54 protein-coding genes and 2 tRNA genes (1 of these 56 cut by a window edge) are annotated in these 55337 nt (G+C 61.8%); 37 read left to right on the forward strand and 19 right to left on the reverse strand.

Features of this window, described 5'->3' with window-relative positions; translation table 11 throughout:
* The 3 genes from nhaA to JKA62_RS05875 all read left to right on the forward strand — a co-directional run.
* Positions 1-846: the 3' portion of a Na+/H+ antiporter NhaA gene (nhaA, locus tag JKA62_RS05865; RefSeq protein WP_011332790.1), read on the forward strand. It extends 342 nt beyond the left edge of the window; only the last 846 of its 1188 coding nucleotides appear in the window; the start codon falls outside the window, past its left edge; it ends in the stop codon at positions 844-846.
* Positions 847-967: 121 nt separating this feature from the next.
* Positions 968-2155, forward strand: a complete 1188-nt coding sequence (locus JKA62_RS05870) for an S-type pyocin domain-containing protein (RefSeq protein ID WP_201816773.1) — start codon at positions 968-970, stop codon at positions 2153-2155.
* An 18-nt stretch (positions 2156-2173) separates the two neighbouring features.
* The gene (locus JKA62_RS05875) at positions 2174-2425 is read left to right on the forward strand and encodes a pyocin S6 family toxin immunity protein (protein WP_011332788.1); all 252 of its coding nucleotides are present in this window, start codon (positions 2174-2176) and stop codon (positions 2423-2425) included.
* A gap of 64 nt (positions 2426-2489) precedes the next feature.
* On the opposite strand, the gene JKA62_RS05880 is transcribed toward JKA62_RS05875, so the two are convergent.
* Complete coding sequence (locus JKA62_RS05880) at positions 2490-2954, reverse strand: glycine zipper 2TM domain-containing protein (protein WP_007969461.1); 465 nt, start codon at positions 2952-2954, stop codon at positions 2490-2492.
* A gap of 166 nt (positions 2955-3120) precedes the next feature.
* Between JKA62_RS05880 and JKA62_RS05885 the strand changes: the two genes are divergently transcribed.
* On the forward strand, positions 3121-3357 hold the full coding sequence (locus JKA62_RS05885; RefSeq protein WP_007959143.1) for a hypothetical protein: 237 nt from the start codon (positions 3121-3123) through the stop codon (positions 3355-3357).
* A gap of 5 nt (positions 3358-3362) precedes the next feature.
* On the opposite strand, the gene pdxH is transcribed toward JKA62_RS05885, so the two are convergent.
* The 5 genes from pdxH to dinG all read right to left on the reverse strand — a co-directional run bounded on the left by pdxH (position 3363) and on the right by dinG (position 11215).
* A complete protein-coding gene (gene pdxH / locus JKA62_RS05890) occupies positions 3363-4010 on the reverse strand; it encodes a pyridoxamine 5'-phosphate oxidase (protein WP_011332787.1) in 648 nt (215 codons plus the stop codon).
* Positions 4011-4034: 24 nt separating this feature from the next.
* Positions 4035-5129, reverse strand: a complete 1095-nt coding sequence (locus tag JKA62_RS05895) for an OmpA family protein (RefSeq protein WP_201816776.1) — start codon at positions 5127-5129, stop codon at positions 4035-4037.
* A 113-nt stretch (positions 5130-5242) separates the two neighbouring features.
* Positions 5243-6388: a serine hydrolase domain-containing protein gene (locus JKA62_RS05900; protein WP_201816778.1), complete on the reverse strand. Its 1146-nt coding sequence runs from the start codon at positions 6386-6388 to the stop codon at positions 5243-5245.
* Positions 6389-6494: 106 nt separating this feature from the next.
* Positions 6495-8975: a beta-galactosidase gene (locus tag JKA62_RS05905; RefSeq protein WP_201816786.1), complete on the reverse strand. Its 2481-nt coding sequence runs from the start codon at positions 8973-8975 to the stop codon at positions 6495-6497.
* A gap of 95 nt (positions 8976-9070) precedes the next feature.
* Positions 9071-11215, reverse strand: coding sequence for an ATP-dependent DNA helicase DinG (dinG, locus tag JKA62_RS05910; RefSeq protein ID WP_201816788.1), 2145 nt, complete (start codon positions 11213-11215; stop codon positions 9071-9073).
* Between the two features lie 99 nt (positions 11216-11314).
* Here dinG and JKA62_RS05915 point away from each other — a divergent pair, with 99 nt between their 5' ends.
* On the forward strand, positions 11315-11779 hold the full coding sequence (locus tag JKA62_RS05915; RefSeq protein ID WP_074691390.1) for a CopD family protein: 465 nt from the start codon (positions 11315-11317) through the stop codon (positions 11777-11779).
* A gap of 142 nt (positions 11780-11921) precedes the next feature.
* On the opposite strand, the gene JKA62_RS05920 is transcribed toward JKA62_RS05915, so the two are convergent.
* From JKA62_RS05920 to JKA62_RS05935, 4 genes are all read right to left on the reverse strand, one after another.
* Positions 11922-12680 carry a collagen-like triple helix repeat-containing protein gene (locus JKA62_RS05920; protein ID WP_039771355.1) on the reverse strand — a complete coding sequence of 253 codons (759 nt, stop codon included), beginning with the start codon at positions 12678-12680 and terminating at the stop codon, positions 11922-11924.
* The gene (locus tag JKA62_RS05925) at positions 12673-12951 is read right to left on the reverse strand and encodes a DUF1145 domain-containing protein (protein ID WP_039771353.1); all 279 of its coding nucleotides are present in this window, start codon (positions 12949-12951) and stop codon (positions 12673-12675) included. The genes JKA62_RS05920 and JKA62_RS05925 overlap by 8 nt, the downstream gene beginning before the upstream one ends.
* Positions 12952-13113: 162 nt before the next feature.
* Positions 13114-13836 carry an OmpA family protein gene (locus JKA62_RS05930; RefSeq protein WP_201816790.1) on the reverse strand — a complete coding sequence of 241 codons (723 nt, stop codon included), beginning with the start codon at positions 13834-13836 and terminating at the stop codon, positions 13114-13116.
* Positions 13837-13925: 89 nt separating this feature from the next.
* Positions 13926-14621 carry an OmpA family protein gene (locus JKA62_RS05935; RefSeq protein ID WP_201816792.1) on the reverse strand — a complete coding sequence of 232 codons (696 nt, stop codon included), beginning with the start codon at positions 14619-14621 and terminating at the stop codon, positions 13926-13928.
* 199 nt (positions 14622-14820) lie between these two features.
* Here JKA62_RS05935 and JKA62_RS05940 point away from each other — a divergent pair, with 199 nt between their 5' ends.
* Genes JKA62_RS05940 through JKA62_RS05955 form a run of 4 tightly spaced genes read left to right on the forward strand, consistent with a single transcriptional unit; the run spans position 14821 to position 16525 of the window.
* On the forward strand, positions 14821-15318 hold the full coding sequence (locus JKA62_RS05940; RefSeq protein WP_011332778.1) for a DUF6231 family protein: 498 nt from the start codon (positions 14821-14823) through the stop codon (positions 15316-15318).
* A 4-nt stretch (positions 15319-15322) separates the two neighbouring features.
* The gene (locus JKA62_RS05945; protein ID WP_064382925.1) at positions 15323-15799 is read left to right on the forward strand and encodes a YchJ family protein; all 477 of its coding nucleotides are present in this window, start codon (positions 15323-15325) and stop codon (positions 15797-15799) included.
* Positions 15800-15830: 31 nt separating this feature from the next.
* Positions 15831-16316: an LEA type 2 family protein gene (locus tag JKA62_RS05950; protein ID WP_201816819.1), complete on the forward strand. Its 486-nt coding sequence runs from the start codon at positions 15831-15833 to the stop codon at positions 16314-16316.
* Positions 16317-16321: 5 nt separating this feature from the next.
* Positions 16322-16525, forward strand: coding sequence for an SEC-C metal-binding domain-containing protein (locus JKA62_RS05955; protein ID WP_003198420.1), 204 nt, complete (start codon positions 16322-16324; stop codon positions 16523-16525).
* A 147-nt stretch (positions 16526-16672) separates the two neighbouring features.
* On the opposite strand, the gene JKA62_RS05960 is transcribed toward JKA62_RS05955, so the two are convergent.
* Positions 16673-17230 carry a cysteine hydrolase family protein gene (locus tag JKA62_RS05960; protein ID WP_201817370.1) on the reverse strand — a complete coding sequence of 186 codons (558 nt, stop codon included), beginning with the start codon at positions 17228-17230 and terminating at the stop codon, positions 16673-16675.
* Positions 17231-17377: 147 nt separating this feature from the next.
* Between JKA62_RS05960 and JKA62_RS05965 the strand changes: the two genes are divergently transcribed.
* The 11 genes from JKA62_RS05965 (at position 17378) to pdeM (ending at position 31288) form a co-directional block, all read left to right on the forward strand.
* Positions 17378-18022, forward strand: a complete 645-nt coding sequence (locus JKA62_RS05965) for a glutathione binding-like protein (protein WP_201816822.1) — start codon at positions 17378-17380, stop codon at positions 18020-18022.
* A gap of 144 nt (positions 18023-18166) precedes the next feature.
* A complete protein-coding gene (locus JKA62_RS05970) occupies positions 18167-20617 on the forward strand; it encodes a penicillin acylase family protein (RefSeq protein WP_201816825.1) in 2451 nt (816 codons plus the stop codon).
* Positions 20618-20954: 337 nt separating this feature from the next.
* On the forward strand, positions 20955-21989 hold the full coding sequence (locus JKA62_RS05975) for a ligase-associated DNA damage response exonuclease (protein ID WP_201816828.1): 1035 nt from the start codon (positions 20955-20957) through the stop codon (positions 21987-21989).
* Positions 21986-23674, forward strand: coding sequence for an ATP-dependent DNA ligase (locus JKA62_RS05980; protein ID WP_011332770.1), 1689 nt, complete (start codon positions 21986-21988; stop codon positions 23672-23674). The genes JKA62_RS05975 and JKA62_RS05980 overlap by 4 nt, the downstream gene beginning before the upstream one ends.
* Before the next feature lie 228 nt (positions 23675-23902).
* Positions 23903-24685: a transporter substrate-binding domain-containing protein gene (locus tag JKA62_RS05985; protein ID WP_011332769.1), complete on the forward strand. Its 783-nt coding sequence runs from the start codon at positions 23903-23905 to the stop codon at positions 24683-24685.
* A gap of 56 nt (positions 24686-24741) precedes the next feature.
* On the forward strand, positions 24742-25470 hold the full coding sequence (locus JKA62_RS05990; protein ID WP_085647837.1) for an ABC transporter permease: 729 nt from the start codon (positions 24742-24744) through the stop codon (positions 25468-25470).
* Positions 25467-26177 (forward strand): ABC transporter permease, encoded by a 711-nt coding sequence (locus JKA62_RS05995; RefSeq protein ID WP_011332767.1) that lies wholly within the window; start codon positions 25467-25469, stop codon positions 26175-26177. Before JKA62_RS05990 ends, JKA62_RS05995 begins: the two co-directional genes overlap by 4 nt.
* Positions 26178-26189: 12 nt before the next feature.
* A complete protein-coding gene (locus JKA62_RS06000; RefSeq protein WP_201816838.1) occupies positions 26190-27308 on the forward strand; it encodes a succinylglutamate desuccinylase/aspartoacylase family protein in 1119 nt (372 codons plus the stop codon).
* 13 nt (positions 27309-27321) lie between these two features.
* Positions 27322-28086, forward strand: a complete 765-nt coding sequence (locus JKA62_RS06005; protein WP_039771333.1) for an ABC transporter ATP-binding protein — start codon at positions 27322-27324, stop codon at positions 28084-28086.
* 59 nt (positions 28087-28145) lie between these two features.
* On the forward strand, positions 28146-30635 hold the full coding sequence (locus JKA62_RS06010) for a ligase-associated DNA damage response DEXH box helicase (protein ID WP_201816841.1): 2490 nt from the start codon (positions 28146-28148) through the stop codon (positions 30633-30635).
* Complete coding sequence (gene pdeM, locus JKA62_RS06015) at positions 30632-31288, forward strand: ligase-associated DNA damage response endonuclease PdeM (RefSeq protein ID WP_011332764.1); 657 nt, start codon at positions 30632-30634, stop codon at positions 31286-31288. The genes JKA62_RS06010 and pdeM overlap by 4 nt, the downstream gene beginning before the upstream one ends.
* A gap of 39 nt (positions 31289-31327) precedes the next feature.
* On the opposite strand, the gene JKA62_RS06020 is transcribed toward pdeM, so the two are convergent.
* Both JKA62_RS06020 and dcd read right to left on the reverse strand, forming a co-directional pair.
* Positions 31328-31537 (reverse strand): hypothetical protein, encoded by a 210-nt coding sequence (locus JKA62_RS06020; protein ID WP_011332763.1) that lies wholly within the window; start codon positions 31535-31537, stop codon positions 31328-31330.
* 106 nt (positions 31538-31643) lie between these two features.
* On the reverse strand, positions 31644-32210 hold the full coding sequence (gene dcd / locus JKA62_RS06025; RefSeq protein ID WP_007954988.1) for a dCTP deaminase: 567 nt from the start codon (positions 32208-32210) through the stop codon (positions 31644-31646).
* Between the two features lie 353 nt (positions 32211-32563).
* Between dcd and JKA62_RS06030 the strand changes: the two genes are divergently transcribed.
* Positions 32564-32773, forward strand: a complete 210-nt coding sequence (locus tag JKA62_RS06030) for a cold-shock protein (protein WP_002554837.1) — start codon at positions 32564-32566, stop codon at positions 32771-32773.
* A 115-nt stretch (positions 32774-32888) separates the two neighbouring features.
* Here the strand turns inward: JKA62_RS06030 and JKA62_RS06035 are convergent, their stop codons facing one another.
* The gene (locus tag JKA62_RS06035; RefSeq protein ID WP_011332762.1) at positions 32889-33896 is read right to left on the reverse strand and encodes a DUF481 domain-containing protein; all 1008 of its coding nucleotides are present in this window, start codon (positions 33894-33896) and stop codon (positions 32889-32891) included.
* Between the two features lie 177 nt (positions 33897-34073).
* On the opposite strand from JKA62_RS06035, the gene JKA62_RS06040 reads away from it, so the two are divergent.
* The 4 genes from JKA62_RS06040 to JKA62_RS06055 all read left to right on the forward strand — a co-directional run bounded on the left by JKA62_RS06040 (position 34074) and on the right by JKA62_RS06055 (position 38820).
* On the forward strand, positions 34074-34415 hold the full coding sequence (locus tag JKA62_RS06040; RefSeq protein ID WP_011332761.1) for an MGMT family protein: 342 nt from the start codon (positions 34074-34076) through the stop codon (positions 34413-34415).
* A 43-nt stretch (positions 34416-34458) separates the two neighbouring features.
* Positions 34459-36018: an AmpG family muropeptide MFS transporter gene (locus JKA62_RS06045; RefSeq protein ID WP_011332760.1), complete on the forward strand. Its 1560-nt coding sequence runs from the start codon at positions 34459-34461 to the stop codon at positions 36016-36018.
* A gap of 115 nt (positions 36019-36133) precedes the next feature.
* Positions 36134-37849 carry a proline--tRNA ligase gene (locus JKA62_RS06050; protein WP_011332759.1) on the forward strand — a complete coding sequence of 572 codons (1716 nt, stop codon included), beginning with the start codon at positions 36134-36136 and terminating at the stop codon, positions 37847-37849.
* Between the two features lie 17 nt (positions 37850-37866).
* Positions 37867-38820, forward strand: coding sequence for a hypothetical protein (locus JKA62_RS06055; RefSeq protein WP_011332758.1), 954 nt, complete (start codon positions 37867-37869; stop codon positions 38818-38820).
* Between the two features lie 48 nt (positions 38821-38868).
* Here JKA62_RS06055 and dinB read toward each other — a convergent pair whose 3' ends face one another.
* Positions 38869-39930, reverse strand: a complete 1062-nt coding sequence (gene dinB / locus JKA62_RS06060) for a DNA polymerase IV (protein WP_011332757.1) — start codon at positions 39928-39930, stop codon at positions 38869-38871.
* Positions 39931-40210: 280 nt separating this feature from the next.
* Between dinB and JKA62_RS06065 the strand changes: the two genes are divergently transcribed.
* From JKA62_RS06065 to JKA62_RS06080, 4 genes are all read left to right on the forward strand, one after another.
* Positions 40211-40287: transfer RNA gene (locus JKA62_RS06065), tRNA-Met, on the forward strand.
* A 203-nt stretch (positions 40288-40490) separates the two neighbouring features.
* Positions 40491-40567, forward strand: a tRNA-Met gene (locus tag JKA62_RS06070).
* Between the two features lie 280 nt (positions 40568-40847).
* Positions 40848-43487 carry a bifunctional lysylphosphatidylglycerol flippase/synthetase MprF gene (gene mprF / locus JKA62_RS06075; RefSeq protein WP_011332756.1) on the forward strand — a complete coding sequence of 880 codons (2640 nt, stop codon included), beginning with the start codon at positions 40848-40850 and terminating at the stop codon, positions 43485-43487.
* Positions 43487-44782 carry a virulence factor family protein gene (locus JKA62_RS06080; protein WP_011332755.1) on the forward strand — a complete coding sequence of 432 codons (1296 nt, stop codon included), beginning with the start codon at positions 43487-43489 and terminating at the stop codon, positions 44780-44782. The genes mprF and JKA62_RS06080 overlap by 1 nt, the downstream gene beginning before the upstream one ends.
* 258 nt (positions 44783-45040) lie before the next feature.
* On the opposite strand, the gene JKA62_RS06085 is transcribed toward JKA62_RS06080, so the two are convergent.
* Positions 45041-46882 (reverse strand): potassium transporter Kup, encoded by a 1842-nt coding sequence (locus tag JKA62_RS06085; RefSeq protein WP_373423134.1) that lies wholly within the window; start codon positions 46880-46882, stop codon positions 45041-45043.
* Between the two features lie 347 nt (positions 46883-47229).
* Between JKA62_RS06085 and rimO the strand changes: the two genes are divergently transcribed.
* The 6 genes from rimO to tsaA all read left to right on the forward strand — a co-directional run bounded on the left by rimO (position 47230) and on the right by tsaA (position 52143).
* Positions 47230-48567: a 30S ribosomal protein S12 methylthiotransferase RimO gene (gene rimO / locus JKA62_RS06090; RefSeq protein ID WP_011332753.1), complete on the forward strand. Its 1338-nt coding sequence runs from the start codon at positions 47230-47232 to the stop codon at positions 48565-48567.
* 111 nt (positions 48568-48678) lie between these two features.
* Entirely contained in the window at positions 48679-49152 is a 474-nt protein-coding gene (locus tag JKA62_RS06095) for a GNAT family N-acetyltransferase (protein WP_041475157.1), read from the forward strand.
* Between the two features lie 83 nt (positions 49153-49235).
* Positions 49236-49946, forward strand: coding sequence for an rRNA pseudouridine synthase (locus JKA62_RS06100; protein ID WP_011332751.1), 711 nt, complete (start codon positions 49236-49238; stop codon positions 49944-49946).
* Between the two features lie 73 nt (positions 49947-50019).
* Positions 50020-50487: a DUF1456 family protein gene (locus JKA62_RS06105; protein ID WP_007954948.1), complete on the forward strand. Its 468-nt coding sequence runs from the start codon at positions 50020-50022 to the stop codon at positions 50485-50487.
* 127 nt (positions 50488-50614) lie between these two features.
* Complete coding sequence (locus JKA62_RS06110) at positions 50615-51385, forward strand: SDR family oxidoreductase (RefSeq protein ID WP_011332750.1); 771 nt, start codon at positions 50615-50617, stop codon at positions 51383-51385.
* Between the two features lie 59 nt (positions 51386-51444).
* On the forward strand, positions 51445-52143 hold the full coding sequence (gene tsaA, locus JKA62_RS06115) for a tRNA (N6-threonylcarbamoyladenosine(37)-N6)-methyltransferase TrmO (protein WP_181457885.1): 699 nt from the start codon (positions 51445-51447) through the stop codon (positions 52141-52143).
* A gap of 69 nt (positions 52144-52212) precedes the next feature.
* Here tsaA and fpr read toward each other — a convergent pair whose 3' ends face one another.
* Positions 52213-52992, reverse strand: coding sequence for a ferredoxin-NADP reductase (gene fpr, locus JKA62_RS06120; RefSeq protein WP_003222277.1), 780 nt, complete (start codon positions 52990-52992; stop codon positions 52213-52215).
* A gap of 144 nt (positions 52993-53136) precedes the next feature.
* Between fpr and JKA62_RS06125 the strand changes: the two genes are divergently transcribed.
* A complete protein-coding gene (locus JKA62_RS06125) occupies positions 53137-54063 on the forward strand; it encodes a LysR family transcriptional regulator (protein ID WP_011332748.1) in 927 nt (308 codons plus the stop codon).
* On the opposite strand, the gene JKA62_RS06130 is transcribed toward JKA62_RS06125, so the two are convergent.
* Together JKA62_RS06130 and erdR are read right to left on the reverse strand one after the other, a co-directional pair.
* Positions 54060-54422, reverse strand: coding sequence for a diacylglycerol kinase (locus JKA62_RS06130; RefSeq protein WP_003222276.1), 363 nt, complete (start codon positions 54420-54422; stop codon positions 54060-54062). The two genes, JKA62_RS06125 and JKA62_RS06130, sit on opposite strands and share 4 nt — an antisense overlap.
* A gap of 75 nt (positions 54423-54497) precedes the next feature.
* The gene (gene erdR / locus JKA62_RS06135; protein WP_007954938.1) at positions 54498-55148 is read right to left on the reverse strand and encodes a response regulator transcription factor ErdR; all 651 of its coding nucleotides are present in this window, start codon (positions 55146-55148) and stop codon (positions 54498-54500) included.
* Between erdR and JKA62_RS06140 the strand changes: the two genes are divergently transcribed.
* On the forward strand, positions 55141-55314 hold the full coding sequence (locus JKA62_RS06140; protein ID WP_181457886.1) for a hypothetical protein: 174 nt from the start codon (positions 55141-55143) through the stop codon (positions 55312-55314). The two genes, erdR and JKA62_RS06140, sit on opposite strands and share 8 nt — an antisense overlap.
* Positions 55315-55337: the final 23 nt, after the last annotated feature.

Raw genomic sequence — 55337 nt, forward strand, 5'->3', positions numbered from 1 at the left:
TGGTTCCTCAACCGTGACAATCCCGCAGCCCTGGATGGCTGGGCGATTCCGACCGCCACCGACATCGCCTTCGCCCTCGGCGTACTGGCCTTGCTCGGCAAGCGAGTGCCGGTATCGCTGAAGCTGTTCCTCATGACCCTGGCGATCATCGATGACCTCGGCGCCATCGTGATCATCGCGATCTTTTATTCCGGCGAACTCTCGACCCTGTCGCTGGGCCTTGCGGCGGCGTGCATTGCGGCGCTGGTGGCGATGAACCGGCTCGGTGTGGTCAAGCTCGGGCCGTACATGATCATCGGTTTGATCCTCTGGGTATGCGTGCTCAAGAGCGGTGTCCACGCGACGCTGGCCGGCGTGACCCTGGCGTTCTGCATCCCGCTGCGCACGAAAAACGCCGAGCCTTCGCCGCTGCTGACCCTAGAACACGCACTGCACCCGTGGGTCGCCTACGGCATCCTGCCACTGTTCGCCTTCGCCAACGCGGGTCTGTCGCTGAGCGGCGTGACTGTCGAGAGCTTCACCCACCACGTGCCGATGGGCATCGCCGTCGGCCTGCTGCTGGGCAAGACCCTCGGCGTGTTCGGCCTGACCTGGCTCGCCGTGAAGACCGGCATCGCCGCCTTGCCCCAGGGTGCCAATTGGGGCCAGGTGCTGGGCGTGGCGATCCTCTGTGGGATCGGCTTCACCATGAGCCTGTTTGTCGGCTCCCTCGCCTTCGTGCCGGGCGCCAGTGAATACGCCGGGATGGACCGGATGGGCATTCTCACCGGCTCGGTGTTTGCGGCATTGATCGGTTATGCGGTGACGGCGGCTGCGAGTAGAAAGAACACCGCGTTGCCTTCCTGATGCCGTAGCGAACAATCCCCACGTCTTTAGAGATACGTCCTACAGCCACGATTTTCCTGCTTCGTTAACGTCGTGCAGCCCCTTTCGAGGGGCTGCCGATGCATGAACGAAAGGACAATCAGTGGCTGTTCAAAAGGACATTCCCCGGGTTCCCAACCCACCGGCGGGCGACGGGCATCACGTTACCTACCGCTATCTGACGGCTACCGAACTGGCCGATCAGCAAGACCGACAAGACAAGTACGACGCCATGCTGGCGAGACAGGACGCCTTCGAACGCAGCCGTGAGGTCGCGGCGAACAAGCCTGAGCCGGTGCGCGCTGGCTGCGTGTTCGCCAAGTCGTGCAAGCTGCCGGACGCGATCATCGATTACTCGAATCCTTCGGGGATGGTGCCGACAGACAGTCTGAAGGATTACGGCGAGCTGATTTTGCTCGGCGGCCGTCAGGTCGATGACAGCGGCGGGGTTGAGCTCAAGAAAATCAGCAGCACGGCCATTCCTGCGGGGCTGGGCACTTTTGCCCTTGCCGGTGAGGGGTTCAAGGCATTGCCCGCGCTGGCATCTGCTGCAGTCATCAGCCCGTTGCTCGGTTTGGTGGCGATGTTCATGCCCTCGAACCTGGGCGATAGCGCTCTCTACACCGAGGACCAGTTACTCGCCCTCAAGCAGGCCCGAACCCGTGTGCGTCTGCGCGTTGAACAGCAGGCCGATGGGAACCTGAAGGGTTATGGCTTCTACACCGGCAAGAATCGCGATTGGGAGATGGTTGATGTTGTGCAGTTCGCTGCACGCGGTAACCGGTTTGTCGCAGACCTTGGTGAAGGTGTTGAGCTGGTCTGGACGCCTGCCGTGGACGGTTCCGACATCCTCGGTATTCCGGCACTGGAGGCTGCTCCGCAGGCGCCGCATATCTGGGTGTATCCGCCGACGAAAGCGGCGGACGGGATTCTGGTGAATCCGGTTTATCCGCCGGAGTATTGGGATTTCATATTGGTGTTTCCGGCGGAGTCCGGGGTTCGGCCGCTGTACATTGTTGTCAGCAAACCTGGAGACCATAAGTACTACGATGATCCCGAAACGCTTCCTGCGTTCCCCGACACTCAAAGGGTGAAGTCAAAGGCCTCAGTGCGAGGTGGTGGGAAAAAGAGAGCCCGCTGGCTTGATGGAAAAGGCCGGATATATGAATGGGACTCCAAAACCGGCGCTATAGAGCTGTACGACAAGCTGGGAATTCATTTGGGAGAATTCAATCATTTGACGGGAGAGCGAACAAAAAAAGCAAAGCCAGGCAGAACGACTCCCAGATAACTCACTAAAGAGAGAAAGATGCGCTATTTATCGATCACCGGATTTTTCCCGGATGAGAAGCAGGATGACTCGTTGCAATTCGAGCTCAAGGTAAAAGATTACGAACTGAGCCAAGCATTAGCGCAAATCACTGAATCCAAAACTCTTGAGGAAGTTGAACCAGGAGAGCTGGAGATGACTGAAAGTCAGGTCAGGCAGGCGTCAGAGCTTTTGAAAGTCGACTTTCCGAAAGGCCTGGAATATTTCATTGGCACTCGGGCGGGCTCGTAAACAACCAATAAAAAAACCCCGACCAGTCACCTGATCGGGGTTTTCCTTTACCGCGCGTTCGCGATTAGTGCGAAACGCGGCTGGTCCCGCCAACGGTGGAAATCCGTACCCGCTCACCCACACGGAACACTTCATTCTCCTGCACTTGCTGCACATAGGCGCGCATGCTGCCGTCGTCTTCGCGCACGGTGATTTCAACACCCTGAGTGCGAGTCAGGCCTTCTTCAGTGGCCGAACCGATCAGGCCGCCGGCCACGGCGCCGATAACGGCTGCCACGATGCTGCCTTTGCCGCCGCCGATGGCACTGCCGCCAACACCGCCAACCACTGCACCGGCAGCGCCGCCGATCGGGGTCTTGGTGCCTTCGATTTTCACCGGACGCAGGGATTCGATGGTGCCCATGCGAATCGTCTGCACGCGACGCGCTTCGTCACGGGAGTAGGAGTCACCGGTCAGGCTCGACTGGCAGCCGGTCAGCAACATCGCCATCGTGGAAAAGGAAGCAACCAGCAGAACAGACTTACGCATAGCATCAACTCCAAAGGACAGGTATTCATTAAACTCCGCAGCTTGACGCCTGTCACGGCGTCGCCCGGATAAAGTTGCTTTCATTCAGGCCCCGTACAGGCACCCGCGAACTCACCCAACAGTAGCGCCAAAATCCGTTTCCTGCGCCGCCGACCCAAGGATTTCCATGGATTACTTCATCATTGTCGTCACCACCGCCGCCGGTCTGTACTTCCACTGGTGGCTGTATGTGCGGATCAAACGCTGGATGGATCGCGACCTGGCCCTGTCACTGGCCGGCAAGGATGAAGGCAAACGCGCCTTCATGCTCGAACGGCTGAAGCAGGCTCAGGCGCAGAAGATCAAGCGCCGGGACCTGCCGAAGTGGCTCGAAGCCGCTGCGGCAGGCTATCCCGCTCGGTAGACTGCTCAAGGTGCCAGACGTTCAAGAATCCAGTCGGCGCCCTGCACTCGGTAGTTGAGGCGATCGTGCAGGCGGCTCGCCCGGCCCTGCCAGAATTCCACGCGCTCGGGGAGCAGGCGGTAGCCACCCCAGTGTTCCGGGCAGTGAGGCTGAGTGTCGGTGAAGCGTTGCTCGGTCGCCTTGAGCAAATCTTCCAGCTCACCCCGGCCGTTGATCACCCGGCTCTGCGGTGAAGCCCAGGCGCCAAGTCGGCTGCCCAGCGGTCGCACCTGATAATAAGCGTCGGACTCTTCGGGTGTGACCTTCACCACCCGACCTTCGATGCGCACCTGGCGCTCAAGGGTCGGCCAGAAGAACGTCATGGCGGCGAACGGGTTCGCCGCCAGATGCTGGCCCTTGGCACTTTCGTAGTTGGTGAAGAAGGTGAAGCCCTGCTCGTCCAGCCCCTTGAGCAGCAGAATGCGGCAATGCGGCCGGCCGTCCGCATCCACCGTGGCCAGGGTCATGGCGTTGGCTTCCACCGGCGCCTGCTCGGTTTTGACCGCTTCGGCAAACCACTGGTGAAACAACGCAAAGGGCTCCGCCGGGGCTTGCGCCTCGGTCAGGCCATCCCGGGTGTAATCACGACGCATATCTGCCAGAGACTGGGTCACGGCGCATTCCTTTTCGTTAGCGGATCACTTTTTGGTGGTATCGGTCGCAGCGACTTTCTTGTCGGTTGCGGCAGCTTTGGCGGGTGCAGTCTTTTTCGCCGGGGCCTTTTTCGCTGGAGCCTTGGCGGCGGCTTTCTTGGCCGGGGCCTTTTTGGTGGCCGGTACAGCGGCTTTCTTCGCCGCCGGCGCCGGGGTCACCGGTTTGGCGGCAGGCTTGACGTCCTGGGCAGCGACCATGGTCACTGGCTTCGGTGCTGGCATGTTGTATTTGCTCAGCAGCGCGACCATGGTGTTCTGCGGGGTCACCAGCAGTTCGACACGGCGGTTCAGGGCACGGCCTTCAACGCTGTCGTTGGCAGCACGCGGTGCTTCGGAACCCATGCCGCGCAGCATCAGGCGATCACGTTGCAGACCGCTCAGGCGGAAGATCGCCGCCACAGCCTGGGCGCGTTCCTGGCTCAGCTTGATGTTGGCCGGAGCGGCACCGGTGGTGTCACTGTGACCGAGCACCAGTACGGCGGTTTTCGGGTCGGCTTCGAGGATTTTCGCCACACGGGTGAACGGACCGAGGGTCACTGGCAGCAGCATGGCCGGGCGATCCGGGTTGAACGAGCCTTCCACCGGCGCCGTCACGACCAGCACGTTTTCACGGCGTTCGAGTTGCAGGTTGCTGTCCTTGATCGCAGTGCGCAGGCGCGGTTCGTAGTCATCCAGCCACGCTTGGGTCACTTTCGGATCGGGCATCGGCACGACTTTGGCCGTGTCCTGCTCCTTGCCGCCAAACGGCCACCACCATTTGCCACCCTTGTCGGCCTCGGCCTTGGCGACTTCGACCGGTTTTGCTTCGGGCTTGGCTTCAGCTTTCACTTCTGGCTTGGCTGCCGCCGAGTCGTCCGAGCCAAACGGCCAGTACCACGGACTGCTGCTCTCAGCCTTGGCCACCGGCGCGGTGGCGGCCGGCTTCAACGGTGCAGGCGCCGGAACCGGCTCCTTGGCTGCGACTTTGTCGGAAGAACCGAACGGCCACCAGCTGCCGCCATCGGCGTCATTCTTCGGAGTCTGTGCACAACCGGTGATTGCAAAACACAGGGCCAGGGCGAGAGTTTGTTTGGACGACATTGGAAACCCACAAAAAGAATTAGTGAACAATCAGAGGACTTTCGCCCGGATAAACAGACGCTTTGAAACGAAATTCGCCATGAGGTTCCGGCCCTGGAACCTCGGACGATGCTTTACAGACAAGTGGCAAGTACCCGCGCCAGCTTCTGCGCGCGCGGATCCATCAAGACGTACGGCCCCAGGGTATTTGTCACAAATCCGAAGGCCACATCGTGCTCCGGATCAGCAAAACCGATGGAACCACCCGCACCCGGATGCCCGAATGCACGCGGGCCGAGGCCGTAAGTGGCATTCGGCACGTCGGGTTGATCAAGCATGCAACCGAGACCGAAACGGGTGCGGGTCAGCAAGGTCTTGTCCTCGCCGAGGCTGTGTTCGCGGGTCAGTTCTTCGAGCATTTCGCTTTCCAGGAGGCTGCCGTCGAGCAGACCGGCGTAAAACCCGGCCAGACTGCGCGCATTGCCGTGGCCGTTGGCCGCCGGTTGCTGCATGCGGCGCCATTCCGGCTTGTTGGTGCTGGTGAGCACCGACGGCGGATTGGTGAAGGCCCGAGTGGTCATCGCTGTTGGTTCGCGCATGGTGACTTGCAGCAGGCGCTGGGCGGCGGCGTCGCCAGTGTTGCCTTTGCCACGGGCAATGTGCGCCACGCGATGGAATTCTTCGTCGGCCAGACCGACATGAAAATCCAGCCCCAAAGGTTTGGCGACCCGCGCGACGATCGACTCCCCCGGTCCACGACCGTCGGCGCGCCGCAGCAATTCGCCGATCAGCCAGCCGTAGGTGATCGCGGCATAGCCGTGACCGGTGCCCGGCGTCCACCACGGTGCTTCGGCCGCGAGGGCGTCGACCATGGTCTGCCAGTCGTACAGTGCTTCAGGCGCGAGCAATTCGCGCAGGGCCGGCAGACCGGCCTGATGGCTAAGCAGTTGGCGCAGGGTGACGGATTCCTTGCCGGCGGCGGCGAATTCCGGCCAGTAACGGGCAACCGGCGCATCGAGCTGCAACTTGCCTTCGGCAACCAGTTGCAGCGCGGTGACGGCGGTGAAAGTCTTGGTGCAGGAGAACAGGTTGGCGATGGTGTCGCTGTGCCAGGCCTCGGCGCCGTCCTTGTCGGCGGTGCCGGACCAGAGGTCGAGGACGGTTTCGCCGCCGACCCGGATGCACAACGCGGCGCCGCGTTCCTGGGGATCGTCGAACAGTGCAGCGAAGGCTTCGCGCACCGCTTCGAATTGAAGCTCGTAATGTCCCTGAATCTGCACCCGCAACTCCCCCGCGAAAACGCTCTACAAAGTGGCCCGCATTGTTCCAGCCCGTGAGGCTTTTGGGAACCGCTGCGGGCCGGGCGGTCTTCAGGTTTCGTATTGATCAGTGGCCGTTGCCGGAATGCCCGCCGGTGTGGCCTGCGCCCTGCCCCGGGCCTTTGCCGGCGTCCGCTTTACGGCCGCCTTCGGCTTCGTGGCCGGCCTTGTCCGCTGCGGCAGCCGCCTTCTGCGCGTCTTTGCTCAACTGATCGACGGTCGCCAGGTTGCTCTTGCGCACGGCTTCGACAAAACCCTGGAACGGCAGATCGGTGACGCCAACCAGACCGAAGTGGCCGTTCTCGCCATCGAGCAGGCGCCCGGTCACCGGTTGGTCCAGATACTGGAACCAGTGCACGCCGACAATCGACGGTTCGCTCAGCGCCTGTTTGAGGAAGTTGGCATAGGCAGGGCCACGGTCTTCTTCCTTGCTCAACGGGGTCACACCGCCCCAGAACGGGCCTCGGTCGGTGGAGCCGAAGTTGAATTCGGTAATCAGCACCGGTTTGTCGAGGCTGCGCAGCGCGGCGAAGTCATAACCGTCCTGCGGTTGCAGGGTGTACATGTTGAAGCTCAGCACGTCGCAATACTGGGCGCAGGACGTCACGGCTTCCGGGGTGCTGGTGGCGAAACGGCCGCCGAGCAGCAACTGGTTCGGCGCGTGCCATTTCAGCGAGTCGGAAATGGTCTTGAAGTAGGTGTCGGCGAAGACCTTCTGGAAGTATTTGAAGTCGGCCTCGATTTCCGGATGCTCCGGGTTCGGCAGCGGCGCTTCGAAACCCGGGTCTTCCATCAATTCCCACGCCGGCAGATCAATGCCCCAGGCCTTCGACAGCCCCGCCTGATTGCGGTACTTGTCGCGCAACTGCTTGAGGAACGCGCGTTTGGCCGGAACGTCGGTGGTCATTTTCAAGGTGCCGTAGGCCAGCGCGTAACGGGATTTCGGGTCATCGCCGGGGCCGGCCCAGGCCAGTTCGTTGTCGGCGAAGTAGCCGATCAGCCACGGATCATCGCGATGATCACGGGCGGCAATCGCCACGGCGCGTTCGGTGGCCATGGCGAAACGTGGATCGAACGGGTCTGGCATGCCGCCCCACCAGTCGGTGCCGGTGCTGATGCTGGTGTAATCGCCGACGATCGACAGCGGCAAGGTGTACGGCATGCGCTCGGCGTCGCCAAGGACAGGGGCGCTCCAGTTTCCGACGGTGTTGAAGCCCCAGGCTTGCAGACGATCAAGCGTGTGGCTGGCCCACTTTTGTTCGTCGACCGTGTTTTTGCACGGTGTCGCGACACTTTGCCCGGTTGTCGCGGCCGACTCGGCAACCCCGGATTTCGGCTGTTCGGAGGCGGCTACCGGCGCACTGGCGTTGGTCGCCGCTTCTTCAGCGGCCCCGGCCTTGGCGGCTTCGGCCACTCCGGCCTTGTTGCCGCTGTCCGAAGTGCACGGCTCGCCATACAGGCGCTGAAGGTTGGCGCCGTAGAAGTCGTACCAACGCCCGAAGTTGTAGCCACGGCCCTGATCGACACCGTTGCCGCCACGGTTGTCGCCTTCGCCGAAATGGCTGGCCAGCGGCTCTTCCGGTTTGGGCAGGGATTCGAACATGTACTCGCGGCCGGCCACGTAGGTCTGGTTGACCTCCGGGCTGACGGTGTTCACGCCCAGGGAATAGAACGGATGGCCTTCTGGTGTCACCAGATACCAGCGGCCGTCACGCTTTTCGGTGCGGAAGAAACCGCTGGCCTTGAACGCCGGACCCTTGCTCCAGCCGCCGAACTTGTCCAGCGACGACTTTTCGCGCTCGGCCAGCCAGGTGTTCAGTTGTTGCTGTTCTTTGGCGGCGGCGGATTTCAGTTGTTCGTCATTGGCGACTTTCTCCAGCCACTTGCCGCGAGTGGATTGGCCATAGGCATCCACCAGATTGCCGTAGGCGGATTTGATCACCTCGCCTTCGTCCTGCACGCCAAAGCGCTCGAGCAACAGACTTTGCGCGGCTTTCGGCTGATCCATCGACAGGCTGACCGACACCACCTGGCTGCGATCCAGCTCACCGCTACTGCTCGCCAACAGGATGCGCTGCCCGTCGATCGTCATCGGCATCACCGGCCCGGCTTTCATGCCCTGGCTGAGTGGCGAGGTCGCGGTCAACGGCACGAGCAAGGTCTGCGCCGGGCCCGCCGGCAGGTCAACGCGGCTGACCAGAGTCTTGCCGTCGTTGCTCTGGATTTGTACGTAGACGGTCACGGCCCAGTTCATCGCGCTCTGGATGCGCAGGCTCATCATGCCGGACTGCGACCAGTCCCAGGCACCGGTCTGCGGCGACAGACGCAAGGTCGGGCGGGCCGTCGGGTTGAACGTCACCCGGCGCAGCACTTCACCTTCGGGAGTCTGCTCGGCGTTGGCCTGCGGCAGGTCGGCGTTTTCGGTCGCCACTTTCACCACATCGGCGGGGCGAACAAAGTTGAACAGGGTCTGCTGGCCGGCAGGTGCCGCGAATAAAGGCGCAGCGAAAACCAGGGCAAAAACGGCAGGCAACGAACGACGAATCATGAGAACGGAATTCTCCCTAACGACCCGCAAGGGCCAATGGAAAAGCAGTGACAGAGAGATAGACAGCGCGGCGGGCAAAACTGCCCACCGATGTCTCAGGATATTTCACGACGGAAAGGAGGCAACGCATTGAGGATCGCCTTGCCGTAGCGCTGGGTGACCAGCCGCCGATCCAGCAAGGTGATGGTGCCGCGGTCTTCTTCGGTGCGCAGCAGTCGGCCGCAGGCCTGAACCAGCTTCAGCGAGGCGTCAGGCACCGAGATCTCCATGAACGGATTGCCGCCCCGGGCTTCGATCCATTCCGACAGTGCGGCTTCGACCGGATCGTCCGGCACCGAGAACGGGATCTTGGCGATCACCACGTGTTCGCAGTAGGCCCCCGGCAAGTCCACGCCTTCGGCAAAACTGGCGAGGCCGAACAGCACGCTGGAATCGCCGCCATCGACCCGCGCCTTGTGCTTGTTCAGGGTTTCCTGTTTCGACAGGTTGCCTTGAATGAACACTTGCTTGCGCCAGTCACGGTCGAGGCCGTCGAACACGTCCTGCATCTGTTTGCGCGACGAGAACAGCACCAGACTGCCGCGCGAGCCTTCGACCAGTTCCGGCAGGTCGCGGATGATCGCGGCGGTGTGGGCAGCGGCATCCCGCGGGTCGGCCTTCAGGTCCGGCACCCGCAACACACCGGCGTCGGCGTGATGGAACGGGCTCGGCACCACGGCGGTGACGGCTTTTTTCGGCAGGCCGGCACGCATGCGGAAGCGGTCGAAGGTGCCGAGGGCGGTCAAGGTCGCCGAGGTCACCAGACAGCCGTAGGCCACGTTCCACAGGCTGCGGCGCAGGGTTTCGGCGGCGAGGATCGGGCTGGCGTTGACCTCGATGTCGAACAGCGAACCGCTTTCGGCCAGGGTCAGCCAGCGGGCCATCGGCGGGTTGTCTTCGGGGTCTTCGGCGGTGAACGCGGTCCACAGTTCCCAGTTGCCGGAGGCACGGGACAACAGGCTGCCGAACAGTGGATACCATTCCTCGGCCTGATTGCTGGCGATGCCGATGTTGACCTCGCCGTCCATGCCTTCCTTGAGCAGATCCGTCAGGCGGGTGAACAGGTCGTTGAGGCGGGCGAAGCCTTTTTTCAGCTCGATGCCCATCTTGCGCATGTGCTCGGGAATCACCCCACCGATGAAGCGGTGACGCGGACGTTCGCGGCCTTCGACATCTTCACCGGGCTTGAAGTCGGCGATCTGTTCGCAGGCGGTGAACATGAACTGCTGCTGGGTCTTGATCTCCCGCGCCAGCTCCGGCACCTGCTCGATCAGCTTGCCGAGATCGCCCGGCAGCGGGTGCTGGGCCAGCAGTTTGGTGAGGTTCTTGGCGGTGGTTTCCAGCCAGTCGGCGGTGGAACGCAGGCGCGTGTAGTGAGCGAAGTGGCCGATGGCCTTGTCCGGCAGGTGGTGGCCTTCGTCGAATACATAAATGGTGTCGCGCGGGTCTGGCAACACGGCCCCGCCACCCAGTGCGAGGTCAGCCAGCACCATATCGTGGTTGGTGACGATCACGTCGACCTTGCCCATACCTTCGCGGGCCTTGTAGAAGGCGCACTGGCCGAAGTTCGGGCAGTGACGGTTGGTGCACTGGCTGTGATCGGTGGTCAGGCGCGCCCAGTCGGCGTCTTCCAGCGCGTTGGGCCAGCTGTCGCGGTCGCCGTCCCATTTATTGCCGGCGAGTTTCTCGATCATGCTGGTGAACAGCTTCTGGCTGGCCTCATCGACCTCGATCTTGAAGCCTTCTTCTTCGAACAACTGGGCGGTGGCGGTCTGTGCGTGGCCTTCCTGCAACAGCATGTCGAGCTTGGACAGGCACATGTAGCGGCCACGGCCCTTGGCCAGGGCGAAGCTGAAGTTCAGCCCGCTGTTGCGCATCAGGTCGGGCAAATCCTTGTAGACGATCTGCTCTTGCAGGGCGACGGTGGCGGTGGCGATCACCAGGCGCTTGCCGGCCAGTTTGGCCGTCGGGATCGCGGCCAGGCTGTAGGCCACGGTCTTGCCGGTACCGGTGCCGGCTTCCACCGCGACAATCGCGGGGTCGCCACTGCGCCGGCCTTCGTCGTCGGTGTCGATATCCCCGAGGACCTTGGCGACTTCAGCGATCATCAGGCGTTGGCCGTAACGCGGCTTGAGGCTCTTGGCCTCTAGAAAACGCGAGTAGGCGCCCTGGATCGTGGTTTTGAGTTCAGTGCTGATCATTGAGTGTCGGGCGCAAAAAACGCTGGATAAATTTTCAGTGGTTCGGATGGGGGGCTATCATACCCCGCGAATCAATCCTGCGCAGATCGGAGTACCCCAATGACACCTTTTAGCCTCGTTTACCCCATCCATGTACTGGCCGCGCTGGTGTGGGTCGGCGGTATGTTTTTCGCCTGGATGGTGCTGCGCCCTGCGGCGATGAAGGCCCTGGACGGTCCCGGGCGCCTGACGCTCTGGGTGGAAGTGTTTCAAGGTTTTTTTCGTTGGGTGTGGGGAGCGGTGATTCTGCTGCCGGTGACCGGGGTGGGCATGCTGCACCTGCAACACATCGCCTTCGACAACGCACCGCGCTATGTGCAGGTGATGATGGGGTTGTATGTGGTGATGACCGCGTTGTTCATCCGGATTCAGGCATTGATGCTGCCGGAACTGCGCACGGCGGTGCAGGCGAAGGACTGGCCGGCGGGTGCGGCAGTGCTGGGGCGGATTCGCAAGGTGGTCGGGTTCAACCTGCTGATCGGGGTGCTGCTGGTGGCCGTGGCTGCTGCGCGCCCCTCGTTCTGACAAGCGCGTTTTACCTGATCGTTCCCACGCTCTGCGTGGGAATGCAGCCCGTGACGCTCCGCGTCACTGGACGCGGAGCGTCCCTAAAGGCATTCCCACGCAGAGCGTGGGAACGATCAACGTAGAGGGTGGGAGCAATCGATTACAGGCGCTGTACGGTGACAGACCCCGCCGCACCCGCAGGCCCCGGCTGCCCGTCAGCCCCCGGCTTGCCGCTCTTGCCGCCGTCGGCGCGATACACCAGGCAGCCCTTGGATTTGCCACCCGCCCCCGGTTTACCGCCAGGACCGGCCGGGCCACCGGCACCGCCGGCGACTTCGACCTTGATCAGCTCAGCCGGAAACTCGCGCGGTACTTCAAGTCGCACCAGCGCGCCCGGTGCACCCGGCTGACCATCGCTGCCGTTGCTGCCATCAAAACCGTGTCCCGCCTGACCCCAGGTGCAACCCGGCTCCTGACCGTTGGCGCCATCAAGCCCGACAAATCCCGGCGCACCGGTGCCGCCACGGGCATCGACCACCAGTTTCGGCGCGTTCAACGCCTTGAACTGCAGATTCAGATTGCGCCCGGCGCGGGCAGCTTTTTCGTAGGTGCCCGGTGCGCCACGGGCGGTGATCTGGCTGCCTTCGGCGAGTTCGGCGCGGCTGACTTTCATCTCCAGCGCCTGTTCGCTCGGCACGATGGCAATGCGCGCTTCATGGCCCAGCTGCAATTCGCCGACACTCAGTTCGGTCACGTTCGAGGGAATCAGCAAAGTGCCGTAATCGGCGACCACCAGTTTCTCCAGTTGCAGAGTGCTGGCGGTGTTCGGCAGACGCATCAGCGAGTTGGTTTCGACGCTGACCACTTGGGCGCAGGCCAGGGGACTGATGAATGCAGCAAGCAGGCAGAGTTTACGCATGGGAAGCCTCCGGAGCGGCCGGGGCCGGGATGGTTTGCAGGTGGAATACGCCGAACAACAGGATGCGGCCACGATCACGCCAAGGGTGCGGACGCCCCTTGAGGCTGCGGTTGCACAGCAGCACTTCGAGCACGTGGATCGCCAGCAGCAGACCGCCGGCCAGATTGACCAGCAGGTGCAGCGGATGAACAAACGGCACCAACTGATTGGCCAGCACCACGCAGCAGAACAGCAGGGTCAACAATCGCCCCAGCCCACAGAACACCTTCATACGCTCCCCCGTGTTGCGAATTATTCTTTGGGCGCACAGTAACGGCTTCTGCAGGGGATAAGCCAGAGGGAAAAATGAAAAAAACCGATCCACCGCCGGATGGCTGCCGGTTCGACGACGTTCATCGACCGACAGCTCTAGCCCGCGGACTACAGACCCATCCTAACGATTGATGTGCAGTTCCACCCGACGGTTCTGCGCACGCCCCTCGTCCGTGTTGTTATCGGCGACCGGTTCGGTTTCGCCGCGCCCTTCACTGGTGAGTTTGTTCGGCGCCAGGCCCTGACTCAGCAAATACTCCGCCACACTGCTGGCGCGGCGCTCCGAAAGTGCCTGGTTGTAGGCATCCGAACCCTTGCTGTCGGTGTGACCGATGACCTTGATGCTCACCACGTCAGCATTGCGCAGTTTGTCCATCAGCGTGTCCAGCTGGCTTTTCGCGGCCGGTTTCAGATCGGACTTGTCGAAGTCGAACAGCACGTTGCCGGCGTCGTTGAGGGTGATGACTTCGGTTTGCGGGGCCGGTTCGGCAGGTTTCTCGGTGACCGGATATTGCGGCAGCGGACAGCCACGGTGGTCGACCGGGGTGTTGGCCGGGGTATCGGGGCAACGGTCGCGGCGATCGAACACGCCGTCGTCGTCTTCATCGCCATCCTGGGCATAGCAGATCAATCCGCCGGTGAGGATCCCCAGCGCAGCGCCACCGCCGGCCCAGCCGCCACTTTCGAGCGCGCCGAGACCGCCGCCGACCAGTCCGCCAATGAGGCTGCAGATCGGCCAGGTACGTTGATTGAGGGGAGCGGTGCCATCGCTGTGGGTGGCGCAACCGGTCAACAGGCTGCCCAGCAGCAGAACCGGCAAGACGGACCTTGTAAGAACACTCATCGTTAAAGCTCCTGTGTCACCGGCCCATACCGGTTACACAGGAGTAAAGACCCGCATCCGCGACTGCACAAGCCGCGGATGCGAGGGGGCTAGCGGTTGATTTTGATTTCGGTACGACGGTTCAGCGCGCGACCGTCGGCAGTTTTGTTGTCCGCCACCGGCTGGCTTTCACCGGCACCGGTCACCGACACGAAGCTGCTTTGCGGTACGCCGCTTTCAACCAGGTACTTGACCACCGAGTGCGCACGGCGATCCGACAGTTTCTGGTTGTAGGCATCGCTGCCGACGCTGTCGGTGTGGCCGGTCACGGTCAGTTGCGCCGTGCTGGATTCCTGTTTCAGGCGCGAGGCGACTTTATCCAGGACCAGTTTGTCGGCCGGAGTCAGCGTGGCCTTGTCGAACTGGAAGTGAACATCGCGGATGACAATGGTTTCTTCCTTGACCACTACAGCTTCTTCGACCACTGGCGCAGGGGCTGGTGGAGGGCAGCCGTCAGCATCGACCTTTACGCCTTTAGGCGTGCCCGGGCACTTGTCGCGACTGTCCGGCACACCATCGCCGTCTTCATCGCCATCACCGTGAACCCAGCAATAGGCTGCTGCTGTACCGCCGACGAGTAACGCGCCATACCCCGCCCATGCGGAGCTTTCGGTCGCGCCGAGACCCGCACCGACGACACCACCGACTGCCGCACAGGTCGGCCAGTCGGTTTTCTGCAAACCTGCGCAACCAGTCAACACACTGGTTAGCAGAACCAAGGGTAATGCTGTCCGAACTATGCTCATCTAGTTTTCTCCTGAGGGATCGGCTTAGAACCGATTCAGGGAGTAAAGACCGGAGTTTTAATCTCCGCCAGCAATAGGCCATTGCTGTTTGTGCGCCTGTTCACGGGACTTCGACGAATTTGCCGCAAACCCGCAGGACAGAGATCTAGGCCTTGGCGTCCGGGCAGGCTAGTCTTGGCGCTCTGATTGAGGAGCTTCGATGAACGTCGCCATTTCTTCCCGCACGCCGCAGCAGGCATTGGCCGCCCTGCTCGACCGCTACGCCCCGGCACGTCTGCTGCTGATCGGCGCCAGCGAGTTCCCGGCGCTGGCTGCCTTCAAGGAAGCGCACCCGGACACCTGTGTCGCGCACGCCGCGCCCGGTGCGTTACCGGCGGAACTGGCGGCCCGGCGTTTCGACCTGGCGCTGGTGGTCGATTGCCTGGAACATTTGCCCAAGCGCGACGGCCTGAATCTGTTGGGCGGGATCCGCAACCTCAACGCCAGCCGCATCGCCGTGCTGGCGGATCTGCCGGCCAGTGGCTGGCAGGAGACCGATTTTTACTCACTGGCCCTGCAGGCCAGCGAACGCTTCGCCCGCGACGAGCAGGTACTGACACTCTTCACCTACGATCTGCTTGACTACAAACAAGTCCCCGACTGGCTCAACTCGCGGTTCTGGGCCAATCCGGAAAACTTCGGGAAATACTGGTGGTAATGCAATGAGTACAGCCATTTGCCCTTGCGGCAGCGGCAACCTGCTGGATGCCTGCTGCGGTCACTATCACGCCGGCCACCCGGCCCCGTGCGCCGAAGCCCTGATGCGCTCGCGCTACAGCGCCTACGTGCTGGGCCTGATCGACTATCTGGTGGCGACCACCCTGCCCGCCCAGCAAGCGGGGCTGGATCGCCAGTCGATCAGCGACTGGAGCGCCCAGAGCACCTGGCTCGGTCTGGACGTGGAAAGTTCGGAAGTACTCGGCGGTCAGCCGGAACACGCATTCGTCACCTTCACCGCACGCTGGCATGACGGTCAGGGCGAGCACAGCCACCGCGAGCGCTCGTCGTTCGTGCAGAACAGCGGACGCTGGTACTTCATCGACCCGACCGTGCAACTGAAGCTGGGCCGCAACGACGCCTGCCCGTGCGCCAGCGGCCAGAAGTTCAAGAAATGCTGTGCGGGGTATTTCGGCAGCTGAGGCTAGACTGGGCAGCAAAGGGAGTTAAACCATGCTCGGTCATTGGCGCACAATCCAGGTCTTCTCACTGCTCGTGTTTTTGGGGCTCGGCGGCTGTGCGTCATGGTTCAGCGACGACACCCGCGACCCCGCCGTGCACCTGGTGAAAGTCGAAGTGGTGCGCGCCAAGTTGCTGGAACAGAAATTCATCCTGCACTTTCGCATCGACAACCCCAATGACAGCGACCTGACCGTGCGCGGTCTGGAATACCGCATACACCTGGCCGACATGCTGCTGGCCGAAGGCGAGCACGAACACTGGATCACGGTGAACCCCAAAAGCAGCGCGTTTTACAAGGTGCCGATCCGTACCAACCTGTGGCCGAAGGTAAAAGAGGTGGTGAAAATGCTGAAAAACCCCAACCAGCAGATTCCCTACCGACTGGAGGGCGAGATGGAAACCGGTTTATTCATCGCTCACTACGTGCACCTGGCGCGCAATGGCGTGATAATCCCCGCCGATTTGATTACGGAGTGACCCCGATGACCCAGCAACCTCATGTCCATGGCCCAGACTGCAACCACGATCATGACCATCACCATGATCACGACCATGGCCATGTCCACGGCCCGAACTGCGGCCACGCCCACCAGGAACCGGTGCGCAACGCCCTGAAAGACGTTGGCCGCAACGACCCTTGCCCATGCGGCAACGGCAAGAAATTCAAGAAGTGCCACGGCGCTTGATGTTTCGGGCGAAGACCTACTTCGCCTGACACACCGCCATCGCGAGCAAGCTCGCTCCCACAAGGGATCGCGCTCCATCAGGAGCAACTCGGTCGAATGTGGGAGCTGGCTTGCCAGCGATGAGGCCGGCGCACTCCCCGATCAGTATCAGACTGCCTCAAGAATCCCGGCACTGCTGACCACCGTCGCATACTCCCCGTGCAAGTTCCCCAGCGACATCGCATGTACCTCCTCAGCCGAACGCAACGTGCCGAAATAGTCGGCCTTGTCGAAGGTAAAGCACGCATCCTCCGCCACCCACGCGTCAAACCCCAGATTGCCCGCCGTGCGCGCCGTGGATTCCACCGAGTTGTTCGTCGCCACGCCGACAATGATCAACTGCCCGATCCCCGCCTCACGCAACTTAGCCTCAAGCCCCGTCGCACAAAACGCATCCGGCACCTGCTTCTGGATCAGCCACTCGCCGTCCTGCGGCAGAAACCTTTCCTGAAAATCCACGCCTGACTGCTCGGGCCAGAACACCGAATCCGGCGAGCGCGACAAGTGCTGCACATGGATTACGGGACGCCCGCTGCGCCGCCAGAAAGTCAGCAAATCGAAAATCCGCTCTTCGGCCAACGGGTTATTTCTTCGCCCCAGACGCGGCTGCAGAATGCCTTTTTGCTGGTCGATGATGATCAGTGCAGCGTTGGCCTGAAGCTCCATGGCGATTTTTCTCACGCGGGGTCATTGAATTTCCCGCACTTGAGCATCACCTCCTGTGACTAGGCAAGCTATCGAACGCACACAGGACGACCTGAAGCCGGCGTTTGCTGTCCGCATGTAAGCCACTTTCCTGATTTGGAGCTTTCCATGATCGACCTGTATTACTGGACCACGCCCAACGGCCACAAGATTTCCCTGTTCCTCGAAGAAGCGGGCCTGCGCTACGACGTGCACCCGATCAACATCAGCCAGGGCGAGCAGTTCCAGCCGCACTTTCTGAAAATCGCCCCGAACAACCGCATCCCGGCCATCGTCGATCATGAGCCGGCCGATGGCGGCGAGCCGTTGTCGCTGTTCGAGTCTGGCGCCATCTTGCTGTACCTCGCGGAAAAGACCGGCAAGTTCCTGCCCAAGGATCTGCGTGGCCGCCAGGTGGCGCTGCAATGGCTGTTCTGGCAAATGGGCGGGTTGGGACCGATGGCCGGGCAGAACCATCACTTCAGTCAGTTCGCCCCGGAAAAAATCCCCTACGCGATCAAGCGCTACGTCGATGAAACCGCGCGCCTGTACGGGGTGCTGGACAAGCAACTGGCCAACAACGAGTTCGTCGCCGGCAGCGAATACAGCATCGCCGACATGGCGATCTACCCGTGGATCGTCTCCCACAAGTGGCAGAGCCAGAACCTGGAAGACTTCCCGAACGTGCAGCGCTGGTTCAACCACATCAAGGATCGCCCGGCGACCGTGAAGGCCTACGCGCTGGTGCAGAAGATCAATCCACCGAAGGCTTGAGTCACCCGGCCTGATCGTTCCCGTGCGCGGGAACGATCAACGGGAAGAAATAACCGCTCGCCCCGCTTGCGCGGCCCCCTCCTGCTCACTAACGTAGCGGCTTTATTGCGCCCCCAGCCTCTACACCCCCGCAGGAGCTTTGCCATGGCCTCGCCAGCCCTTTCACATTTTCTTCCCCGGTTCGGCGTTGCCGCAGCAGTGGCCGGTGTTCTGAGCCTGACCGGTTGTCAGACCTGGAACGCCCAGGACACCCTCCCGCCGACCTCCGGTGTGCAGCCGCTCAAGGGCCTGGCGCAGAACGTTTCGGTACGCCGCAATGCCATGGGCATGCCGCTGATCGAAAGCAACAGCTTCCATGACGCACTGTTCGCCCTCGGCTATGTGCACGCCAGCGACCGGATCAATCAGATGGTCACCCTGCGCCTGCTGGCTCAGGGTCGTCTGGCGGAATTGTCCGGTTCATCGATGCTCGACGCCGACCGCTACATGCGCGCCGTCAACCTGAAGAAAAGCGCTGGCGAGCTGTACAAGGCCTCGTCGCCACGGCTCAAGCGCTTCTTCGAGGTCTATGCCAGGGGCGTCAACGCCTACCTGTTCCGCTACGCCGACAAACTGCCGGGGGATCTGGCTTCCAGCGGCTACAAGCCTGAATACTGGAAACCGGAAGATTCGGCGCTGATTTTCTGCCTGCTGAACTTCAGCCAGTCGGCCAACCTGCCGGAAGAAATCGCTTCGCTGGTGCTGGCTCAGACCGTGACCAACGACAAACTGGCGTGGCTGACCCCGTCCGCTCCCGACGAAAACCTGCCGCTGGCCGAGGCCGACAAGCTGCAAGGCATCAAGCTCAACGGGCAGATTCCGGGGCTGACGGAACTGAGCAACGCCAGCGAACAACTGGCCGCCCTCAACCTGCTGGGCACTCAGTCGTCGAACAACTGGGCCATCGCCCCGCAGCGCAGCCGCAGCGGCAAGAGCCTGCTGGCCAGCGACAGCCATGGCCCGCTGGCCGCGCCGTCGCTGTGGAGTTTCGTGCAGATCCGCGCGCCGAAATACCAGGCCGCCGGCGTAACCGTGGCCGGTCTGCCGATAGTGCTCGGCGGTTTCAACGGCAAGGTGGCGTGGAGCCTGACCAGCGTGCTCGGCGATAACCAGGACCTGTTCCTGGAAAAAATCCGTCGTCAGGGCAGCACGTTGTCCTACGAGGTCAACGGCAAGTGGCAACCGGTCGCGGTGCGCAACGAAACCTACTTCGTCAAAGGCCAGCGGCCGATTCGCGAAGCGGTGTACGAAACCCGCCATGGCGCGCTGCTCAACAGCACCCAGGCTGCCGCTCAGGGCGCAGGCTTTGGCCTGGCCTTGCAGACCCCGAGCTTCACCGACGACAAATCGCTCGATGCGTTTTTTGATCTGAGCCGCGCCCAGAACGTTGAACGCGCCTCGGACGCCAGCCGGGAAATCCGCGCCATCGCGCTGAATCTGGTGTTTGCCGACGCCAGCAACATTGGCTGGCAAGTTACCGGGCGCTTCCCGAACCGCCGTGAAGGCGAAGGCCTGCTGCCGTCGCCGGGCTGGGAAGGTCGCTACGACTGGGACGGTTACGCCGACCCGATGCTGCACCCGTACGATCAGGATCCGGCCCAGGGCTGGCTCGGCACCGCCAACCAGCGGGTCATTCCCCATGGCTACGGCATGCAACTGTCCAACTCCTGGGCGGCGCCGGAACGTGGCGAGCGCCTGGCCGAACTGGCCGGCAGCGGCAAGCATGACGGTCGCAGTGTGATCGCCATGCAGTACGACCAGACCACCACCTTCGCCGCCAAATTGAAGAAAATGTTCGAGGCACCGGGCATGGCGCAGCCGCTGAAACAGGCGATCGACGCCCTGCCGGAAGCCGAGCGCAGCAAGGCCCGCGAAGCCTACACCCGTCTGATGGCGTTCGACGGCAAACTCAGCCCGACCTCCGCCGATGCGGCGATCTACGAGCTGTTCCTGCAGGAAAGCATGAAGCAGATCTTCCTCGACGAACTCGGCCCGCAAGGCAGCCCTGCGTGGAAAGCGTTTATCGCCAATGGCGATCTGTCCTACGCCGCACAGGCCGATCACTTGCTCGGCCGCGAAGACAGTCCGTTCTGGGACGACGCCCGCACCCCGCAAAAAGAAGACAAACCGGCGATCCTCGCTCGCAGTCTGGCAGCAGCGATCAGCGCTGGCGACAGTCAGTTGGGCGGTGATCGCAGAGCCTGGCAGTGGGGCAAACTGCACCGCTACGAGTGGAAGAATGCCAACGGCCAGAGCGTTCGCGGTCCGATCGCGGCGGGCGGTGACCATACCACCCTGAACACGGCGGCATTTGCCTGGGGCCAGGACTTCAACACCACGCGTGCGCCGTCGATGCGCTTTATCGTCGACTTCGGTCAGAGCGAACCGCTGATGGGGCAGAACGGGACGGGGCAATCGGGGAATCCGGTGAGCCCGAACTACCTGAACGGCATCGACCCGTGGCTCAAGGGCCAGTACATCGGCTTGCCGATGCAGCCGCAGAACTTTGACCGGGTGTATGGCAAGACGCGGTTGACCCTAACTCCCGGGAAATAGGCGCGACTCCCCAAAAGATCAAAAGCCCCCTCACCCTAACCCTCTCCCTCAGGGAGAGGGGACTGATTGGGGAATGCTCCAGAAGTTCGCCGAACTGAACTGGCTGCACCGAATCCAGATTCGTATTGCTGCTTTGCAGATCCATAATCGACTCGATCTCACAGGTCTATGTCGCTCGCCAGACACCTCGGTCGGCTCCCTCTCCCCACGGGAGAGGGCTGGGGTGAGGGCTGGATTTTCCCGCCAGCCAAATTCTTCGTTCCCACCGCAAAATCAATAGAACTTCTGACTTCGCGCCAACCTCATAGCTAACAAGTCCCTCCATTCCGGTAACGCCATGGACCTTGTTATCGCCCGCCCCGAAGGCCTCTACTGCCCCGCCGGGGATTTCTACATTGACCCGTGGCGACCCGTCGAGCGCTCGGTGATCACCCATGCCCACGGCGACCACGCCCGTGGCGGCAATCAGCATTACCTGGCCGCCAGCGCCGGCGAAGGAATTCTGCGTGCGCGCCTGGGCCAGGACCTCAACCTGCAAACCCTCGACTACGGCCAGCGCCTGACCCACCACGGCGTCACCCTGAGCTTTCATCCCGCCGGTCATGTACTCGGCTCGGCCCAGGTGCGGCTGGAATACGGCGGCGAAGTCTGGGTCGCATCCGGGGACTACAAGATCGAACCCGACGGCACCTGTGCGCCGTTCGAACCGGTGCGCTGCCACACCTTCATCACCGAATCGACCTTCGGCCTGCCGATTTACCGCTGGCAGCCGCAGGCGCAGGTGTTCGCCGAAATCAATCAGTGGTGGCAGGCCAACATCGAGGCCGGCAAGGCCAGCGTGCTGTTCTGCTATTCGTTCGGCAAGGCCCAGCGGATTCTCCACGGCATCGACGAAACCCTCGGGCCGATCCTCAGCCACGGTGCGGTCGAGCCGCTGAACCGTGTGTACCGCGAGGCCGGTGTCTACCTGCCGCCAACGATCTACGCCGGCGAGGTGAAAAAGAACGACCCGATGATGCGCCAGGCGCTGGTCATCGCCCCGCCCTCGGCCGGCGGCAGCAGTTGGATGCGCCGTTTCGGCGATTACAGCGACAGCTTCGCCAGCGGCTGGATGCGCCTGCGCGGCACCCGTCGGCGGCGCGGCGTGGATCGCGGCTTCGTGCTCTCGGATCACGCCGACTGGCCCGGTCTTTTATGGGCTATCGAACAGACCGGCGCCGAGCGGGTGATGGTCACCCACGGCTCGATTGGCGTGCTGGTGCGCCATCTGCGCGAGCAGGGTCTGGACGCACAGGGTTTCAACACCGAATACGGTGACGATGAGGAAGAGCTGCCTGCCGCCACGCCCGCCGTTGCCGAGGTGCAACCATGAAAGACTTCGCCGGGTTGTACGCCGAACTCGACGCCACCACCTCCAGCAACGCCAAACTGGCGGCCATGCAAACCTACTTCGCCCAGGCGCAACCGCAGGATGCCGCTTGGGCGGTGTACTTCTTGTCCGGCGGTCGGCCGCGGCAACTGGTGCCGGTGCGGATCCTGCGCGATCTCGCGGTCGAAATGTCCGGGTTGGCGCCATGGCTGTTCGAGGAGAGCTATCAAGCGGTCGGCGACCTGGCGGAAACCATCTCGCTGGTGTTGCCGGAACATCCATACACCTCCGAGGCCGGCCTCGCCGAATGGATCGAAGACAAACTGCTGCCCCTGCGCGGTGAAACCCCGGAATACCTCGCCCATCAGTTGCCCGCACTGTGGGCGCAACTGGATCGGCCGAGCCTGATGCTGTGCATCAAGTTGATCACCGGCAGCTTCCGGGTCGGCGTATCCAAGCTGCTGGTGACCCGCGCTCTGGCTTCCATGGCCGGGCTCGACAGCAAGCGAGTGGCGCAACGGCTGGTGGGTTACACCGACCTGTCCAACCGGCCGAACGCTGCCAGTTACCTGAAACTGATCGCCCCCGAATCCAGCGACGAGCATGCCCAGCGCGGCGGCCAGCCCTACCCGTTCTTCCTCGCCCACGCGCTGGCGCAACCGGTGGAAACCTTCGAAGCCCTGCTCGGGCCTGCCAGTAACTGGCAGGTGGAATGGAAGTGGGATGGCATTCGCGCGCAAGTGGTCAAGCGCGACGGAAAACTGTGGGTCTGGTCCCGGGGCGAAGAACTGGTCACCGAACGCTTTCCCGAACTCGACACACTGGTGCACGGGTTGCCCGACGGCACGGTGATCGACGGCGAAATCGTGGTCTGGAAAAACCGGCGCCCGGTCACCGAAGATGCTTTCGATCCGCAGTCGACAGAAGCTCCGGCGGTGCAACCCTTCGCGCTGTTGCAGCAACGGATTGGCCGTAAATCGCTGGACCGGAAAATCCTTGAAGACGCGCCGGTGGTGGTACTCGCCTATGACCTGCTCGAATGGCAGGGCGAAGACTGGCGCAACCAGCCCCAGGCCAGACGTCGTGAGCAACTGGAGCAGGTCATCGCCCGCTGCAACAACCCGGTGCTGCTGCCTTCGCCGATTCTGACGGGTGATGACTGGTTCGACCTCGCCCGCCAGCGCGAAGCCTCCAGACGCCTGGGGGTCGAAGGCATGATGCTCAAGGCCAGGGATGCGATGTATGGCGTCGGTCGCACCAAGGACATGGGCGTGTGGTGGAAATGGAAGGTCGACCCGTTCAGCGTCGACGCGGTGCTGATCTACGCCCAGCGCGGTCATGGCCGGCGCGCCAGCCTCTACAGCGATTACACCTTTGCGGTGTGGGACGGCCCGCCCGGTGCCAGTGCGCGGGCGTTGGTGCCCTTCGCCAAGGCCTATTCTGGGCTGACCGACGCGGAAATGCGCGAAGTCGACAGCATCGTGCGCAAGACCACCGTGGAAAAATTCGGTCCGGTCAGCAGCGTGAAGCCGAGCCTTGTGTTCGAACTGGGTTTCGAAGGCATCGCCCTCTCCCGTCGGCACAAGAGCGGCATCGCCGTGCGCTTCCCGCGCATGCTGCGCTGGCGCCAGGACAAGACCGTGGACGAGGCCGACAGCCTGGCGACCCTGCAAAACCTGTTGGTCTGATCCCTTCCCCCTGACGCCCGGAGATCCCTGCACCGAACCATCCTGGTGCAGCTTTTGCGGCGCGCCCGTTTTCGTGCACTGACCGGCCCCGGCATGCACTTGCTGCACCTTTTAAAACACTTGTTCGGGACTCTGGTTCGGAAATTGCTACTTTCTATAAGTCGTAAGCGCTCCAGTAACAATCATTCCGCGCCACAAGCGCTCATATTGGTTCTTAGGGATTGAATAATGAAAAAAGCATTGCTGACCCTTTCTGCACTGGCGTTGTGCATGGCCGCCGGCTCCGCGCTGGCCAAGGAATACAAAGAACTGCGGTTTGGCGTTGACCCTTCCTACGCACCGTTCGAGTCGAAAGCGGCAGACGGCAGCCTGGTTGGCTTCGACATCGATCTGGGCAACGCGATCTGCGCCGAGCTGAAGGTCAAGTGCAAATGGGTTGAAAGTGACTTCGACGGCATGATTCCGGGCCTCAAGGCCAATAAATTCGACGGTGTGATCTCGTCGATGACCGTTACCGAAGCCCGCGAAAAAGTCATCGACTTCTCCAGCGAGCTGTTCTCCGGCCCGACGGCCTACGTGTCGAAAAAAGGTTCGGGCATCACCGACGACGTCGCTTCCCTGAAAGGCAAAACCGTCGGCTACGAGCAAGGCACCATCCAGGAAGCCTATGCCAAAGCCGTGCTGGACAAAGCCGGCGTGAAAACCCAGGCCTATCAGAATCAGGACCAGGTGTATTCCGACCTGACCTCGGGCCGTCTCGATGCGGGCATTCAGGACATGTTGCAGGCCGAACTGGGCTTTCTGAAGTCGCCGCAAGGCGCTGATTATGAAGTCAGCAAGCCGGTCGACAACCACTTGCTGCCAGCCAAGACCGCTGTCGGTATTAAGAAAGGTAACACCGAGCTGAAAGCGCTTTTGGATAAAGGTATCAAAGCGTTACACGATGACGGCAAATACGCCGAGATTCAAAAGAAACACTTTGGCGATCTGAATCTGTACAGCGGCAAATAATGCCCCGGCGCCCATCCTCGATGGGCGCCTTTTTCATTCAGTCAGGTTGCTGATTTATGTTCGAAACCCTCTTACAAAATCTGGGGCTCTCCGCCTTCAGCCTCAAGGGCTTTGGCCCGTTGCTGTTGGAAGGCACCTGGATGACCATCAAATTGTCGGCGTTGTCGCTGCTGGTGGCCGTGTTGCTCGGCCTGCTCGGCGCCAGTGCCAAGCTGTCAAAAGTCAAACTGCTGCGCCTGCCCGCCCAGCTCTACACCACGCTGATTCGCGGGGTGCCGGACCTGGTGCTGATGCTGCTGATCTTCTACAGCCTGCAAACCTGGCTGACGACGCTCACCGATTACCTGGAATGGGAATACATTGAGATCGACCCGTTCAGCGCCGGGGTCCTGACCCTGGGCTTCATTTACGGCGCGTACTTCACTGAAACCTTCCGCGGGGCGATTCTCGCCGTGCCGCGCGGTCAGGTCGAAGCCGCCACCGCCTATGGTCTCAAGCGCGGCCAGCGCTTTCGCTTCGTGGTGTTCCCGCAAATGATGCGCTTCGCCCTGCCGGGCATCGGCAACAACTGGATGGTGATGCTCAAGGCCACTGCGCTGGTTTCGATCATCGGCCTGGCCGATCTGGTCAAGGCCGCGCAGGACGCCGGCAAGAGCACCTATCAGCTGTTTTACTTCCTGGTGCTCGCCGCGTTGATTTACCTGCTCATCACCAGTGCCTCGAACTTCATCCTGCGCTGGCTCGAACGCCGCTACGCCGCCGGTGCAAGGGAGGCCGTACGATGATCGAACTCCTGCAGGAATACTGGAAAGCCTTCCTTTATACCGACGGTCAGAACATCACTGGTCTTGCGATGACGATGTGGCTGCTCAGCGCCTCGATCTTCTTCGGCTTCATCGTGTCGATTCCGCTGTCGATCGCCCGGGTCTCGCCGCACTTCTACATTCGCTGGCCGGTGCAGTTCTACACCTACCTGTTCCGTGGCACGCCGCTCTATATCCAGCTGCTGATCTGCTACACCGGGATCTACAGCCTGGCCGCCGTGCGCGCGCAGCCGCTGCTCGACAGTTTCTTTCGCGATGCGATGAACTGCACGATCCTGGCCTTCGCCCTGAACACCTGCGCCTACACCACGGAGATTTTCGCCGGGGCGATCCGCAGCATGAACCACGGCGAAGTCGAAGCGGCCAAGGCCTACGGCCTGACCGGCTGGAAGCTGTATGCCTACGTGATCATGCCGTCGGCGCTGCGCCGTTCGTTGCCGTACTACAGCAACGAAGTGATCCTGATGCTGCATTCGACCACCGTGGCTTTCACCGCGACCATCCCCGACATCCTGAAAGTCGCGCGGGACGCCAACTCGGCGACCTTCCTGACCTTTCAGTCGTTCGGCATCGCCGCGCTGATCTACCTGACCATCACCTTTGCGCTGGTCGGCCTGTTCCGTCTTGCCGAACGCCGATGGCTGGCGTTCCTCGGCCCGACCCACTAGGACCCTTTAGAGATGCGTCATCAGATACACGACCTGCTGGCCCCGCTGCCGGGGACCGCTCGACAGATCCACAGCTTTCATTTCGGCCCGGACAAGGCCCAGGGCAAGATCTACATTCAGTCCTCGCTGCACGCCGACGAACTGCCCGGCATGCTCGTGGCCTGGCACCTCAAGCAGCGTCTGGCGGAGCTTGAAGCCGCCGGCCGCCTGCGCAGCGAAATCGTGCTGGTGCCGGTAGCCAACCCGGTCGGCCTCGAACAGGTGCTGATGGATGTGCCGCTGGGCCGCTACGAACTGGAGAGCGGGCAGAATTTCAACCGCTGGTTCGTCGACCTCAGCGAAGAAATCGGCAACGAAATCGAAGCGCAACTGAGCGACGACCCGCAGCGCAACCTTGAGCTGATCCGTTCCAGCCTGCGCAACGCCCTCGCCCGCCACACCGCCACGACTCAGCTGCAATCCCAGCGCCTGACCCTGCAACGGCTGGCCTGCGATGCGGACATGGTGCTCGACCTGCATTGCGATTTCGAATCCGTGGTTCACCTCTACACCACGCCCGAGGCCTGGTCGCAGGTCGAGCCGCTGGCGCGCTATATCGAATCCCAGGCGAGCCTGTTGGCCACCGACTCCGGCGGCCAGTCGTTCGACGAGTGCTTCACCCTGCTGTGGTGGCAATTGAAGGAGCGCTTCGGCGACCACTTCGAGATTCCACTGGGCAGTTTCTCGGTCACCGTCGAGTTGCGCGGTCAGGGGGATGTCACCCATCCGCTGGCCAGTCGCGATTGCCAGGCGCTGATCGATTACCTGATCCATTTCGGCGCCATCGTCGGCGAACCCAAAGCCTTGCCGGCCCTGGCACATCCCGCCACACCGCTGGCCGGTGTGGAACCGGTGGCCACTCCTGTCGGCGGGCTGCTGGTGTACAGCGCCACGCCCGGCCAGTGGCTGGAAGCCGGGCAGAAAATCGCCGAAATCATCGACCCGATCAGTGACCGGGTCACGCCAGTCCATTGCACCGCTTCCGGTCTGCTCTATGCCCGCTCGCTGCGGCGCATGGCCACCGCCGGGATGGTGATCGCCCACGTCGCGGGCGCCGAAGCCTATCGCAGCGGCTATCTACTTTCGCCTTGAGGATGTCTGTCCCATGTACAAATTGACCGTTGAAGGCCTGCACAAAAGCTATGGCGACCATCAGGTGCTCAAAGGCGTCTCGCTCAAGGCCAGGACCGGCGATGTGATCAGCCTGATCGGCGCCAGCGGCTCGGGCAAAAGCACCTTTTTGCGCTGCATCAACTTTCTCGAACAACCCAACGACGGCGCGATGAGCCTCGATGGCCAGGCGATCCGCATGGTCACCGACCGCCACGGCATGCACGTCGCCGACGCCGATGAACTGCAACGCCTGCGCACACGGCTAGCGATGGTGTTCCAGCACTTCAACCTGTGGAGCCACATGACCGTGCTGGAAAACATCACCATGGCCCCGCGCCGGGTGCTGGGCTGCAGCAAACAGGAAGCCGACGACCGCGCCCGGCGTTATCTGGAAAAGGTCGGTCTGCCGGCACGGGTGGCCGATCAGTATCCGGCGTTCCTCTCCGGCGGCCAGCAGCAACGGGTGGCGATTGCCCGAGCCTTGGCGATGGAGCCGGAAGTCATGCTGTTCGACGAACCGACCTCGGCGCTCGATCCGGAGCTGGTCGGCGAAGTGCTCAAGGTGATTCAGGGCCTGGCCGAAGAAGGTCGGACCATGATCATGGTCACCCACGAAATGAGCTTTGCCCGCAAGGTGTCGAGCCAGGTGCTGTTCCTGCATCAAGGGCTGGTGGAGGAGGAAGGCGCGCCGGAAGAAGTGCTGGGCAATCCGAAGAGCGAACGCCTGAAGCAATTTCTCAGCGGCAATCTCAAGTAAAACTATTGCCCGGTCGGCGCGGTCATTGAAGGAACATCTTCAGAGCACACGTCGCCGGCATGGGCACCTCCACCGACTTCGCCAAACACTGGTTCAGCGCCCGCGACTGGAAGCCGTTCGCCTTTCAGAAACAGGTGTGGGCCGCGGTCAAACGTGGCGAATCCGGCCTGCTGCATGCCAGCACCGGCGCCGGTAAAACCTACGCGGTGTGGTTTGCCGCGCTCAATCGCTTTGCCCGCTCCGGGCCTGTTGCTGAAACCACCCGTAAACGCAAACCGCCCGCCGAACCGCTGACTGTCTTGTGGATCACCCCAATGCGGGCGCTGGCCGCCGACACCGCGCGCGCCCTGCAAGCGCCGCTGGACGATCTGCAGATCCCCTGGAGCGTCGGCCTGCGCACCGGCGACACCGGCAGCAGCGAACGCGCCCGGCAGAACCGGCGCCTGCCCACCACGTTGATCACCACCCCGGAAAGCCTGACCCTGATGCTCGCCCGTGCCGACGCGCAAACGGCGCTGTCGACGCTACGCATGGTCGTGGTGGACGAGTGGCACGAATTGCTCGGCAACAAGCGCGGCGTGCAATTGCAACTGGCCCTCGCCCGCCTGCGGCGCTGGCAGCCGGGGCTGATCGTCTGGGGCGTTTCCGCGACGCTCGGCAATCAGTCCCACGCCGAACAAGTGCTGATCCCACTAGGCGGTGGCGTGAGTATTCAGGGGCAAAGCGAAAAGTCGCTCAAGGTCGATACCTTGCTCCCACCGGCCATCGAGCGTTTTCCCTGGGCCGGGCATATCGGCTTGAAGATGTTGCCGCAGGTGGTCGCCGAACTGGACGTCTGCGCCAGCAGCCTGGTGTTCACCAACACCCGGGCGCAGTCGGAAATCTGGTACCAGGCCTTGCTGGAAGCGCGGCCGGACTGGGCCGGATTGATCGCCCTGCACCACAGCTCGCTGTCCCGGGACACTCGCGACTGGGTCGAGCAGGCGCTGAAGAACGGTCAACTCAAAGCCGTGGTCTGCACTTCAAGCCTGGATCTGGGGGTGGATTTCCTGCCGGTGGAGCGGGTGCTGCAAATTGGCTCGGCCAAAGGCGTGGCGCGACTGATGCAGCGTGCCGGGCGTTCGGGGCATGCGCCCGGTAGAACGTCACGGGTCACCCTGGTGCCAACCCACAGCCTGGAGCTGATCGAAGCCGCGGCCGCTGGCGATGCCGTGGCGCAGCGGCGGATCGAACCGCGACTGTCACCGCACAAACCGCTGGATGTGCTGGTGCAGCATCTGGTCAGCATGGCCCTGGGCGGTGGCTTTGTTCCCGATGAGCTGTACGAAGAAGTCCGTGGTGCCTGGGCCTATCGCGACCTGACACCAGCAGACTGGGCCTGGGCGCTGGCGTTCGTACGCCACGGCGGGATGTCGCTGACGGCTTACCCGGATTACCGCCGGGTCGAGCCGGATGAGCACGGGATCTGGCGCGTTCCCGATGCGCGACTGGCGCGCCGCCATCGCATGAGCATCGGCACCATCGTCAGCGATGCCGCGATCCATTTGAAATTCTGGAGCAAGGGCGGAGGCGGCAAACAGCTGGGCAGCGTTGAAGAGGGCTTTATCGCCCGCCTCAAGCCCGGCGACGGTTTTCTGTTCGCCGGGCGCTTGCTGGAACTGGTGCGAGTGGAAAACATGACCGCCTACGTCAAACGCAGTACCGCGAAAAAAGCCGCCGTACCGCGCTGGAATGGCGGGCGCATGCCGCTCTCCAATGAATTGGCCGAAGCCGTGGTCAGCCGCTTCAGCGCGGCGGCACACGGTGAGTTTGCCGGCCCGGAAATGCACGCCTTGCGCCCGCTGCTGGAAATACAGATGCGCTGGTCGGGCCTGCCGACAGACAACAACCTGCTGGCTGAAGTGCTGAAATCCCGCGAAGGCTGGCACCTTTTCCTCTTCCCGTTTGCCGGACGTCAGGTGCATCTTGGGCTGGCCAGCCTGCTGGCATGGCGGGTCAGTCAGCGCCTGCCTGTGACCTTCTCGATTGCGGTAAACGATTACGGACTGGAACTGCTCAGCGCCACGCCCGTTGACTGGTCCGTGCAACTGGATGGCGCGCTGCTCAGCCCTGGGGATTTATTGAGAGACGTGCTGGCCAGCCTCAATGCGGGCGAACTGGCGCTGCGCAGGTTTCGGGAAATTGCGCGGATTGCCGGCCTGGTGTTCGCCGGCTACCCCGGCGCGCCGAAAAGTACACGTCAGGTGCAGGCCTCCAGCGGGCTGTTTTTCGAAGTGTTCAAACAATACGACGCCGACAACCTGCTGCTGGCCCAGGCCGGGGAAGAAGTCCTGCGGGAAGAACTGGATATTCGTCGACTTGAACAGACATTGGAGCGGATCAATCGGATGAAACTGGACATGCACTTGATCAAACGTCCGACACCGCTCGGCTTTCCATTGCTGGTGGAGCGCATGCGCGAAAGCATGAGTTCGGAAAAACTTGCCGACCGGATCCGGCGCATGGTCGGCGATCTGGAGAAAACCGCCGACAAGGGCCAATCCCGATGAATGCGCCCTACCCCGTGCGTCTGGCAGGCGAAGAACTCTGGTTGCTGCCGGAAAAGGCGCTGTACTGGCCGGCGCAACAGGCGCTGCTGATTGCCGACGTGCATTTCGGCAAGGCGGCCGCTTATCGTCGACTTGGCCAACCGGTGCCGCAGGGCACTACGACGAGCAATATCGCGGTGATCGAGCAATTGCTGGCGAAGCTGCCGTGTCGGCAACTGATCTTTCTGGGGGACTTTCTGCACGGACCTGGCTCCCACGCCCCCGACACCTTGCAGGCTTTGGCGCAGTGGCGGGCGCGTCATGCCGACCTGCCGATGACGCTGATTCGCGGCAATCACGACAAGCGGGCGGGCGATCCGCCGCTAGCGCTGAACATCCGGGTGGTGCCAGAGCCGTTGCTGCTAGGGCCCTTCGCGTTGCAACACGAGCCGGATCCGCACCCTGAGCGGCACGTCCTCGCAGGGCACGTACACCCGGTTTATCGATTGATCGGCAAGGGGCGTCAGCGTTTACGGCTGGCGTGTTTCAGGCTCGGAGAACGCATCAGCCTGCTGCCGGCCTTTGGTGCCTTCACCGGTGGTTTTCCAGTGGAGAAGGAAGACAGCTGTCGGATCTTTGTCATTGGCGACAACGAAATATGGCCCGTCGGCTGAAGTCCTGTTCAGGATTCAGCCGACGGGCCATGCATTCAATCACGCGACGGGCGCGGGTGGCGGTTTGTCCGGCAACGTAGGTTCGCCGGGCTCGGTCGGTTCTTCGTTGGGGGTATCGGGATCGGGCTGGTGAGGGATTCCGCCGGCCGTGGTGATGGGTGGGTGTGCCAACAACGACCAGGCCATTACGCCAACCTGATTGGGCTCGAGCCTTGCCAGTTCGGCAGTGATTTGCGGATCGATCTTCATGGAGCACTCCTCGGCGAAGGCCCGTCCCGCTGTTCGCGAAACGGGCAGTACACCTCATAGAGTGTCTACCCGCCGAAGAATTCCCGGTAACTGCCGGATGGACGGATCAGGTGCGCGGCAGGGTCACGCCACGCTGGCCCTGGTATTTGCCGGCACGGTCCTTGTAGGACACTTCGCATTCCTCGTCGGATTCGAGGAACAGCATCTGCGCCACGCCTTCATTCGCGTAGATCTTCGCCGGCAGGTTGGTGGTGTTGGAGAACTCCAGGGTCACCTGGCCTTCCCACTCGGGCTCGAGCGGGGTGACGTTGACGATGATGCCGCAACGGGCGTAAGTGCTCTTGCCCAGGCAGATGGTCAGGACGTTGCGTGGAATACGGAAGTATTCAACGGTCGTGGCCAAGGCAAAGGAGTTCGGCGGAATGATGCAGACATCGCTGTGGACGTCGACAAAACTGCCGGCGTCGAAGTTTTTCGGATCGACGATGGCCGAATTGATGTTGGTGAACACCTTGAAATGATTGGTGCAACGCACATCGTAGCCGTAGCTCGACACACCGTAGGAGATCACACGGCTGTCGTCACTGCCACGTACCTGGCGCTCGACGAACGGCTCGATCATGCCGTGTTCCTGCGCCATGCGGCGAATCCACTTGTCCGATTTGATGCTCATGGCGGGTGTCCTGAATAGCGAGGTGGAAAAAATCTGTCCGGCATCTTACCGGGCGCGCCGCCGGGTTCAAAGTCCGGGCTGCAAATCTCGGCGAACGTGCAGGAATTACGCGCCCTGGCGACGAACCGTCACACCGTCGATCCCTAAAACAGAGAAACCTTCGCAAGAAGCATTGGCACGTTCCGGAAAAAGGGTTAAGGTGGCGCCACTGTGCTGCTTGTGTCACTGAGAATCTCTACACGATATGTTGAATTTCGATCCAACCATCTACAAGAATTTTTCCTGCTCTTTGCACTCAGTCTCGGCCAGGGTTCTTCCTGAGTCGCAGTTATCTTTGTTCAAGGAGTTACACCATGTCTAATCGCCAAACCGGTACCGTTAAGTGGTTCAACGATGAAAAAGGCTTCGGCTTCATCACTCCACAATCCGGTGACGACCTGTTCGTTCACTTCAAAGCTATCCAATCCGACGGCTTCAAAAGCCTGAAAGAAGGCCAACAGGTTTCTTTCATCGCTACCCGCGGTCAGAAAGGCATGCAAGCTGAAGAAGTACAAGTTATCTAACTTGTAGCTTCTTTAGTAAAAGGCCCCGCCCTCAAAAGCGGGGCTTTTTTGTGGGCGTCTGTTTTTCCAGGCGCAAAAAAACGCAGCCTGCGAAGGCTGCGATCTTTTTTGTTGTTTACCAGGCGACGCCGAAGCCGGCGGTGTAGCGGGTTTTGCTCAGATCCGCGTCCTCGGTGCCGCTGATGATGTCGCGTTCGGCCTTGAGGTTGAGCGAGGCCCAGTCGGTGACCTTGTAGCGCAGGCCCATTTCCGCATCCAGCGCGTAGTCGGCCACGCCGGACAACGGCTTGCCGACCTCGCCATTGGTGAAGAACTCGACCTTCTTGCCGATCAGGTAGCGGTTGTAGTCCCACTTCATGGCGACCGAATAGAAGTTGTCCTTGCTGCCATCGCGGTACTCGTAATCGGTTCGGTTGAGCAGCGAACCCAGGGAGAACGCTCCCAGTTCATCGTCCCAGAACTGGTAACCCGGACCGGTACCGACCACGCGCTGGCGGGCCAGCTCTTCAATGTGATCACGCTTGTAGTTCAGGCGGCCCTGCCAGAACCATTGATCAGTGAGGAAGCGGTCGAGCGAGTACTCGGCGCGCCAGTTATCGGTGGTGGTCACGTCGTCCTGCACTTCGCGGTTGTATTCGCCTTCGGCGGTATGGCGCCAGCGGCCGTGACGAGCAGTGGTCTTGAAGCCGACATCGTAATCATCGGTATCTTTCTCGGCACGCTGGTAGTCGAGCGCCAGGTCAACGTTGCCCTTCCACACCAGATCCTCGACCACCGGTTTGGGCTTGAGAATCTGCTGAATGCTCGCCAGTTCCACGGTTTTCGGCGCTTCGCCGTTGGCCAGGGTGACCTTGCCGTCTTCGGCGGCGCTCAGCGACTTGGCCTTCTCGCCGTTGTAGGCGTCCTGTTTGACCAGCAACTCCTGATCACTTTCCAGGGTCTTGACCTGCTTCCAGTCGATGGTGACGGCACCGGCGTACTGGGTCTGGACCAGCAACTTGCCGCCGTCGAACAGCGTGATTTTGCCGCTCAGCTTGTCACCGTTCTTCAACCAGACGGTGTCGGCAAGCAAAGGTGTGGACGCACTGAAGACAGCAAGGCACAGCAGGGTTCTGGACAACATAAGCGAATCGAAGACTCAAGTTTGCGAAAAAAGGGTCGGCATTATCCGTAGGAATAATTCCCTGACAAGGAGTGACCCGGCTAATTCTGTTGAGTTCATTTCTCAATTGCCCATCCACCGATTACGCTTACGGCCATAAGGCGATCAAGTTCAGGAACCGCGCACGTGACAGACCCGATGCATGCCTGCGAAAACGATCCGCAAATCCGACGCACGGCACTCTATTCGACCCTCGCCCAAGTGCCCGAGGGCAAAGTCGTCAGCTATGGTCAGTTGGCCGAACTGGCGGGGTTGGGGCGCGCCGCCCGCTGGGTCGGCCGGACCCTGAGCCAATTGCCCGGCGACACCAAGCTGCCCTGGCACCGCGTACTCGGCGCCGGCGGTCGGATCAGCCTGCCGGCGGGCAGCCCGTCCGGGGACGAACAGCGCGCGCGATTGCGCATGGAGGGCATCACCGTCCTGAACAATCGTGTGGATATTCGGCGCCATGGCTGGCGTCCGGTAGAGCACAGCGGTTAGAGTGCGCGCTTTGTTTTCGCAATCTTGAGGCAGACTTCAGCCCATGCCCCGTAAAACCTGGCGCGCCGCGCTCGCCGCCTATGCCAGTCCTTCGACGCTCGTGCTGTTGTTGCTGGGTTTCGCCGCCGGCCTGCCGTACATGCTGGTGTTCTCGACACTTTCGGTCTGGCTGCGTGAAGCCGGTGTGGCCCGCGAGACGATCGGCTACGCCAGCCTGATCGGTCTGGCCTACGCCTTCAAATGGGTCTGGTCGCCCCTGCTCGACCAATGGCGCCTGCCGTTGCTCGGCAAGCTGGGTCGTCGCCGTTCGTGGCTGGTACTTTCACAAACGCTGGTGATCCTCGGTCTGATCGGCATGGGCTTTTGCGACCCGCAAAAACACCTGTCCTGGCTGATCGCTATCGCGGTGGTGGTTGCATTCGCCTCCGCCACTCAGGATATCGCCGTCGACGCCTATCGCCTGGAAATCGCCGAAGACAGCCGTCAGGCCGCGCTGGCCGCCAGCTATATGTCCGGCTATCGGATCGCCGCCCTGCTCGCGACCGCGGGTGCGCTGTTCTTCGCCGAGGGCTTCGGCTCTACAGGATTCAAGTACCAGCATTCGGCCTGGACCGGCACCTACGTGCTGTTCGGCGCCCTGATGGTCCCTGCCCTGCTCACCACTCTGCTGATGCGCGAGCCGCCGGTGCCGTTGCGCACCCAGTTGCAGGCGGGGCGTTACACCTTCATGCATCAGTTGATGTCGGTATTCGTGCTGATCATTTTGCTGGTCTCCGTACCGGCCATGTTCACCCAGCTCTACAACACCGATTTCGCCAGCGTGCTGTTTGGCGACATGAGCCCGCTGGACCTGCTGCTGGAAGACCGGGCGTTCCTGCGTGCCATTCTCTACACCACGCTGACCTGCCTGTGCCTCTCGGCCATGGGCCGTCGCGGTCTGGCGCCGGTGCTGACACCGGTCAACGACTTCATCCTGCGCTACCGCTGGCAGGCACTGCTGCTGCTGGGCCTGATCGCCACCTATCGGATGTCCGACACGGTGATGGGCGTGATGGCCAACGTGTTCTACATCGACCAGGGTTTCACCAAGGACCAGATCGCCAGCGTCAGCAAGATCTTCGGTCTGATCATGACCCTCGTCGGCGCCGGCATGGGCGGCCTGCTGATCGTGCGCTTCGGCATCCTGCCGATCCTGTTCATCGGCGGCGCCGCGTCGGCGGGCACCAATCTGCTGTTCCTGATGCTGGCCGACATGGGCCCGAACCTGCAGATGCTGGTGGTGACGATTTCCCTCGACAACTTCAGTTCGGGCCTGGCCACGTCGGCGTTCGTCGCCTACCTGTCGAGCCTGACCAACCTGAAGTTCTCCGCCACCCAGTACGCCCTGCTCAGCTCGATCATGCTCCTGCTGCCACGCCTGATCGGCGGCTACTCCGGGGTGATGGTGGAGAAATTCGGTTATCACAACTTTTTCCTCATCACCGCGCTGCTCGGCGTTCCGACCCTGGTGCTGATCGCCCTGCACTGGTTCCAGGAAAGCCGCCGCGAAGGCCCGACGCCGACCCCGGAACCTGCACCGACCTCCGTCGTGGAAGAATCGTAAGACATCTCGCACCCGGCGAGAGGGTTCGCGCCGGGGTTGCACTTCTGTACGTCGGCGGATCTCGCCGTTACACTGCTCCGTCATTTCCAGTCATAGCAACCGACAACGGCCAACCATGCGCACCAGTCAATTTTTGCTCGCCACACAGAAAGAAACGCCTTCCGACGCGGTCGTGATCAGCCACCAGCTGATGCTGCGCGCCGGCATGATCCGCAAACTCGCCTCGGGCCTGTACACCTGGCTGCCGATGGGCTTGCGAGTAATGCGCAAGGTGGAAGCGATCGTTCGCGAAGAAATGGACGCCGCCGGCTCTCTGGAAGTGTTGATGCCGAGCACCCAACCGGCCGAGCTGTGGCAGGAATCGGGACGCTGGGAAGAATACGGCCCTGAGCTGCTGCGCATCAAAGACCGCCACGGTCGTGATTTCTGCGCGGGCCCGACCCACGAAGAAGTGATCACCGATCTGATGCGCAACGAGTTGAGCAGCTACAAACAGCTGCCGATCAACCTGTACCAGATCCAGACCAAATTCCGTGACGAAATCCGTCCACGCTTCGGCCTGATGCGCGGTCGCGAATTCATCATGAAGGACTCGTACTCCTTCCATGCGGATCAGGCGTCGCTGCAGGTCACCTATGACCGCATGCACGATGCGTACTGCAACATCTTCACCCGCCTGGGCCTGAAGTTCCGTCCGGTGGAAGCCGACAACGGTTCGATCGGTGGCGCCGGTTCCCACGAATTCCACGTGCTGGCCGAGTCCGGTGAAGACGATATCGTCTTCAGCAACGGCTCCGACTATGCGGCGAACATCGAGAAAGCCGAAGCCGTGCCGCGTGAAACCTCGCGCGCCGCGCCAAGCGAAGAGCTGCGTCTGGTCGACACGCCAGACACCAAGACCATCGCGGCCCTGGTGGAGAAATTCAATCTGCCGATTGAAAAGACCATCAAGACCCTGATCGTGCACGCCGAAGAAGAAGGCAAGCTGATCGCCCTGATCATCCGTGGCGACCACGAGCTGAACGAAATCAAGGCTGCCAATCAGCCAGGCGTTGCCAGCCCGCTGGTCATGGCCTCCGATGCCGAACTGCGTGACGCCATTGGCGCCGGCGCCGGTTCCCTCGGCCCGCTGAACCTGCCGCTGCCGATCATCATCGACCGTTCGGTCGAGCTGATGAGCGACTTCGCCATCGGTGCCAACATCGACGACAAGCACTACTTCGGCGTGAACTGGGAGCGTGATCTGCCGGTTCCGACCGTGGCCGACCTGCGCAACGTCGTGGCCGGCGACCCGAGCCCGGACGGCAAGGGCACCCTGGAAATCAAGCGCGGCATCGAAGTCGGACACATCTTCCAGCTGGGCAACAAGTACAGCAAGGCGATGAAGTGCGAAGTGCTGGGCGAGAACGGCAAGCCGGTGACCCTGGAAATGGGTTGCTACGGTATCGGCGTGTCCCGCGTGGTGGCTGCCGCCATCGAGCAGAACAACGACGAGAACGGCATCATCTGGAGCGACGCCCTGGCACCGTTCCAGATCGCTCTGGTGCCACTGCGCTATGAAACCGAGCTGGTGCGTGAAGCCACCGACAAGCTGTACGCGGAACTGACCGCGGCCGGCTTCGAAGTGCTGCTGGACGACCGCGACAAGAAAACCAGCCCGGGCATCAAGTTCGCGGACATGGAGCTGATCGGCATTCCGCACCGGATCGTGGTCAGCGACCGCGGCCTCGCCGAAGGCAACCTGGAATACAAGAGCCGTACCGAAGGCCAGGCGCAAGCGCTGCCGGTTGCCGACGTGCTGTCCTTCCTTCAGGCCCGTATCCGCCGCTGAAACCAGATAGAGACGTCATGTTCAAGCGAAACACCTTAGGCCTCGGTGGTGCCGCCCTGTGCGGCACCCTGCTGGTCAGCGGCTGTGCCAATCACATGTCACAACGCAGCGAGCACGAGGAACGTGTCGAGCGCAAACTGCTCGATCACAGCCTGCAGATCGATGTCGGCGAGCCCAAGGTGCTTGAGCTGCCGCAACGGCGCGTGAAGATCAACGAACAAAAGACTTTCGAAGTCACCGAGTTCGAAGTCACGCGCCATTACGACCGTTACACGCCTTACCAGCCGTGGCGGGAGATCTACGAGATCCCGCTGGGCGCGGTGGCGGTGGTCGGCGGTATCGGCGCGAACGTGGTCAACGTGTTTGCCCTCGGCAATCTGCCCGACAGCGTGACACGGGACTGGCTCAGCTACGGTTTCGCCGGGCTCAACCCGTTCATGAACGTGCAATCCAATGGTCGCGCGCAGCAGAACCTGGCCGGCATCGATGAAGTCCAGCGCGACAAGCGCACGGAATATTCGAGCCTGCCTTGGAGCGAGCGTCCGGTTCAGGTCAAGGCTGGTAAACAGACCTTCGACATGACCACCGATCGCAACGGCGTGCTGCGCCTGAACCTGCTGGACAGCCCGTTCGCCGAAAACGACCTCAATCATGTGGGCAAACTGCAGATCAGCGTCGAAGACGGCAAAGATGACGTGCATTCCGATTCGTCCCTGGCGATCAGCACTCACCTGCGCGGCAAGCTGCTGGAGGCTCACGGGCTGATCTACGACGATCTGGAAGACGACGAAGTGAGCCAGTGGGTGCACCGGGTCAAGCGTCTGTCGGAACTGGGTCTGGAAGAAGAAGCCAGTGAGCTGGAACAAAGCCTGATCGAACTGACCCGCAACGATCCCGAGTTGCAAGCTGAATTCCTCAAGTCCCTGACCCGGGATGCGGGGCGTCTGGTGGCGGATCCGGGGCCGAACTGAATCCCCTGAAAAATTGCCCGAACCTGCTTCGGGCATTTTTTTGTCCGCTTATCGCTCAAACAACTCCATCTGCTCAAAACCGCCGCGCAAATCTTCGAGCCGCACACCCACCCCCAACAACCGCACCGGCTTACCACCGCGATTGAACGCCTGGGTCAGCATCAACTGGTAACTGCCCAGATCCCGCCCTGCCCCGGCCTGCTCAAGCGTGGTCTGGGTGAAATCGTGAAACTTCACTTTGACGAACGGCTTGCCCGGCCGGTAGCTGCTGTCGATCCGCGCCATGCGGGTTTTCAGGGTTTCCAGTAGTTCCGGAAGCTTGTCGAGGCAGCTGCGCAGATCCGGCAGATCGACATCGTAGGTGTTTTCGACGCTGATCGACTGACGACGACTGTCGTTGTGCACCAACCGCTCATCGATCCCACGGGCCAGACTCCACAAGCGCTCGCCGAAACTGCCGAATTCCCGCACCAGCGCCAGCTTGTCCCACTCGCGCAATTGCAGGCAGTCATTGATACCCAGCTTGCCCAGCTTGTCGGCCGTGACCTTGCCCACCCCGTGCAACTTGCTCACCGGCAGGCCACTGACGAATTCTTCGACCTGATCCGGGGTGATCACGAACAAGCCGTTGGGTTTTCTCCAGTCGCTGGCGATCTTGGCCAGAAACTTGTTCGGCGCCACGCCGGCGGAGACAGTGATGTGCAACTGATTGGAAACCCGACGACGAATATCCTGGGCGATCCGCGTGGCGCTGCCGCCGAAATGCGCGCTGTCCGAGACGTCGAGGTAGGCCTCGTCCAAGGAAAGAGGCTCGATCAGGTCGGTGTAATCGCTGAAGATCGTATGAATTTCCTTCGACGCCTCGCGATAGGCGTCCATTCGCGGCTTGACGATAGTCAGGTCCGGGCACAGCTTCAGGGCGTGTCCGGACGACATCGCCGAGCGAACCCCGTAAGCCCGCGCCTCATAGTTGCAGGTGGCGATCACTCCGCGCCTGTCTGCCGAGCCACCCACCGCCAACGGCTTGCCAGCGAGGCTCGGGTCATCCCGCATCTCGATGGCGGCGTAGAAACAGTCACAGTCGACGTGGATGATTTTTCGCTGAGTCATGACAGAAAAGGAAACATGGCGAGCCGGACCGGCAGTATCTCACTGACACCTGTATATAGCACCAGTGGTAAGAATGTTCTTTTCAGTTTGTAGGAAACGGATTTTGAATTTATTTTCTCAATCGAAAGCCAACCTCCAATAGAGCTGAAACCCTTGCCCTGCCTGACCTGCAGCCCTTGAAAAGACCGTCCGTCAGCGCTAACCGATTGAAGCTGAAGAGGTTTTATCCGAATTGAAGGTTGACACCCCGGCGATCCTCTGTAGAATGCCGCCACACAGACGCGGGATGGAGCAGTCTGGTAGCTCGTCGGGCTCATAACCCGAAGGTCGTCGGTTCAAATCCGGCTCCCGCAACCAAACATCAAAAAAGGCCAATCGAAAGATTGGCCTTTTTTGTGCGCGTCTGTTTTTCGGATCCAGACTTAAACCCGGAAATCGTTCCGATTCCGAAACTTAGCGCTTGCCCTGCGACCGTTTGCCGCGCTTTCGCACTTATTTGACCCTTCTCGGGATTATCGGTTGACACCCCGCCGTTCGCCTGTAGAATGCCGCCACACAGACGCGGGATGGAGCAGTCTGGTAGCTCGTCGGGCTCATAACCCGAAGGTCGTCGGTTCAAATCCGGCTCCCGCAACCAAACATCAAAAAAGGCTACTCGAAAGAGTGGCCTTTTTTGTATCTGTGGAAAAAGTCCTTTCGCAACAATGATCTGTCACTGTGCAGTGAACCGTTCAGGATCTTCAGACCCACCGAGTTGCGACTATGCTTCAAGTCGCGGGCAAGGCGTCTGCAATCCAGGAGCTGCCCTCGCCGATACCCGGTGAGAGGCGTAGTATTTTGTGATTATTTTTTTCTACAGGGATTGGTAACTTGGCTGGATACCTCCATCCTGTCGCGCACAATCCAAGAGGTGATTGATGCGCGCCAACTCGTCTGATTCACAAGACACCATCACAGCGAACCCACCGATCAAGCCTGAGCGTCTGCGCCTGCTGGATCGGATCAGCAAATACCGGCAACCGATCGGTCTGGCGGTCACTTTGCTGCTGTTCGCCATCGCGCTGATTGCCTGTCGCCATCTGCTCAGCGAACTCGATCTCGACGCCCTGCACGACTCGATACTCGACGTGCCGAAACCGGCCCTGCTCGGTGCCCTCGGTGCGACGGTCGTCGGCTTCATTATCCTGCTCGGCTATGAATGGTCGGCCAGTCGATATGCCCGCGTGACGCTGGCGCCGAAAGTGCTGGCACTGGGCGGTTTCACCGCGTTTGCCATCGGCAACGCCATCGGCCTGTCGATGCTGTCCGGTGGCTCGGTGCGTTACCGTTTATATGCACGACATGGCCTGGGCGCTTCCGAAGTCGCGCACATGACCCTGTTCGCCAGCCTGTCGCTGGGCTGCGCCCTGCCGCCGCTGGCTGCGCTTGCGACCCTGAGCAACCTGCCCGCCGCGTCACAGGCCCTGGGGCTGTCCGAGACCTTGTTGGGCACGATTGCCGGCGTGGTGCTGCTGCTCGGCGCGATCCTGGCCATCGGCATCTATCGCCGTCGCCTGCCGGAACAACCCTATCCGGACAACCTGTTGGTCCGGGCCGGTCGCCGCACCCTGCGCCTGCCGGGTCGCCGCCTGACCTTCCTGCAACTGGTCATCACCGCCCTCGACGTCGCCGCTGCTGCGACCGTCCTTTATCTGCTGCTGCCGGAAGCGCCACCCTTCGGTGCATTCCTGCTGGTTTATCTGCTGGCGCTGGCGGCCGGCGTGCTCAGTCACGTTCCGGGTGGCGTGGGCGTCTTTGAAGCAATTCTGCTGGCCGCGTTCGCCGACAAGCTCGGCGCCGCGCCACTGGCTGCTGCCCTGCTCCTGTATCGCCTGATCTATGTGGTGCTGCCGTTGCTGGTGGCCTGCGTGCTGCTGCTGATCAATGAAGGCCAGCGCCTGTTTCAGTCGCAGACCATGCGTGCGGCTTCCGGTCTGGCGGCACCGATTCTCGCGGTGCTGGTGTTCCTGTCCGGCGTGGTGCTGCTGTTTTCCGGGGCGACGCCAGAGATCGACACCCGTCTTGAACACATCGGTTTTCTGATTCCCCACCGTCTGGTCGATGCTTCGCACTTTGGCGCCAGCCTGATCGGCGTGCTGTGCCTGATGCTCGCTCAAGGCCTGCGTCGCCGGTTGTCGGCGGCGTGGATGCTGACCACCATTCTGTTGCTGGTGGGCGCCCTGCTCTCGCTGCTCAAGGGTTTCGACTGGGAAGAAGCGACCCTGATGACCCTCACCGCCGCGCTGCTGGGGGTGTTCCGCCGTTCGTTCTACCGCCCGAGCCGCCTCACCGAACTGCCGTTCTCGCCGCTGTATCTGGTGGCCAGCCTGTGCGTACTCGGTGCCTCGACCTGGCTTTTGCTGTTCGCTTATCAGGACGTTCCTTACAGCCATCAACTGTGGTGGCAGTTCACTCTCGACGCCGACGCCCCGCGCGGCCTGCGCTCGCTGCTCGGCGCCGCTGTGTTGCTGCTGGTGATCGCTCTGACCTGGCTGCTGCGCACCGCCCGCCCGGTGATTCACCTGCCGACACCGGACGAACTGGAACGCGCCTCGAAAATTCTGATGGCTTCCTCGCAACCGGACGGCGGCCTGGCCCTGACCGGTGACAAGGCGCTGCTGTTTCATCCCAACGACGAAGCCTTCCTGATGTACGCCCGTCGCGGCCGCAGTCTGGTGGCCCTGTACGACCCGATCGGCCCCGGCCAGCAACGGGCCGAGATGATCTGGCAGTTCCGCGACCTGTGCGACATCCATCACGCCCGCCCGGTGTTCTATCAGGTGCGCGCCGAGAACCTGCCGTACTACATGGACATCGGCCTGACCGCGATCAAGCTGGGCGAGGAAGCCCGGGTCGATCTGCATCGCTTTGACCTGGAAGCCAAGGGCAAGGAGATGAAGGACCTGCGCTACACCTGGAACCGTGGCACCCGCGACGGCCTGTCGCTGGAAATCCATGAGCCGGGCCAGGCGCCGATGGATGAGCTCAAGGTGATTTCCGACGCCTGGCTGACCGGCAAGAACGTGCGCGAGAAAGGCTTCTCCCTCGGCCGCTTCAGCGACGATTACCTGAAGCATTTCCGCATCGCGGTGATTCGCTTCGAAGGGCGTCCGGTGGCGTTCGCCAACCTGCTCGAGACCTACAGCCATGACCTGGCCAGTCTCGACCTGATGCGCGCGCACCCGGACGCCCCCAAACTGACCATGGAATTCATGATGGTCGGTCTGATTCAACACTATAAGAGTCACGGATACGCGCGCTTCAGCCTGGGCATGGTGCCGCTGTCGGGGTTGCAACCCCGGCGCGGGGCACCGCTGACCCAGCGTCTGGGTTCGATGGTTTTCCGCCGTGGTGAGCAGCTGTACAACTTCCAAGGCTTGCGCCGCTTCAAAGACAAGTTCCAGCCTGACTGGGAACCCCGTTATATGGCAGTGCCCGCCGGACTCGATCCGCTGGTGGCACTGGCCGATACTGCTGCCCTGATCGCGGGCGGCTTGACTGGATTGGTGAAACGCTGATGATTCAACGCTCCCTGAAGTACATCCTGGTCGCACTGCTGGTGCTGGCCGCGATTGCCGGTGGCGGTTTCTGGTACCTCAAACGCCCGGCACCGGAACCGACCCTCGAACAGCTCACTCCGGCCGATGGCGCTGCCATGACCCGGGTCATCCCCGGTACCAAGCCCAAGGCGCAGGTGCTGGTGGCGGTCAACGACGACCAGAAACTCAGCGACAAGCAACTGAGCACTCTGAGCCGCAGCGCTTCGGCGCAGATCGTTCAGGTGATCCTGCCCAAGGACTGCCTGCTGCAAAGCCGCGCCCTGCAGGCCGGCCTGCGCGAACTGAACGGCCCAGCGACCCTGGTCAGCGGCATCGGCCCCGGCGCCGTCCTGGCGTGGCGCTGGCTGTCCGAGCAGAAAGACGACAAGGCACAGGCCGTCTCCGTCGACCTGGCCCTGGAAAAACCCGGCTGCACTCACCTGCTGCCGAAAGCCGCCGCCCACGGCCACTGGCTGGTGGCGTGGAACGACAACCCGGACGACACCAGCGCCGGTTTCGTGCGCGATCAACCGAACGCCGAGACCAGCATCAGCGACTACGACATCAACCTGCCGCAAGTGCTGAACAACGAACTGCGCAAGATCCTCGTCGGCGGCGACAAGGCCAACGGCGGCCTGCAGATCCCGGTGGTGGAAGTCCCTGCCGGCCAGGCCAAGGACACCGTGACCCTGTTCCTGTCCGGTGACGGCGGCTGGCGCGATCTGGACCGCGACGTGGCCGGTGAAATGGCCAAGATCGGCTACCCGGTGGTCGGCATCGACACCCTGCGCTACTACTGGCAGCACAAGAGCCCGGAACAGAGCGCCCTGGACCTGACCGAACTGATGCAGCACTACCGCCAGAAATGGGGCACCAAGCGCTTCATCCTGACCGGCTACTCGTTCGGCGCCGACGTCCTGCCGGCCATCTACAACCGCCTGCCGGAAACCGAGCAGCAGCGCGTCGACGCAATCATTCTGCTGGCCTTCGCCCGCACCGGCAGCTTCGAAATCGAAGTCGAAGGCTGGCTCGGCAACGCCGGCAAAGAAGCCGCCACCGGCCCGGAAATGGCCAAGCTGCCACCGGCCAAGGTCGTGTGCATCTACGGTGAAGAAGAAACCGATGAAAGCGGTTGCACCGACAAGACGGCGGTGGGCGAAGCGGTGAAGCTACCTGGCGGCCACCACTTCGACGAGAACTACCCGGCGCTGGCCAAGCGTCTGGTGGATCTGATCGAGAAGCGCCAGAACTCGGCGCAGGTGGCGGAGGAGTGATCTGAAGCGCCCCCAAAAAAGCCCCCGCAACTTCGCAGTTGCGGGGGCTTTTTCGTTTTGGCAAACACCCGAGATCCTTGTGGGAGCCGGGCTTGCCCGCGATGGCGATGGGTCAGGCAGCTGATTTGTAAACTGATACACCGCATTCGCGGGCAAGCCCGCTCCCACAGGGATCTCCACTGGATTCTGATAAGTGCACAAACACAAAAAAGCCCCCGCCAGCCACAAGGCTGACGGGGGCTTTTTGATGACGCCGGTTTACATCTCCACCTGCGTCCCCAACTCAATCACCCGGTTCAGCGGCAGATTGAAGAACCGCAGGTTCCCGTTGGCATTCTTCAACATGAACGCAAACAGCGCTTCACGCCAACGGGCCATGCCTTCGAGCTTCGAGGCGATAACCGTTTCGCGGCTGAGGAAGTAGGTGGTGCGCATCGGGCTGAAGTCCAGATCATCCAGGTGGCACAGTTTCAGCGCCTGCGGGACGTCCGGTTCGTCGGTGAAGCCGAAGTGCAGGATCACCCGGAAGAAGCCTTCGCCGTGGGCTTCGACTTCGAAGCGCCGGGATGGCGGGACGCGCGGGATGTCTTCGTAGACCACGGTCAGCAGCACCACTTGTTCGTGCAGCACCTGGTTGTGCAGCAGGTTGTGCAACAGCGCGTGCGGCACCGCGTCGGAACGGGCGGTGAGGAACACGGCGGTGCCCTGCACGCGGTGTGGAGGCTGCACGCGGATGCTGCTGATAAAGATCGGCAGCGGCAGCGCGCCTTCGTCGAGGCGCTCGACCAGCAGTTGCTTGCCGCGCTTCCAGGTGGTCATCAGCACGAACAGCGCGATACCGGCGATCACCGGGAAGGCGCCGCCCTGGACGATTTTCGGCACATTGGCGGCGAAGTACAGGCCGTCCACCAACAGGAAGCCGATCAGCACCGGCACCGCCAGAATCGGTGGCCATTTCCACAGCAGCAGCATCACGGCCGACACCAGAATCGTGGTCATCAACATCGTGCCGGTCACCGCCACGCCGTAGGCCGAAGCCAGGGCGCCGGAGGACTCGAAGCCGATCACCAGCAACACGACGCCGACCATCAGCGACCAGTTCACCGCACCGATGTAGATCTGGCCCTGCTCGTCGCTGGAGGTGTGCTGGATGTACATGCGCGGGATGTAACCGAGCTGGATCGCCTGACGGGTCAGGGAGAACGCGCCGGAAATCACCGCCTGGGACGCGATCACCGTGGCCAGGGTCGACAGACCGACCAGCGGAATCAACGCCCAGCTCGGGGCCAGCAGGTAGAACGGGTTGCGCGCGGCGTCCGGGTTCTCCAGCAGCAAGGCGCCCTGACCGAAGTAGTTGAGCACCAGCGCCGGCAGCACCAGCAGGAACCACGCACGGGCAATCGGCTTGCGGCCGAAGTGGCCCATGTCGGCGTACAGCGCTTCGGCACCGGTCAGCGCCAGCACCACGGCGCCGAGGATCGCCACGCCCATGCCCGTATGAACCATGAAAAAGCGCACGGCCCAGACCGGGTTCATCGCGTGCAGCACTTCCGGGTAATGGCTGATGCCGTAGACGCCGAGGGCACCGAGCACCAGGAACCAGGTGACCATGATCGGCCCGAACAGAATGCCGATCCGCGCCGTGCCGTGTTTCTGGATCAGAAACAGACCCACCAGCACCACCAGTGACAGCGGCACCACCCAGTGGTCGATGCCGTCAAAAGCCAGGCCCAGACCTTCGATGGCCGAGAGTACGGAAATCGCCGGGGTGATCATGCTGTCGCCATAGAACAGCGCTGCGCCGATCAGCCCGCAGACCACCAGCAGCGTGCGCAACCGCTTGCGCCCCGCCGCCGCCCGACGGGCCAGCGCGGTGAGCGCCATGATCCCGCCTTCGCCCTGGTTGTCGGCGCGCAGCACGAACATCATGTACTTGATTGAAACGACCCAGATCAGCGACCAGAAAATCAGCGACAGAATGCCGAGCACCCCGTCGTGATTGACAGGCACGCCATAAGCGCCGGAAAACACTTCTTTGAGGGTGTACAACGGGCTCGTGCCGATGTCGCCGTAAACTACCCCGACCGCCGCGACCAGCATGCTCAGCGGCTTGGTGGCCGAACCTTCGGCGCCCGCCGCGTGACTACTTGCCTGACCCATCCAACACTCCTGATTCCCAGACTGGCTTCTTATATGAAGCACTATGCTTTGTGTGCAGCATGCGCGTTTTTACGCCCTGTAACAGACGTTTTCTTGACTGTAAAAATTCAGTAAAGCGCAACGGCGCGAAGCATAGCGCAGCACTCGTCGTATTTCCCTGTATAAAGCTGGTCAAGTGCGCTGCTCGTCGCTAGAATTGCGCACTTTTTGATCAGAGGCGCAGTTCAAGCGCCCATCCGTCGGTTACCGAACCAGGCAAGCGACGTCACAAAACACCGAGGTTAGACATGTCCACCACTCCTGCGCCGGCCAATCCAAAGGTTGGCTTCGTTTCTCTGGGTTGCCCGAAAGCACTGGTCGACTCCGAGCGCATCCTGACCCAGCTGCGCATGGAAGGCTATGACGTGGTGTCCACCTATCAGGACGCCGACGTGGTCGTGGTCAACACCTGCGGCTTCATCGACTCGGCCAAGGCCGAATCGCTGGAAGTCATCGGCGAAGCGATCAAGGAAAACGGCAAGGTCATCGTGACCGGCTGCATGGGCGTCGAAGAAGGCAATATCCGTGACGTGCACCCGAGCGTGCTGGCCGTCACCGGTCCGCAGCAGTACGAGCAAGTGGTCAACGCGGTGCACGAAGTCGTGCCGCCGAAGCAGGATCACAACCCGCTGATCGACCTGGTGCCGCCGCAAGGCATCAAGCTGACCCCGCGCCACTACGCGTACCTGAAGATTTCCGAAGGCTGCAACCACAGCTGCAGCTTCTGCATCATCCCGTCGATGCGCGGCAAACTGGTCAGCCGTCCGGTCGGCGACGTGCTCGACGAAGCCCAGCGTCTGGTCAAATCCGGCGTGAAGGAACTGCTGGTGATTTCCCAGGACACCAGCGCCTATGGCGTTGACGTCAAATACCGCACCGGTTTCTGGAACGGCGCGCCGGTGAAAACCCGCATGACCGAACTGTGCGAAGCGCTGAGCACCCTCGGCGTCTGGGTCCGTCTGCACTACGTTTACCCGTACCCGCACGTCGACGAGCTGATCCCGCTGATGGCCGCCGGCAAGATCCTGCCGTACCTGGACATCCCGTTCCAGCACGCCAGCCCGAAAGTCCTCAAGTCGATGAAACGCCCGGCGTTCGAAGACAAGACCCTGGCGCGGATCAAGAACTGGCGCGAGATCTGCCCGGACCTGATCATCCGTTCGACCTTCATCGTCGGCTTCCCCGGCGAAACCGAAGAAGACTTCCAGTACCTGCTGGACTGGCTGACCGAAGCCCAGCTCGACCGCGTCGGCTGCTTCCAGTATTCGCCGGTCGAAGGCGCTCCAGCCAACGATCTGGATCTGGAAGTGGTTCCGGACGACGTCAAGCAAGACCGCTGGGAACGCTTCATGGCGCACCAGCAGGCCATCAGTTCGGCGCGCCTGCAACTGCGCATCGGCCGTGAAATCGAAGTACTGGTGGACGAAGTCGACGAGCAGGGCGCGGTCGGCCGCTGCTTCTTCGATGCCCCGGAAATCGACGGCAATGTGTTCATCGACAACGGCAGCAACCTGAAGCCAGGCGACAAGGTCTGGTGCAAGGTGACCGACGCCGACGAATACGACCTCTGGGCCGAACAGATCTAAGCGCGAAAAATACAGAAAGCCCCGCTCTCTTTTACGAGATGCGGGGCTTTTTTACGGCTATCGTTTGGGGTGGGAAGGACTCCCTCATCCATGACAAAGAGGCTATCGGGCATGCGTCACCACTCGGTCATCCACACGCCGAAACTCAGCGATTATCAGGAACTGACCCGGGTCTGGGAGGCCTCGGTTCGCGCGACCCACGATTTCCTGCCGGAATCCTACATCGAGCTGCTGAAGAATCTGGTGCTGACCCGCTACCTCGATGCGGTGATGCTGATCTGCACCCGCGACAGCCACCAGCGCATCACCGGGTTTGCCGGGGTCGCGGCGGGCAAGATCGAAATGCTGTTCATCGACCCGGCCCATCGCGGCCAGGGCCTTGGCAAGAAACTGTTGAAGTACGCGATGGAACACCTGAACGCCGACGAATTGGACGTCAACGAACAGAACCCCCAGGCGCTGGGGTTTTACTTCAAGCAAGGGTTCGAGGTGATCGGCCGCTCGGAGGTCGATGGCATGGGCCAGCCGTATCCGTTGTTGCATATGCGTCTGAAACAACCGGAGCAGCGCGCGGTACGCGGCTAAAAGCCACACGGCGCAAATGCAATCGGGCTTAACCGGCCCCAGGCAGGTACAATGCCCACCCCTTTTTTGTTACGGCCCCTGTCATGACTGACCCGATTCGCCTCTCCAAACGCCTCATCGAGCTGGTCGGTTGCTCCCGCCGGGAGGCCGAGCTGTTCATCGAGGGCGGCTGGGTCACCGTGGACGGCGAAGTCATCGACGAGCCGCAGTTCAAGGTCGGCGACCAGAAAGTCGAGCTCGACAAGGATGCCAAGGCCACCGCGCCGGAGCCGGTGACTATCCTGCTCAACGTGCCGGCGGGCATGGATGTCGACAGCGCCATGCAGTCGCTGAACGCCGAAACCCTCAGCGAAGAACACCGCTACGGCAAGCGTCCGCTGCGCGGGCACTTCCTGCGCCTGACCGCCAGCGCCGACCTGCAACCCAAGGCCAGCGGCCTGCTGGTGTTCACCCAGGACTGGAAGGTGCTGCGCAAGCTCACCGCCGACGCGGCCAAGATCGAGCAGGAATACGTGGTCGAAGTCGAAGGCGACATGGTTGCCCACGGCCTCAATCGCCTGCAGCACGGCCTCACCCACAAGGGCAAGGAGCTGCCGCCGGTCAAGGCCAGTTGGCAGAACGAAAACCGCCTGCGCTTCGCCATGAAGAACCCGCAGCCGGGGATCATCGCCCAGTTCTGCGAAGCGGTCGGCCTGAAGGTCATCGGCATACGCCGGATCCGCATCGGCGGCGTGTCCATCGGCAAGGTGCCGGTCGGCCAATGGCGCTACCTGTCCGGCAAAGAGAAATTCTAAGGCTCGCAAGCCACCCTACATTTCCGGCATCGCGCCCGCGCAATGCCCACAGCGAACAATCAGGATTGCACACATGGTTCACAACGACGTTCTGCGCAGCGTGCGCTACATGCTCGACATCAGCGACAAGAAAGTGGTCGAGATCATCAAACTCGGCGGCCTGGACGTCACGCTGGCTGATGTCGTGACGTACCTCGACAAGAAAGAAGAAGACGAAGAAGGTTTCGTGCGCTGCCCGGACGAAGTCATCGCGCACTTCCTCGACGGTCTGGTGATCTTCAAGCGCGGCAAGGACGAAAGCCGTCCGCCGCTGCCGATCGAACTCCCGGTGACCAACAACATCATCCTGAAAAAGCTGCGCGTGGCCTTCGAACTGAAGGAAGACGACATGCACGCGATCCTCAAGGCTGCCGAGTTCCCGGTGTCCAAGCCTGAGCTGAGCGCGCTGTTCCGCAAGGTCGGCCACACCAACTACCGCCCGTGCGGCGATCAGTTGCTGCGCAATTTCCTCAAGGGCCTGACCCTGCGCGTTCGCGGTTGACCCATTCGATCACGGCGACTTCGGTCGCCGTTTTCATGCATGCCCTTCCATTCCTTCCAAAAATAGTGGCTCCGCTTTTTGCGGCCGGCGACTAGGGTGTACTGAACCCTAGCCCTCAGGATTCGCCATGCACCCGTATTTCTCCCTGCAAGGCCGCACCGCCCTGGTGACCGGCGGCACCCGTGGTATCGGCAAAATGATCGCCAAGGCCTATGTCGAGGCCGGCGCCCGCGTGTACGTCTGCTCCCGTGACGCGGAAGCCTGTCATCAAACCGCTGAAGAACTCAGTGCTCTGGGCACTTGTCTGGGCATCGCAGCGAATCTGGCGACGGAAGAAGGCGTGAAAGAGCTGGCCGCGCGACTGGGCGAACAGATCACTCATCTGGACATTCTGGTGAACAACGCCGGCACGACGTGGGGCGCGCCGCTGGAGAGCTACCCGGTCAAGGGCTGGGAAAAGGTCATGCAACTCAACGTGACGTCGGTGTTCAGCTGCATCCAGCAGTTTCTGCCGTTGTTGCGTAAATCCGGGTCGGCGGCCAATCCGGCGCGGATCATCAACATCGGTTCGGTGGCGGGGATTTCTTCCTTCGGCGAACAGGCCTACGCCTACGGGCCGAGCAAGGCCGCCCTGCATCAACTGTCACGGATTCTCGCCCGGGAACTGGTGAGCCAGCACATCAACGTCAACGTCATCGCACCGGGGCGCTTCCCGAGCAAGATGACCCAGCACATCGGCAGCGACCAGCAGGCGCTGGCCGATGACACCGCGCTGATCCCGATGAAACGCTGGGGCCGCGAGGAAGAGATGGCGGCGCTGGCGATCAGCCTGGCGAGTACCGCCGGGGCGTACATGACCGGGAATATCATTCCGCTGGATGGCGGGTTCAGTCTTTAGATCGGCGACGCGGCCGGACGGGTTATCATGCCCGCCCTGCTCCGCTTCGAATGCAAACCATGACTTACAGCGTCTCCCCCATCGGCTTCGTCCGCTCCTGCTTCAAGGAGAAGTTCGCCATCCCGCGCCAGCCGCAACTGGCCCCCGCCGCCCGTGGCGTGCTGGAGCTGGTGGCGCCGTTCGATCAGGGCGATGCGGTGCAGGGGCTGGAGCAGGTCAGTCATGTCTGGCTGCTGTTCCTGTTCCATCAGGCGCTGGAAGACAAGCCGCGCCTCAAGGTCCGCCCTCCGCGCCTCGGTGGCAACAAATCCATGGGCGTGTTCGCCACCCGCGCCACGCACCGGCCGAACGGCATCGGTCAGTCGGTGGTGAAGCTGGACAAGGTCGAGGCCAATCGCCTGCTCATCTCCGGTATCGACCTGCTGGACGGCACGCCGATTCTCGACATCAAACCCTACGTGCCCTACGCCGACATCATCACTGACGCTTCCAACAGCATCGCCAGTGCCGCGCCGCACCTGATCGACGTGCAGTGGACGGACGCGGCGCTGCAACAGGCGCAGACGCACGCTCAGCGCCTGGCCGAGCCGCTGGTCGAGCTGATCGAGCAATGCCTGGCCCAGGATCCGCGCCCGGCGTATCAGACGCCAATGCCAGAGCGCGAATACGGCGCGCAGTTCTGGGATCTGGATGTGCGCTGGCATTACCCGACGCCCGAACAGATCCGCGTCCTGGAAGTCATCCCCGCCGCTGACTGAACCCCGAAAACGAAAATGCCCGCGCTGCCTTCTCAGGCAACGCGGGCTTTTCTATCGGCATCGTCGGGATTATTTCTCGACGAATGCGCGCTCGATCAGGTAGTCACCCGGCTCGCGCATCCGCGCCGAGATCTTCAGGCCGAAGCTGTCGAGCACTTCGCTGGTCTCGTCGAGCATGCTCGGGCTGCCGCAGATCATCGCGCGGTCGTCCTGCGGGTTGATCGGTGGCAGGCCGATGTCGCTGAACAGCTTGCCGCTGCGCATCAGGTCGGTCAGGCGACCCTGATTCTCGAACGGTTCGCGAGTCACGGTCGGGTAGTAGATCAGCTTGTCACGCAGCGCTTCGCCGAAGAACTCGTTTTGCGGCAGGTGCTCGGTGATGAACTCGCGGTAGGCGACTTCGTTGACGTAACGAACACCGTGAACCAGGATCACTTTCTCGAAGCGCTCGTAGGTTTCCGGGTCCTGGATCACGCTCATGAACGGCGCCAGACCGGTGCCGGTACTCAGCAGGTACAGGTGCTTGCCCGGGTTCAGGTCGTCCAGCACCAGGGTGCCGGTCGGTTTTTTCGAGATGATGATCTCGTCGCCTTCCTTCAGGTGCTGCAACTGGGAGGTCAGCGGACCGTCCGGCACCTTGATGCTGAAGAACTCGAGATGCTCTTCCCAGTTCGGGCTGGCGATCGAGTAAGCGCGCATAAGCGGGCGGCCGTTTGGCTGTTGCAGGCCGATCATCACGAACTGACCGTTCTCGAAGCGCAGGCCCGGATCGCGGGTGCACTTGAAGCTGAACAGAGTGTCGTTCCAGTGATGAACACTGAGGACACGCTCGTGGTTCATGTTGCTCATGTACGTGGGACTCCTGGAGATTGATCTGCGCCTGCCCGGCTCTTGTTGAAGAATGCCGACGGTGCGCAATTGCATCGCATTCTAATAGCGCCGACAATATCTGTTAACTGGATTATTAAGATAAGGGTTATCGGTTATATCGATATGCGATTTACTCTTCGTCAACTGCAAGTCTTCGTCGCCGTCGCCCAACAGGAGAGCGTGTCCCGCGCAGCGGGTCTGCTCAACCTGTCGCAATCGGCCGCCAGCACTTCCATCACCGAACTGGAGCGCCAGTCCAGCTGCCAGCTGTTCGATCGCGCCGGCAAACGCCTGAGCCTCAACGCCCTCGGCAAACAGTTGCTGCCGCAAGCGGTGGCCCTGCTCGATCAGGCCAAGGAAATCGAAGACCTGCTCAACGGCAAATCCGGTTTCGGCTCGCTGTCAGTGGGCGCAACCCTGACCATCGGCAATTACCTGGCGACGCTGCTGATCGGCGGTTTCATGCAGCGCCACCCGGAAAGCCAGGTGAAGCTGCATGTGCAGAACACTGCCAATATCGTGCAACAGGTTGCTCATTACGAAATTGATCTGGGTCTAATCGAAGGCGATTGCAGCCATCCGGACATCGAAGTGCAGAGTTGGGTCGAGGATGAACTGGTGGTGTTCTGCGCCCCACAGCATCCGTTGGCCAAGCGCGGCAGCGCGACCATGGAAGAGTTGACGCACGAAGCGTGGATTTTGCGGGAGCAGGGTTCGGGGACGCGCCTGACCTTCGATCAGGCGATGCGGCATCACCGCAGCGCGCTGAACATCCGGCTGGAGCTGGAACACACCGAAGCGATCAAGCGCGCCGTGGAATCAGGCCTGGGAATTGGCTGCATCTCGCGTCTTGCGCTGCGTGACGCCTTCCGGCGCGGCAGCCTGGTACCGGTGGAGACGCCGGATCTGGATCTGGCGCGGCAGTTCTATTTCATCTGGCACAAGCAAAAGTACCAGACCTCTGCCATGCGCGAATTCCTCGACCTGTGCCGCGCTTTCACCGCCGGGGTGCAGCGCAGCGACGAGATCGTTCTGCCGAGCATCGCTTAAAGCAGAATCACCGCCCACACCAGGGCGATCATGCTCAGTGCCACGAATTGCGCGGCACTGCCCATGTCCTTGGCGTTCTTGGACAGCGGATGCAACTCCAGCGAGATGCGGTCGATGGCCGCCTCCACCGCCGAATTCAACAGCTCGACGATCAGCGCCAGCAGGCACACGGCAATCAGCAGCGCCTGCTCGACCCGGCTGACATTGAGGAAAAACGTCAGTGGAATCAGCACCACGTTGAGCAACACCAGTTGGCGGAAAGCCGCTTCGCCGGTGAAGGCGGCGCGCAAGCCGTCCAGCGAATATCCGGAAGCGTTGAGGATGCGTTTCAGGCCCGTCTGGCCCTTGAAAGGTGACATAAAGTAGATAACCGACCGAAAGGAAGTGGGGAAGCTAGATCAACGAAAGTCAAAAAAGCGTGAAGACGCCAGCGCTTACTGGCTCGGAATTGACTCAAGTTGTTGCAGCAGTAAAGCGGCCTGGGTCCGGGTTCGCACGTTCAACTTGCGAAAAATCGCCGTGACGTGGGCCTTGATGGTCGCTTCGGACACGCTCAGCTCGTAGGCGATCTGCTTGTTCAACAAGCCTTCGCAGACCATGGTCAACACCCGGAACTGCTGTGGCGTCAGGCTGGCGAGGCCATCGCTGGCAGCCTTGGCTTCATCCGAAACGCTGACCGCTTCGAACGCCTGGGGTGGCCAGAACACGTCCCCGTCCAACACTTTACGCACCGCTTCCTGAATCACGCTCAGGTCGCTGGACTTGGGAATGAAACCACTGGCACCGAATTCCCGGGACTTGACCATCACCGAGGCTTCTTCCTGGGCCGAAACCATCACCACCGGAATCTGCGGGTATTGACCGCGCAGCATCACCAGCCCGGAAAATCCGAAAGCGCCCGGCATGTTCAGGTCCAGCAGCACCAGATCCCAGTCAGCCTTTTCGGTCAGGCGGGTTTCCAGCTCGGCGATGCTCGCCACCTCCACCATTCGTACGTCCGGGCCAAGGCCCATCGTCACCGCTTGATGCAGTGCGCTACGAAAAAGAGGGTGATCATCGGCAATCAGGATGTCGTATGTGGCCATTTTTCAAATGATCCTGTTTTTGATGGCCGGCCCGCGCATTCGGGTCGTGCCAAAGCAAATCCAGATACCGCCCGGCAGCGGCATCCACAGGGGCACGTTCAACGCCAATCACGAACAAAAACGGCGTTTCAAACCTTGGCCGCACCCCAATCGGCGCCAAGCATGACCAGCGAAGCCGGGGTGGTCAAG

It is taken from the genome of Pseudomonas sp. B7 (assembly GCF_016735645.1).
Classification (GTDB): Bacteria; Pseudomonadota; Gammaproteobacteria; order Pseudomonadales; family Pseudomonadaceae; genus Aquipseudomonas; species Aquipseudomonas glycinae.

Excerpts from the sequence above, each read along its gene's own strand:
- JKA62_RS05990 (WP_085647837.1), top strand. The coding sequence starts at position 24,742 with ATGTTCGAAACCCTCTTACAAAATCTGGGGCTCTCCGCCTTCAGCCTC.
- JKA62_RS05880 (WP_007969461.1), bottom strand. The coding sequence starts at position 2,954 with ATGCGTAAGTCTGTTCTGCTGGTTGCTTCCTTTTCCACGATGGCGATG.
- JKA62_RS06050 (WP_011332759.1), top strand. The coding sequence starts at position 36,134 with ATGCGCACCAGTCAATTTTTGCTCGCCACACAGAAAGAAACGCCTTCC.
- JKA62_RS06005 (WP_039771333.1), top strand. The coding sequence starts at position 27,322 with ATGTACAAATTGACCGTTGAAGGCCTGCACAAAAGCTATGGCGACCAT.
- JKA62_RS06110 (WP_011332750.1), top strand. The coding sequence starts at position 50,615 with ATGCACCCGTATTTCTCCCTGCAAGGCCGCACCGCCCTGGTGACCGGC.
- JKA62_RS05915 (WP_074691390.1), top strand. The coding sequence starts at position 11,315 with ATGACACCTTTTAGCCTCGTTTACCCCATCCATGTACTGGCCGCGCTG.
- JKA62_RS06020 (WP_011332763.1), bottom strand. The coding sequence starts at position 31,537 with ATGAAGATCGATCCGCAAATCACTGCCGAACTGGCAAGGCTCGAGCCC.
- tsaA (WP_181457885.1), top strand. The coding sequence starts at position 51,445 with ATGACTTACAGCGTCTCCCCCATCGGCTTCGTCCGCTCCTGCTTCAAG.
- JKA62_RS05955 (WP_003198420.1), top strand. The coding sequence starts at position 16,322 with ATGACCCAGCAACCTCATGTCCATGGCCCAGACTGCAACCACGATCAT.
- JKA62_RS05895 (WP_201816776.1), bottom strand. The coding sequence starts at position 5,129 with ATGTCGTCCAAACAAACTCTCGCCCTGGCCCTGTGTTTTGCAATCACC.
- JKA62_RS06035 (WP_011332762.1), bottom strand. The coding sequence starts at position 33,896 with ATGTTGTCCAGAACCCTGCTGTGCCTTGCTGTCTTCAGTGCGTCCACA.
- JKA62_RS06130 (WP_003222276.1), bottom strand. The coding sequence starts at position 54,422 with ATGTCACCTTTCAAGGGCCAGACGGGCCTGAAACGCATCCTCAACGCT.
- JKA62_RS05950 (WP_201816819.1), top strand. The coding sequence starts at position 15,831 with ATGCTCGGTCATTGGCGCACAATCCAGGTCTTCTCACTGCTCGTGTTT.
- dinG (WP_201816788.1), bottom strand. The coding sequence starts at position 11,215 with ATGATCAGCACTGAACTCAAAACCACGATCCAGGGCGCCTACTCGCGT.
- JKA62_RS05930 (WP_201816790.1), bottom strand. The coding sequence starts at position 13,836 with ATGAGTGTTCTTACAAGGTCCGTCTTGCCGGTTCTGCTGCTGGGCAGC.
- JKA62_RS05885 (WP_007959143.1), top strand. The coding sequence starts at position 3,121 with ATGGATTACTTCATCATTGTCGTCACCACCGCCGCCGGTCTGTACTTC.
- JKA62_RS06045 (WP_011332760.1), top strand. The coding sequence starts at position 34,459 with ATGCCCCGTAAAACCTGGCGCGCCGCGCTCGCCGCCTATGCCAGTCCT.
- mprF (WP_011332756.1), top strand. The coding sequence starts at position 40,848 with ATGCGCGCCAACTCGTCTGATTCACAAGACACCATCACAGCGAACCCA.
- JKA62_RS05985 (WP_011332769.1), top strand. The coding sequence starts at position 23,903 with ATGAAAAAAGCATTGCTGACCCTTTCTGCACTGGCGTTGTGCATGGCC.
- JKA62_RS05875 (WP_011332788.1), top strand. The coding sequence starts at position 2,174 with ATGCGCTATTTATCGATCACCGGATTTTTCCCGGATGAGAAGCAGGAT.
- JKA62_RS06125 (WP_011332748.1), top strand. The coding sequence starts at position 53,137 with ATGCGATTTACTCTTCGTCAACTGCAAGTCTTCGTCGCCGTCGCCCAA.
- JKA62_RS05905 (WP_201816786.1), bottom strand. The coding sequence starts at position 8,975 with ATGATTCGTCGTTCGTTGCCTGCCGTTTTTGCCCTGGTTTTCGCTGCG.
- JKA62_RS05945 (WP_064382925.1), top strand. The coding sequence starts at position 15,323 with ATGAGTACAGCCATTTGCCCTTGCGGCAGCGGCAACCTGCTGGATGCC.
- JKA62_RS05920 (WP_039771355.1), bottom strand. The coding sequence starts at position 12,680 with ATGCGTAAACTCTGCCTGCTTGCTGCATTCATCAGTCCCCTGGCCTGC.
- JKA62_RS06100 (WP_011332751.1), top strand. The coding sequence starts at position 49,236 with ATGACTGACCCGATTCGCCTCTCCAAACGCCTCATCGAGCTGGTCGGT.
- erdR (WP_007954938.1), bottom strand. The coding sequence starts at position 55,148 with ATGGCCACATACGACATCCTGATTGCCGATGATCACCCTCTTTTTCGT.
- JKA62_RS05975 (WP_201816828.1), top strand. The coding sequence starts at position 20,955 with ATGGACCTTGTTATCGCCCGCCCCGAAGGCCTCTACTGCCCCGCCGGG.
- JKA62_RS05935 (WP_201816792.1), bottom strand. The coding sequence starts at position 14,621 with ATGAGCATAGTTCGGACAGCATTACCCTTGGTTCTGCTAACCAGTGTG.
- JKA62_RS06085 (WP_373423134.1), bottom strand. The coding sequence starts at position 46,882 with ATGCTGGTCGCGGCGGTCGGGGTAGTTTACGGCGACATCGGCACGAGC.
- pdeM (WP_011332764.1), top strand. The coding sequence starts at position 30,632 with ATGAATGCGCCCTACCCCGTGCGTCTGGCAGGCGAAGAACTCTGGTTG.
- JKA62_RS05965 (WP_201816822.1), top strand. The coding sequence starts at position 17,378 with ATGATCGACCTGTATTACTGGACCACGCCCAACGGCCACAAGATTTCC.
- fpr (WP_003222277.1), bottom strand. The coding sequence starts at position 52,992 with ATGAGCAACATGAACCACGAGCGTGTCCTCAGTGTTCATCACTGGAAC.
- dcd (WP_007954988.1), bottom strand. The coding sequence starts at position 32,210 with ATGAGCATCAAATCGGACAAGTGGATTCGCCGCATGGCGCAGGAACAC.
- JKA62_RS06000 (WP_201816838.1), top strand. The coding sequence starts at position 26,190 with ATGCGTCATCAGATACACGACCTGCTGGCCCCGCTGCCGGGGACCGCT.
- JKA62_RS06030 (WP_002554837.1), top strand. The coding sequence starts at position 32,564 with ATGTCTAATCGCCAAACCGGTACCGTTAAGTGGTTCAACGATGAAAAA.
- JKA62_RS05940 (WP_011332778.1), top strand. The coding sequence starts at position 14,821 with ATGAACGTCGCCATTTCTTCCCGCACGCCGCAGCAGGCATTGGCCGCC.
- JKA62_RS05960 (WP_201817370.1), bottom strand. The coding sequence starts at position 17,230 with ATGGAGCTTCAGGCCAACGCTGCACTGATCATCATCGACCAGCAAAAA.
- JKA62_RS05970 (WP_201816825.1), top strand. The coding sequence starts at position 18,167 with ATGGCCTCGCCAGCCCTTTCACATTTTCTTCCCCGGTTCGGCGTTGCC.
- JKA62_RS06055 (WP_011332758.1), top strand. The coding sequence starts at position 37,867 with ATGTTCAAGCGAAACACCTTAGGCCTCGGTGGTGCCGCCCTGTGCGGC.
- JKA62_RS06010 (WP_201816841.1), top strand. The coding sequence starts at position 28,146 with ATGGGCACCTCCACCGACTTCGCCAAACACTGGTTCAGCGCCCGCGAC.
- JKA62_RS05980 (WP_011332770.1), top strand. The coding sequence starts at position 21,986 with ATGAAAGACTTCGCCGGGTTGTACGCCGAACTCGACGCCACCACCTCC.
- JKA62_RS05995 (WP_011332767.1), top strand. The coding sequence starts at position 25,467 with ATGATCGAACTCCTGCAGGAATACTGGAAAGCCTTCCTTTATACCGAC.
- rimO (WP_011332753.1), top strand. The coding sequence starts at position 47,230 with ATGTCCACCACTCCTGCGCCGGCCAATCCAAAGGTTGGCTTCGTTTCT.
- dinB (WP_011332757.1), bottom strand. The coding sequence starts at position 39,930 with ATGACTCAGCGAAAAATCATCCACGTCGACTGTGACTGTTTCTACGCC.
- JKA62_RS05925 (WP_039771353.1), bottom strand. The coding sequence starts at position 12,951 with ATGAAGGTGTTCTGTGGGCTGGGGCGATTGTTGACCCTGCTGTTCTGC.
- JKA62_RS06095 (WP_041475157.1), top strand. The coding sequence starts at position 48,679 with ATGCGTCACCACTCGGTCATCCACACGCCGAAACTCAGCGATTATCAG.
- JKA62_RS06040 (WP_011332761.1), top strand. The coding sequence starts at position 34,074 with ATGCATGCCTGCGAAAACGATCCGCAAATCCGACGCACGGCACTCTAT.
- JKA62_RS06105 (WP_007954948.1), top strand. The coding sequence starts at position 50,020 with ATGGTTCACAACGACGTTCTGCGCAGCGTGCGCTACATGCTCGACATC.
- JKA62_RS06080 (WP_011332755.1), top strand. The coding sequence starts at position 43,487 with ATGATTCAACGCTCCCTGAAGTACATCCTGGTCGCACTGCTGGTGCTG.